44 protein-coding genes and 2 tRNA genes (2 of these 46 only partly in view) are annotated in these 57,671 nt (G+C 70.6%); 30 read left to right on the top strand and 16 right to left on the bottom strand.

All coding sequences use genetic code 11. The annotated features are described in order from the left end of the window. From WG902_RS09750 to WG902_RS09655, 20 genes are all read left to right on the top strand, one after another. Positions 1-1,246, top strand: the end of a protein-coding gene (locus WG902_RS09750; protein ID WP_340059835.1) for a phage tail sheath C-terminal domain-containing protein. Its footprint begins 1,916 nt before the window's first position; the window shows 1,246 of its 3,162 coding nt (coding positions 1,917-3,162); the start codon falls outside the window, past its left edge; it ends in the stop codon at positions 1,244-1,246. 35 nt (positions 1,247-1,281) lie between these two features. Further along, positions 1,282-1,722 carry a phage tail protein gene (locus WG902_RS09745; RefSeq protein ID WP_340059834.1) on the top strand — a complete coding sequence of 147 codons (441 nt, stop codon included), beginning with the start codon at positions 1,282-1,284 and terminating at the stop codon, positions 1,720-1,722. A gap of 24 nt (positions 1,723-1,746) precedes the next feature. Continuing rightward, positions 1,747-3,765 (top strand): phage tail sheath family protein, encoded by a 2,019-nt coding sequence (locus WG902_RS09740; RefSeq protein WP_340059833.1) that lies wholly within the window; start codon positions 1,747-1,749, stop codon positions 3,763-3,765. A 13-nt stretch (positions 3,766-3,778) separates the two neighbouring features. Beyond that, complete coding sequence (locus tag WG902_RS09735; protein ID WP_340059832.1) at positions 3,779-4,414, top strand: phage tail protein; 636 nt, start codon at positions 3,779-3,781, stop codon at positions 4,412-4,414. A gap of 12 nt (positions 4,415-4,426) precedes the next feature. Beyond that, on the top strand, positions 4,427-4,648 hold the full coding sequence (locus tag WG902_RS09730) for a hypothetical protein (RefSeq protein ID WP_340059831.1): 222 nt from the start codon (positions 4,427-4,429) through the stop codon (positions 4,646-4,648). Continuing rightward, a complete protein-coding gene (locus tag WG902_RS09725) occupies positions 4,648-5,460 on the top strand; it encodes a CIS tube protein (RefSeq protein WP_340059830.1) in 813 nt (270 codons plus the stop codon). Before WG902_RS09730 ends, WG902_RS09725 begins: the two co-directional genes overlap by 1 nt. Before the next feature lie 5 nt (positions 5,461-5,465). Further along, on the top strand, positions 5,466-6,710 hold the full coding sequence (locus WG902_RS09720) for a phage late control D family protein (protein ID WP_340059829.1): 1,245 nt from the start codon (positions 5,466-5,468) through the stop codon (positions 6,708-6,710). After that, positions 6,707-7,648: a phage baseplate assembly protein V gene (locus WG902_RS09715; RefSeq protein ID WP_340059827.1), complete on the top strand. Its 942-nt coding sequence runs from the start codon at positions 6,707-6,709 to the stop codon at positions 7,646-7,648. Before WG902_RS09720 ends, WG902_RS09715 begins: the two co-directional genes overlap by 4 nt. A 7-nt stretch (positions 7,649-7,655) precedes the next feature. Beyond that, complete coding sequence (locus tag WG902_RS09710; protein WP_340059826.1) at positions 7,656-8,426, top strand: hypothetical protein; 771 nt, start codon at positions 7,656-7,658, stop codon at positions 8,424-8,426. Positions 8,427-8,465: 39 nt separating this feature from the next. Continuing rightward, positions 8,466-8,885, top strand: coding sequence for a GPW/gp25 family protein (locus tag WG902_RS09705; RefSeq protein WP_340059825.1), 420 nt, complete (start codon positions 8,466-8,468; stop codon positions 8,883-8,885). Between the two features lies 1 nt (position 8,886). Further along, positions 8,887-10,941 (top strand): putative baseplate assembly protein, encoded by a 2,055-nt coding sequence (locus WG902_RS09700; protein ID WP_340059824.1) that lies wholly within the window; start codon positions 8,887-8,889, stop codon positions 10,939-10,941. After that, complete coding sequence (locus WG902_RS09695; RefSeq protein ID WP_340059823.1) at positions 10,938-13,313, top strand: phage tail protein; 2,376 nt, start codon at positions 10,938-10,940, stop codon at positions 13,311-13,313. The genes WG902_RS09700 and WG902_RS09695 overlap by 4 nt, the downstream gene beginning before the upstream one ends. Positions 13,314-13,340: 27 nt before the next feature. Next, a complete protein-coding gene (locus WG902_RS09690; protein WP_340059822.1) occupies positions 13,341-16,412 on the top strand; it encodes a ComEA family DNA-binding protein in 3,072 nt (1,023 codons plus the stop codon). A gap of 50 nt (positions 16,413-16,462) precedes the next feature. After that, positions 16,463-18,343, top strand: a complete 1,881-nt coding sequence (locus tag WG902_RS09685) for a hypothetical protein (protein ID WP_340059821.1) — start codon at positions 16,463-16,465, stop codon at positions 18,341-18,343. Between the two features lie 27 nt (positions 18,344-18,370). Further along, a complete protein-coding gene (locus WG902_RS09680) occupies positions 18,371-21,142 on the top strand; it encodes a tail fiber domain-containing protein (RefSeq protein WP_340059820.1) in 2,772 nt (923 codons plus the stop codon). Positions 21,143-21,165: 23 nt separating this feature from the next. Next, positions 21,166-22,674 (top strand): hypothetical protein, encoded by a 1,509-nt coding sequence (locus tag WG902_RS09675; protein ID WP_340059819.1) that lies wholly within the window; start codon positions 21,166-21,168, stop codon positions 22,672-22,674. Then, positions 22,671-24,971 carry an ATP-binding protein gene (locus WG902_RS09670; RefSeq protein ID WP_340059818.1) on the top strand — a complete coding sequence of 767 codons (2,301 nt, stop codon included), beginning with the start codon at positions 22,671-22,673 and terminating at the stop codon, positions 24,969-24,971. Before WG902_RS09675 ends, WG902_RS09670 begins: the two co-directional genes overlap by 4 nt. A gap of 67 nt (positions 24,972-25,038) precedes the next feature. Further along, the gene (locus WG902_RS09665) at positions 25,039-28,725 is read left to right on the top strand and encodes a DUF4157 domain-containing protein (RefSeq protein ID WP_340059817.1); all 3,687 of its coding nucleotides are present in this window, start codon (positions 25,039-25,041) and stop codon (positions 28,723-28,725) included. Between the two features lie 85 nt (positions 28,726-28,810). After that, positions 28,811-33,964: a hypothetical protein gene (locus WG902_RS09660; protein WP_340059816.1), complete on the top strand. Its 5,154-nt coding sequence runs from the start codon at positions 28,811-28,813 to the stop codon at positions 33,962-33,964. A 30-nt stretch (positions 33,965-33,994) separates the two neighbouring features. Then, positions 33,995-35,044 (top strand): hypothetical protein, encoded by a 1,050-nt coding sequence (locus WG902_RS09655; protein WP_340059815.1) that lies wholly within the window; start codon positions 33,995-33,997, stop codon positions 35,042-35,044. A gap of 105 nt (positions 35,045-35,149) precedes the next feature. On the opposite strand, the gene WG902_RS09650 is transcribed toward WG902_RS09655, so the two are convergent. Continuing rightward, positions 35,150-35,225 (bottom strand) — tRNA-Lys (locus tag WG902_RS09650). A gap of 168 nt (positions 35,226-35,393) precedes the next feature. On the opposite strand from WG902_RS09650, the gene WG902_RS09645 reads away from it, so the two are divergent. Beyond that, positions 35,394-35,699, top strand: a complete 306-nt coding sequence (locus WG902_RS09645) for a high-potential iron-sulfur protein (RefSeq protein ID WP_340059814.1) — start codon at positions 35,394-35,396, stop codon at positions 35,697-35,699. Between the two features lie 39 nt (positions 35,700-35,738). Here WG902_RS09645 and WG902_RS09640 read toward each other — a convergent pair whose 3' ends face one another. Continuing rightward, entirely contained in the window at positions 35,739-35,921 is a 183-nt protein-coding gene (locus tag WG902_RS09640; RefSeq protein ID WP_340059813.1) for a CsbD family protein, read from the bottom strand. 261 nt (positions 35,922-36,182) lie between these two features. On the opposite strand from WG902_RS09640, the gene WG902_RS09635 reads away from it, so the two are divergent. Next, positions 36,183-37,031 carry an ice-binding family protein gene (locus tag WG902_RS09635; RefSeq protein ID WP_340059812.1) on the top strand — a complete coding sequence of 283 codons (849 nt, stop codon included), beginning with the start codon at positions 36,183-36,185 and terminating at the stop codon, positions 37,029-37,031. A 55-nt stretch (positions 37,032-37,086) separates the two neighbouring features. Here the strand turns inward: WG902_RS09635 and WG902_RS09630 are convergent. The 3 genes from WG902_RS09630 to WG902_RS09620 form a co-directional block, all read right to left on the bottom strand. Then, a tRNA-Ala gene (locus WG902_RS09630) sits at positions 37,087-37,162 on the bottom strand. A 30-nt stretch (positions 37,163-37,192) separates the two neighbouring features. Then, entirely contained in the window at positions 37,193-38,551 is a 1,359-nt protein-coding gene (locus WG902_RS09625; RefSeq protein WP_340059811.1) for an NAD(P)H-dependent oxidoreductase, read from the bottom strand. After that, complete coding sequence (locus WG902_RS09620) at positions 38,552-39,433, bottom strand: phytanoyl-CoA dioxygenase family protein (RefSeq protein WP_340059809.1); 882 nt, start codon at positions 39,431-39,433, stop codon at positions 38,552-38,554. Between the two features lie 116 nt (positions 39,434-39,549). Between WG902_RS09620 and WG902_RS09615 the strand changes: the two genes are divergently transcribed. Then, positions 39,550-40,398 (top strand): alpha/beta hydrolase, encoded by an 849-nt coding sequence (locus WG902_RS09615; protein ID WP_340059808.1) that lies wholly within the window; start codon positions 39,550-39,552, stop codon positions 40,396-40,398. A gap of 93 nt (positions 40,399-40,491) precedes the next feature. Here WG902_RS09615 and WG902_RS09610 read toward each other — a convergent pair whose 3' ends face one another. Further along, positions 40,492-41,469, bottom strand: coding sequence for a GMP reductase (locus tag WG902_RS09610; protein ID WP_340059807.1), 978 nt, complete (start codon positions 41,467-41,469; stop codon positions 40,492-40,494). Positions 41,470-41,601: 132 nt separating this feature from the next. Further along, the gene (locus tag WG902_RS09605) at positions 41,602-42,270 is read right to left on the bottom strand and encodes a hypothetical protein (protein WP_340059806.1); all 669 of its coding nucleotides are present in this window, start codon (positions 42,268-42,270) and stop codon (positions 41,602-41,604) included. 58 nt (positions 42,271-42,328) lie between these two features. Between WG902_RS09605 and WG902_RS09600 the strand changes: the two genes are divergently transcribed. After that, positions 42,329-44,704, top strand: coding sequence for a UvrD-helicase domain-containing protein (locus WG902_RS09600; protein WP_340059805.1), 2,376 nt, complete (start codon positions 42,329-42,331; stop codon positions 44,702-44,704). A 55-nt stretch (positions 44,705-44,759) separates the two neighbouring features. Here WG902_RS09600 and WG902_RS09595 read toward each other — a convergent pair whose 3' ends face one another. Beyond that, positions 44,760-45,131, bottom strand: a complete 372-nt coding sequence (locus WG902_RS09595) for a hypothetical protein (protein WP_340059804.1) — start codon at positions 45,129-45,131, stop codon at positions 44,760-44,762. A 238-nt stretch (positions 45,132-45,369) separates the two neighbouring features. Between WG902_RS09595 and WG902_RS09590 the strand changes: the two genes are divergently transcribed. Further along, on the top strand, positions 45,370-45,831 hold the full coding sequence (locus tag WG902_RS09590) for a tetratricopeptide repeat protein (RefSeq protein WP_340059803.1): 462 nt from the start codon (positions 45,370-45,372) through the stop codon (positions 45,829-45,831). Here the strand turns inward: WG902_RS09590 and WG902_RS09585 are convergent. Genes WG902_RS09585 through WG902_RS09570 form a run of 4 tightly spaced genes read right to left on the bottom strand, consistent with a single transcriptional unit; the run spans position 45,806 to position 48,683 of the window. Then, a complete protein-coding gene (locus tag WG902_RS09585; RefSeq protein WP_340059802.1) occupies positions 45,806-46,579 on the bottom strand; it encodes an iron dicitrate transport regulator FecR in 774 nt (257 codons plus the stop codon). The genes WG902_RS09590 and WG902_RS09585 overlap by 26 nt on opposite strands. Next, complete coding sequence (locus WG902_RS09580; RefSeq protein WP_340059801.1) at positions 46,576-47,358, bottom strand: BPSS1780 family membrane protein; 783 nt, start codon at positions 47,356-47,358, stop codon at positions 46,576-46,578. Before WG902_RS09580 ends, WG902_RS09585 begins: the two co-directional genes overlap by 4 nt. Before the next feature lie 43 nt (positions 47,359-47,401). Next, a complete protein-coding gene (locus WG902_RS09575; protein WP_340059800.1) occupies positions 47,402-48,373 on the bottom strand; it encodes a homoserine kinase in 972 nt (323 codons plus the stop codon). 1 nt (position 48,374) lies between these two features. After that, positions 48,375-48,683: a hypothetical protein gene (locus WG902_RS09570; RefSeq protein ID WP_340059799.1), complete on the bottom strand. Its 309-nt coding sequence runs from the start codon at positions 48,681-48,683 to the stop codon at positions 48,375-48,377. A 97-nt stretch (positions 48,684-48,780) separates the two neighbouring features. Between WG902_RS09570 and polA the strand changes: the two genes are divergently transcribed. Beyond that, complete coding sequence (gene polA / locus WG902_RS09565) at positions 48,781-51,603, top strand: DNA polymerase I (RefSeq protein WP_340059798.1); 2,823 nt, start codon at positions 48,781-48,783, stop codon at positions 51,601-51,603. Positions 51,604-51,740: 137 nt separating this feature from the next. On the opposite strand, the gene WG902_RS09560 is transcribed toward polA, so the two are convergent. Further along, positions 51,741-51,977, bottom strand: a complete 237-nt coding sequence (locus WG902_RS09560; protein ID WP_340060184.1) for a 4-oxalocrotonate tautomerase — start codon at positions 51,975-51,977, stop codon at positions 51,741-51,743. An 18-nt stretch (positions 51,978-51,995) separates the two neighbouring features. Here WG902_RS09560 and WG902_RS09555 point away from each other — a divergent pair, with 18 nt between their 5' ends. Then, positions 51,996-52,814, top strand: a complete 819-nt coding sequence (locus tag WG902_RS09555; RefSeq protein WP_340059797.1) for a ZIP family metal transporter — start codon at positions 51,996-51,998, stop codon at positions 52,812-52,814. Between the two features lie 9 nt (positions 52,815-52,823). On the opposite strand, the gene WG902_RS09550 is transcribed toward WG902_RS09555, so the two are convergent. Then, a complete protein-coding gene (locus tag WG902_RS09550) occupies positions 52,824-53,597 on the bottom strand; it encodes a thrombospondin type 3 repeat-containing protein (protein ID WP_340059796.1) in 774 nt (257 codons plus the stop codon). 269 nt (positions 53,598-53,866) lie between these two features. Between WG902_RS09550 and WG902_RS09545 the strand changes: the two genes are divergently transcribed. After that, on the top strand, positions 53,867-54,475 hold the full coding sequence (locus tag WG902_RS09545) for a DUF4142 domain-containing protein (protein WP_340059795.1): 609 nt from the start codon (positions 53,867-53,869) through the stop codon (positions 54,473-54,475). Between the two features lie 29 nt (positions 54,476-54,504). Then, a complete protein-coding gene (locus WG902_RS09540; protein ID WP_340059794.1) occupies positions 54,505-55,083 on the top strand; it encodes a DUF4142 domain-containing protein in 579 nt (192 codons plus the stop codon). On the opposite strand, the gene WG902_RS09535 is transcribed toward WG902_RS09540, so the two are convergent. Both WG902_RS09535 and WG902_RS09530 read right to left on the bottom strand, forming a co-directional pair. Continuing rightward, entirely contained in the window at positions 55,068-55,601 is a 534-nt protein-coding gene (locus WG902_RS09535; RefSeq protein WP_340059793.1) for a DUF4019 domain-containing protein, read from the bottom strand. The two genes, WG902_RS09540 and WG902_RS09535, sit on opposite strands and share 16 nt — an antisense overlap. Before the next feature lie 59 nt (positions 55,602-55,660). Continuing rightward, positions 55,661-56,569 carry a DUF72 domain-containing protein gene (locus tag WG902_RS09530; RefSeq protein WP_340059791.1) on the bottom strand — a complete coding sequence of 303 codons (909 nt, stop codon included), beginning with the start codon at positions 56,567-56,569 and terminating at the stop codon, positions 55,661-55,663. An 18-nt stretch (positions 56,570-56,587) separates the two neighbouring features. Here WG902_RS09530 and WG902_RS09525 point away from each other — a divergent pair, with 18 nt between their 5' ends. Continuing rightward, a protein-coding gene (locus WG902_RS09525; RefSeq protein WP_340059790.1) for an ATP-dependent helicase crosses the window boundary here: on the top strand, positions 56,588-57,671 show its 5' portion. The gene runs 986 nt beyond the window's last position; 1,084 of the gene's 2,070 nt are visible here — the first part of the coding sequence; the start codon lies at positions 56,588-56,590; its stop codon lies off the right edge, out of view.

Here is a 57,671-nt window from a genome sequence, read left to right as displayed (position 1 = left end):
GCGCGACAGCGCGGTCATCGCCTCCGAGGTGTTCAGCGGCCTGACCCTCGATCCGCGCCACAGCCGCTACCTGCACACCGCGGTGGGCACCACCTGGGACCTGCACAACGCCACCGCAGTGGCCGACGACGAAGGCCGGCCGCTGCGCCTGAGCGACCGCCGCAGCGAAGGCGGCTCGGAGTTCGTGCGCGTGCGCGATGTCGCGCTGGACCTGGCGCCAGCGCAGCGCGATGCCGCGCGCGCCGCGCCGCGCGTGGGGCCGCGCTTCGACCTCGAAGCGCTGCCCGACGGCCGCACCCGCCCCACCCGCTTCGCCCTGCGCGGCGGCGACGACCAGCTGGGCGTGCTCGACGACGATCTGTACATCGGCCTCGACAACCCCGACCCCGAACTGCGCACGGGGCTGCAGGCGCTGCGCAACCTGGAGGACATCAGCATCGTCGCCGCGCCGGGGCGGGTCAGCCCGAAGATGCAGAACGCGCTCATCGTGCACTGCGAGCTGATGCGCTATCGCTTCGCGGTGCTGGACGGCAACCCACCGCCCCGGGACGCGATGGCCGACATCCAGGCGCAGCGCCAGCAGTTCGACACCAAGTACGCGGCGCTGTACCACCCCTGGCTGCTGATCCCCGACCCGTATCCGGCCGGCGCGGGCCCGGTGCCCGACTATCCGGTCCCGCCGTCGGGCCACATGCTGGGCGTGTATGCGCGCACCGACATCGAACGCGGCGTGCACAAGGCGCCCGCCAACGAGGTGGTGCGCGGCATCACCGGCTTGCAGCGGCTGCTGAACAAGGAGCAGCACGACATCCTCAATCCGTACCCGGTCAACATCAACGTGATCCGGGACTTCCGCAGCAACAACCGCGGCATCCGCGTCTACGGCGGCCGCTGCATCACCAGCGACAGCGACTGGAAGTACGTCAACGTGCGGCGGCTGATGATCTTCATCGAGGCCTCGATCGACCGCGGCCTGCAATGGGTGGTTTTCGAGCCGAACGCCGACCCGCTCTGGGCACGGGTGCGCCGCTCCATCAGCAACTTCCTCACGCTGCTCTGGCGCAACGGCGCGCTCGAGGGGACCAAGCCCGAGGAAGCCTTCTTCGTCAAGTGCGACCGCACCACCATGACCCAGACGGACATCGACCAGGGCCGCCTCATTTGCCTGGTCGGTGTGGCACCGGTCAAACCGGCTGAGTTCGTGATCGTGCGCATCGGCCTGTGGACCGCGCACGCCGACGACTGATCGAAAACCGAAGCCGAGCAACCGAGGACGCCACCATGGCCAATGACGATCGCATCGACCCCTACCGCGGCTACAACTTCGTGCTGGAGATCGACAAGGTGCCGCGCGGCGCCTTCTCCGAGGTGGGCGGGCTGAGCGCGGAGGGCGACGCCGTCGACTACCGCGAAGGCAGCGACCTGCAGTCCAACGTGCGCAAGCTCACCGGGCTGCGCAAGTACACCAACATCACGCTCAAACGCGGCTACACCGCCGACAAGGCCTTGTGGCAGTGGTACATGAACATCGTCAACGGGGTGCAGGACCGGCGCAACGTGACGGTGGTGCTGATGAACGAGGCGCACCAGCCGGTGATGCGATGGCACGCCGAGGCTGCATGGATCAACAAGATCGAAGGGCCGGCCCTGAAGGCCGCCGGCAACGACGTGGCCATGGAGTCGGTGGAGCTGGTGCACGAAGGCCTGACGATCGAGATGTAGGCGGCCCGCCTGCAGCGTCCTTCCATGCGCATCTTCGACACCCCTGGCGTCTACTCCGAGCGCGCCGACGCCGACGCCGGCGGCGTGCTGGCGTTGCGCAGCGACGTGGCCGGCTTCGTCGGGATGGCACGCCGCGGGCCGCTGCACCTGCCGGTGCCGCTCGCCTCGTTCCGCCAGTTCCAGGCCTGGTTCGGCGACCCCTTCGACGGCGGCTACCTGGCGTTGGCCGCGCGCGCCTTCTTCGACAACGGCGGCAGCCGGCTGTGGGCGGTGCGCGTTGCCTCGGAGGTGGCGGCCGTGGCCACGCGGCTGCTCGGCGCGGGCGGCACGCCGGCCTGGCGGATCGAGGCCTCCAGCCCCGGAGTGTGGGGCAATGACCTCGAAGTGCGGATCCACGAACAGCGGCGCAGCCAGTCCCGCGCGCGGCCACTGACGGGCGACCCGCTGCGCCTGCGCGTGGAGCGCCCCGCCGGCTACGCGGTGCACGCACTGGCCGAACTGCGCCAGGCGGGCCTGCCGGCGCAGCGCGCCTTCATCACGGCCGTCGACGCGGCCGCTGGCGTCCTGACGCTGGACCGCGGGCTCAGCTTCGATCCGGCCGCGCCGGCGACGCTGGAGACCATCGCCTACGCTTTCGACGTGCTGCAATCCGGCCGCCGCGTGCTGGTGGCCGAAGACCTGGAACTGGCGCCCGAACATCCGCGCTACGGCCCGGCCGTGCTGTGCCAGCCCTGGCAGGTCGTCGACCGCCGCGCTCCCGCGCAGGAATCCGATGCGCAGGTCACCGGCCGCTCCGACGCCGCGCTGCAGTTCATGCGCAGTGCGCAGTCGCGCCCGCCGGTGCCGCCGCCGCCCATCTTGCTGCGCGAGCTGCGCCCGGTCGGCGCCGGACTGGCAAGGCCCACCCTCCTGCTGGACGCGCAGCCCGAGCCGCTCGCGCTCCAAGGCGGCGCCGACGGCCTGGCCGCCCTTTCGGTGGAAGACTTCATCGGCCTGCCCGGCTCGCCACTGGATGGCGACGCCACCCGCATCGCCGCCCGCCGCGGACTGCGCGCGCTCGCCGCCATCGAGGAATGCGCGCTGCTCGCGGTGCCCGACATCCACATCCAGCCGCGGCCGCCGCTGCTGACGTCCCCGCCGCCGGCCTGCGTGCCCGATCCCTGCCTGCCGCAGCCGGTGCTGCCGCCGCCGCGGCGCGCCGCCGCGGTGGGCGACGATCCGCCGCGTTTTGACGAGGCCGCCATCGAGCGCGTGCAGGCGGCGCTGATCACGTTGGCCGAGCAAAGCGGCGACCGCATCGCGCTGCTGGACGCTCCCTATGCCGCCTGCACCGAGGCCACCGCCGTCGATGCCCGCCTGCGCGCCTGGCGTGGCCGCTTCGATTCCTCGTTCGCCGCGCTGTACGCGCCCTGGCTGAAGGTGCTCGACCCGCAGCGCCCGTCGGGGGCCACGCGCGCGGTGCCGCCCAGCGGCCATGTCGCCGGCCTGATTGCCGCGCTGGAGTTGAAGCGCGGCGTGCACGTGTCACCGGCCAACGAAGCGCTGGTCGGCGCGCAGGACGTCACGCTGGCGATCGACGAGGCCCGCCACGGCCTGCTGAACGCGCTGCACGTGAACGTGATCCGCGCGCTGCCCGGCCGCGGCCTGCGGCCCATGGGCGCGCGCACCTTGTCGTCGGACCCGTCCTGGCGCTTCCTCGGCACCCGGCGCGTGATGTGCGCGGTGCGGCGCGCGCTGGCCGCGGCGCTGCCATGGGCGGTGTTCGAGCCCAATGACTGGCGCACGCGGGCCAAGCTGGCCCTGGTCGCCGGCAGCTTCCTGCAGGGGCTGTGGGCGCGCGGTGTCCTGCCCGGCGCCGCCCCCAACGAGGCCTATTTCGTGCGCTGCGACGACGGCAACAACCCGTCCGCGGCGCGCGACCGCGGCGAGCTGCTGATGGAAATCGGCATCGCGCCGGCCACGCCGTTCGAGTTCGTCCTGCTGCGCATCGGCCGCGACGCCAATGGACTGGCGATCGTCGAGTCCGGGCTCGAATCCGTCTAGGAAGGAAGGACGCATGGCCCTCCTGCCCGACCTGCTGCGCGCCACCGGCAACTCAGAAGCCGCGGCCGCACTGCGCTCCGATCCGGTTCTCAACCACAACTTCATCGTGAGCCTGATCGACAGCTCCAGCCCGCTGTCCGCCGCCGGCAGCATCGCTCTGTCGGCGATCAACGACGTGCTGCTGGGCGGCTTTTCCGAGTGCTCCGGCCTGGAGATGCAGCTCACTACCGAGGACTACAAGGAAGGCGGCAACAACGGGCGCGTGTTGAAGTTCCCGAGCCGCATCCAGTGGTCGCCTGTCGTCCTGAAGAAGGGCCTGGGGACCTCCAGTGCGCTGTGGGACTGGCATTACGGCTTCGTGATCGGGCGCGGCAAGCGGCGCGATGGCCTGGTCGTGCTGATGAACGAGGTGCACGTGCCCAACTCGATCTGGTTCTTCAGCCGCGGGCTGCCGGTCAAGTGGAGCGGGCCGGCGCTGAACGCGGCGCAGAGCAGCGTCGCGATCGAGAGCCTGGAGATAGCCCACGAGGGCATCTTCCAGGTGCCTTTCGTGGGGGCCGCCAGCGGCATCGCCTCGGCGGCGATGGGCGCGGCCGGCGGCCTGGCCGGTGCGGCGGGCGGCGCGATCAGCGCCGCCGGCAACTTGTAGCGGGGACAGACCATGGCCGACGTGCGCATCCGTGAAGCCGCGGTTTCGATGCGGGTGGTGGACGGCGAATCGCTGCTGACGCCGGCTCTGCTCGAACGCATCGTCGATGCGGTGCAGGCGGCGCTGGCCGCGCAGCACGACGCCGCGCAAGCCAGGCGGCGCGATACCCGGCTGTCCGCGGGCGGAGCTTGCGGCTGCAGCGGCTCCGGCGACGCCGGCGAGGGAGGCCACTGATGCAGGTGCGCCCGGCCTATTTCCTGGTGCACCGGCGCGGCGGCACCGAGACCATCCCGGTCCAGTACAACCCGACCGAGTTCACCCTCGACAAGCAGGCGACGCTGGGCGAGATCACGCTGCCCGGGCTGGATGCGCCGCTGCAGCAGTACGTCCGCGGGCAGGCGGAGAAACTCGCGCTCGACCTCTTCTTCGACACCACCGACCAGGGCATGGGCGCCGGCGCGGTCAGCGTGACCACCCTGACCGACAAGATCTACCAGCTGATCAAGATCGAGCCCGAGCGCCACGCGCCACCGCCGCTGACCTTCATGTGGGCGGCGAGCTTCCCGGGCAGCTCGGTCGGCGGTGCGGCCGGGGCGGCCGGCGCGGTGGCGGGTGCCGGAGCCGATGCATTGGCGTCGGCCGCCGGCGCGGTGGCGGGTCCGGCCGGCGCGGCCGCCGCCGAGACTGCCCTGGGCGCGATCGGTGCGGCCATGGGCGGCCAGCGGCGCAACGGATTTCCATGCCTGCTGGAAAGCATCAAGCAGAAGTTCACGCTTTTTTCCCCCGACGGCGTGCCACTGCGCGCCACCCTCACCGTGCTGCTGCGCGAATACCGCAAGCTCAGCGACCAGCTGCCGGAGCTCAATCGCAGCTCACCGGACCGCAGCCATGTGCACGTGCTGCGCCAGGGCGACCAGCTCGCCACGGTGGCCCATCGCTACTACGACCAGGTGGCCGAGTGGCGCCACGTGGCCGAGGCCAACGGCATCGACGACCCGCGCCGGCTGATGCCGGGCGCGGTGTTGCGCGTGCCCAAGATCGCGTAGCCGCCATGCCCGCCCAGACGCTGCCCCAGGCCGCCGCGCGCTTCGAGGACTTCTACGTCCCGCGCTTCGAGATCCTGGTCTCCGGGCGCAGCCTGGCGCCCACGGTATTGCGCGACGTGACCCAGGTCACCTACAACGACTCGATCGACGAGATCGACAACTTCGACCTCACCGTCGGCAACTGGGACGACGACGCCTTCGCCTTCAAGTACACGGGCTCCGAGCGCAGCGTGGCCGGCGACACCGATGTGCAGAAGCTGTTCCTGCCCGGCGGCGCCGACTTCGAGCTGAAGGTGGGCTACGGCAGCAGCCTGCAGACGCTGTGCAAGGGCAGCAGCACCAGCCTGGAGCCGAACTTTCCCGCCGGCGGCGCGGCCACCCTGAACGTGCGGCTGCTCAACGTGCTGCACCGGCTGCGGGCCAAGAAGCACCGCGACCATTGGCCGAATGACCGGGTGGCCGAGGGCCAGGCCAAGATCAGCCGCATCGCGCAGGACATCGGTGACCGGCGCATCGATGGCTGCCGCTTCCCGCTGCCGATCCGCATCGACAGCGCCGCCATGGGGCGCGAACCGGCGCTCACCTATCTGGCGCAGGACAACCAGTACGACATCGATTTCCTGTTGCAGCAGGCCCGCCGGCATGGTTACGTGGTCTATGTGGACCAGGAACGCAGGGGTTCGAGCGTGCAGGAGGTGCTGCGCTTCGGCCCGCCCGCGGGCCGCACGCCGGGCGTGGCGGAGGCGCTGTACGAACTGCGCTGGGGCGAGGGGCTGATCGACTTCACTCCCAAGCTGTCGATGGCCAACCAGGTGGCCTCGGCGCAGATCAGAAGCCGCAACCGCGAGACCAACGAACGGATCGATCCGAGCGTGCGCTGGGACGACGCACTGGTCACCGTCAACCGGGACCTGGCGCAGGTGATGTTCAGCGGGCCTCCCGGCGTGGCGCCCGATCGCTGCCGCGAGCGCGAGGAGATCGTCGTGACCGAGCCGCAGTTCGACGCACAGCAGGCGCGCCGCCGCGCCGCCGACCTGCTGTCCGAGCGGCTGCGCCAGATGGTCGAGGCGACCGGCAACACCGTCGGCCTGCCCGACCTGCGCGCCGGCCAGCGGATCCAGGTCGAAGGCTTCGGCGAGCGCTTCTCGGGCCTCTATTTCGTCACCAAGACCACGCACACGATCAACGACCAGGGCTACCGCACGAAATTCATCGCACGCCGCGAGGCGCGCAGGGGAGGTTCCGCATGAGCGTCACGCACGGAATGGTCACCGCCTTCGTCAAGAAGGTCGATGCCGCCCAGGGCCGCGTGAAGGTGGAGTACCGCGACATCGAGCAGGGGCTGCTGTCGCCCTGGGCCTACATCGCCTCCCCGATGTCGGGCAAGAGCCGCGGCGCGCTGTTCATGCCGGAAGAGGGGGACGAGGTGCTGGTCTGCTACGGCGACGGCCACTTTTCGCGGCCGTACGTGGTGGGCTTCCTGTGGAACGGCGAGCACACCTCGCCGGAGACGCACGCGCATAACCGCGTGATCATCACTCCGGGCGGCCATCAGCTGCGCTTCGAGGACAAGGAGGGCGACCGGCGGGTGGTGCTGAAGACCGACGGCGGCCACAAGCTGACGATGGACGACAAGGCGGGCCAGAAGAAGGTGGAACTGGCGGCCGCCAGCGGCCAGCGCAAGCTGCTGATGGACGAGGAGACGGCCAGCGCCAAGGTGCAGGTCAAGTCTTCGATGAACGAGATCGTGCTCGACGATGCGCCGGGCGCCGCCAAGATCGAGATCAAGGCCGGGGCAGTCACGATCGTGCTGAACCAGATGCCGCAGCCGTCGATCAGCGTGTCGGCGGCCGGCACCACCATCGACATCTCCGCCACCGGCGTCAGCCTGTCCACCACGGCGCCGGTCACCGTCAGCACCGCCAGCAGTGCCACCCTGACGAGCGGCGGCGCGGTCAGCGTCACCGCAGGCGGCGCGGCGAGCGTCACCGCGGGCGGCGCGGTGAGCGTCACCGCGGGCGCGGCCGCCAGCCTCACCTGCACCACGGCCAACGTGACCGCGGGCGTATTCAACCTCTCGGCCGGCGTCTTCAACTGCAATGCGCCGGTCGCCATCTTCGCCGGCGTGGTGAAGGCCACCGCGATCGTCAGCCCGATCTACACGCCGGGCCTGGGCAACATGATCTGAGGCGCCCATGCTCACCCTGCCTCCGCTGCAACTCGAGCCCCCCGCCGGTCCCTGGCCGCTGGAGCAGCCGGTCGAACTGCGGCTGCCCGCGTTCACGCTCGATGGGGCGGTCGTCACGCAGGACATGGTGCGCAGCATCGGCGCGTTCGCCTATCGGCAGGCGGGCGGCGGCGAGGAACTGTGGAACGAGCAGCAGGTCCGCTGGCAGCCGGCGCCGGCCGCGGCCGATGCGCTGGACGCCTTGCTGCCGGTGCCGCTGTCGTTCAAGGCCGATGCGGATCCTCCCTGGCAGGGCACCTGGGTCGCCATCGGCCTGAAGGACCAGGCCGGCGCGTTGCGCTTCATCAAGGCCAGCGACGGCATGCCGCGCTACCGGCTGCGGCCGTTCGCGCTGCTGGAGCGCGAGGGTCGCCGCGAGCGCGCGCTGGGCGAACCCACCGGCTGGGTCAGCTTCAGCTCGCTGGCCGACAGCCAGCGCTTTGCGGTGGCGATGGCCCCGGATTCCGCCCAGGAGGCCGAAAGCGCGCGCTTCGTGCTGAAGAACGCCGCGCTGGCCCCCGCCGGCTGGCTGGAGGTGCGCGCCAGCGGCGGCCGGCAGGAGGTGGAGATCGTCAAGTGCGATGCCAACGGGGCGCCGGTGTCGTCGGTGCTGCTGGCCGACGACGGCAGCATCCGGCTGCGCCCCGGCGGCAGCGCCCCCATCGTCCTCGACGGCGACCTCGAAGCGCAGCGCGTCAGCTACCTCGCGGGCAACGGCAGCCGCGTGACCCTGAACTGACCCGCCATCCCGAGCACGCCCCAACGCCACGAGTGCACCATGAGCAACACCGCCGACACCTACGACCCGCGCGCCTTCCTCGGCGCCGGCTGGCGCTTCCCGCTCCAGGTCACGCCCGACGGGCGCATCGCGAGCTCGCGGCACGAGCGCAAGATCGAGGAATCGATCCTGCTCATCCTGTCCACCGCGCCGGGTGAGCGCGTGATGATGCCGGACTACGGCTGCGGTCTCCATGAGTTGGTGTTCGAGCCGAACGATGCGCGCACGCTGGCGCTGGTCGCGCACCACGTCCGCCAGGCGCTGAACCGCCACGAGCCGCGCATCGACCTGCTCGACGTGCATGCCGACAGCAGCGCCGAAGCACCGAACCTGCTGCTGGTGCGCATCAACTACCGGGTGCGCGCCACCAACGCGGTGGGCAACCTGGTCTATCCCTTCCACATCAGCGAGGGGCGCTGACATGCCGCTGCGCGATGCGCTCCCCCGACTCGACGACCGGCGCTACGCCGATATCGTCGAGGAGATCCGCACCCGGGTCGCCCGCTACACGCCTGAATGGAACCCGGCCTGGAACGACCTGAACGACAGCGATCCGGGCGTGACGCTGACGCAGGTGTTCGCGTGGCTCTCGGAAATGATGCTGTACCGGATGCAGCGGGTGCCCGAGCTGCACTACGTGAAGTTCCTGGAACTGCTGGGAGTGGAACTGGAGGCCGCGCAATCCGCGCTGGCGCAGGTGAGCTTCGCGCTGGCGGCCGGGACCGCCGCCAGTGGCATCGTGCCGCCGCGCACGCAGGTCAGCGCCACCGGCGCCGACGGCAAGCCGGTGGTGTTCGAAACGGTGCGCGCGCTGACCGTCGCGGCCTGCGAGCTGCGCAGCGTGCAGGCCTACGACGGCGCGCAGTACCGCGATGCCACCGCTGAAAACAGCGCCGCCAGCGCAGGCTTCACTCCGTTTGGCGACGACCCGCGCGACGACGCCGCGCTGACGCTCGGCTGGGCGATGCCAGCGGCGTGGCCGACGCCGGAACAGTTCCCGGCGCTCACCCTCGACCTCACGTTCTGGACGGCGCCCCAGCCCGGGCAGGCGCGCAGCACCCCCTGCGGCCCGGCCAGTCGCGCCTTCGCCCCGGCGCAGCTCGTGTGGGAGGGCTTCGACGGCGCGCGCTGGGTGGCGCTCGACGTGCGCAGCGACGACACGCTCGCCTTCACCCGCAGCGGTCGCACGGTGTTGCGGCTCGACCCGCAACTGAAGCTGGCGCGCGCTTTTGTAGGCGCCTGGGAGGCGGGCACCGACCCGGCCACGGGTGCGGCGCGGCCGCCCCTGTTCTGGCTGCGGGCCCGACTGGCACGCACGCAGTACACGCGCGCGCCGCGGCTGCTGGCGCTGCGCACCAACACCGTCGACGCCGAGCAGGCCGAGACCATGGTCGACGAGGTGCTGGGCGGCGCCACCGGGCGGCGCAACCAGCGCTGGCAGTTTGCCAACACGCCGGTCCTGCGCGAAGGGCTGGTGGTGGAGATCGATGACGGCACCGGCTTCCGCCGCTGGCAGGTGGAAGACGACCTGCTCGGCGCCGGCCGCGAGGACGAGGCGCTGGCGCTCAACCCCGCCAGCGGTGAACTCACGGCGGGCGACGGCGAGAACGGCGCCATCCCGGTGGCGAATGCCGCCAATCCGGATGCCAACGTCGTGGCGCGCAGCTATCGCTACGGCGGCGGCACGCGCGGCAACGTGGCCGCGGGCGCGATCAAGACGCTGCTGACGCCGGTGGCCGGAATCGACGGCGGCAAGACGGCCAACCTGTTCGCCGCCAGCGGTGGCCGCGACGAAGAGCGGCTGGACCAGGCGCGCAAGCGCGCCCGCGGCGCGCTGCGCGCGCGCACGCGCGCCGTCACGGGCGGGGACTTCGAGCACTTCGCGGCGGCGGTGGGCGAAGTGGCGCGCGCCAAGGCGCTGCCGCTCGCGCACCCGGCCTATCCGGGCGTGCAGGTGCCGGGCGCGGTCACGCTCATCGTGGTGCCCGATGCACCGGGTGCCGCGCCCGAGCCCAGCGAAGCGCTGCTGCGCAACGTCTGCGCCAGCCTGGACCGTGTGCGGCTGCTGACCACCGAGCTCGCGGTCACCGGGCCGCGCTACGTGCGCGTCGCGGTGGCGATGGACGTGGTGGCCGACGACGGCGCCGACCCGTCGGCGCTGCGCGATGCGGTGGCGGCGGCGGTCAGCCGCTGGCTGCATCCGATCACCGGCGGCGATGCCGGCGACGGCTGGCCCTTCGGCGGCGCCATCCGCTACTCCAAGCTGGTGCAGCGCGTGTTCACCGTGGCCGGCGTGGACAGCGTGCCGCGCCTGGTGCTCAACGTCGAAGGCGAAGAGCGGCCCGAATGCCGCGACGTGGACATTGCCACCTTCTCGCCCCATGCGCTCATCGAATTGACCGCCATCGACATCACCCCCTTCACTCGCGAGGAAGCCGGCGAGGCCAGCGCGGCCGACGCCGGAGCCGGCGCATGAACGCACCATTGCGCCTGATGCCGCTGCCGGCGCCGCCGCACGATCCCACGTCGTGGCTGCTGGCCGGCTGGATCGGCCCCGCGCCGGCGCGCGGCTGGCAAGCCGCGCAACTGGATGCGGTGCGCATCGATGAAGCCTCGCGCCAGCTCGTGCTGGCCCCGGCGCCCGAGGCTGCGCGCCGGCTGACGGAGCTGTCCGGCAGCTTCGGCGGCCGCGTGCCGCCGCGCAACGTGGCGCTGACCGCCGACGGGCAAGTGCTGCTGCTCGACCCCGCCACCGGCGCCGTGCTGCGCTTCGATCCCTGCCGCTGCGCGTTCGCGCGGCTGCCTTGCTTCACGCACACGGTGACCCCGCCGGAGTCCGGGAGCTGCCTCGACCCGGCCGCGGCGGTGCAGGGCGCCGACGCTGGCCTGCGGCGCGTGCCGCCCACGCAGCTGGCCGAACCGCACGCGCTGGCCTTGTGCGGGGACGAACTGCTGATCGCCGACAGCGGCCATGGCCGTGTACTGCGCTTCGCGCTGCACGGCCCGATACCGCGCGGCACCCTGCAGCTACCGGCGGCCGCGCGCCACGGGCGTGCGGCGTGGCGGCCGGTGGCGTTGGCCTGCGACGGCCACGGTCGGCTGGCGGTGGCCGATGCCGCCGGTGCCTGCATCGATCTCTTCGATGCCGGCCGGCGCTGGCTGCGAACGCTGCGCCTGGACGCGCCGGCCTGGGCGCTCGCCTTCGACAGCTGCGGCGCGCTGCTGGCCGTGACGGCGCTGGCGCAGGACCTGCTCCTCGATGCCGCCGGCGCCTGGCAATGGCGGCCGCTGCCGGTCGCACCCGGGCAGCCCGCCATCGAACCGCAGCCGCAGGCGCTGCGTTGGACCGAGCCGTTCTCGGCGCAGGCCGCAGCCGAAGCATTGGCCGAGGACGCATCCGGCCGCTGGCCGCCAGCGCGGGCGCAGGTCGACCTCGGCGGCGGGCTGGCGCTGCACTGCGCGGGCACCGAGTCGAGCCCCGCGAGCGTGCAGCACTTCGACCCGCGCGGCCGCCGCCTGCCGCCGCCGGCGCGCGTGGCCGCGAGCTACCGCCGGCGCGGCCACTACCGCAGCAGCGGGCTCGACGCCGCGATCGACGGCTGCACCTGGCACCGGGTCGAGCTGCGCGGGCACCTGCCGGCCGGCGCGCGCATCGCGGTGCGCAGCTACACCGCGCAGGTGGAGCTGCGCGACGACGAGCTGCCGCCGCCCGGTCCCGAGTGGAGCGCGCCGGTCGAGGCCGCCACCTTCGCCGACGGCCGCTGGGACGCGCTCATCACCAGTCCGCCCGGGCGCTGGCTGTGGCTGGCGCTGGAGTTCACGTCGGACGGCCGCGCGACGCCGCAGCTCGAATCGGCAGTGGTCGAATACCCCCGCATTCCGCTGCGCCGCTACCTGCCGGCCGTGTTCGGCGCGGACCCCGCCGCGGCTGACTTCACCGACCGCTTCACCGCGCTGTACGACACCACGCTGCGCTCGATCGAACACCAGCTCGATCGCCTGCCGGCGTTGTTCGATCCGCGCTCGGCGCCCGCGCCCGTCGACGAGCGCGACGCCACGCCCGATTTCCTCGGCTGGCTGGCCGACTGGATCGGGGTCACGCTGGCGCGCGACTGGCCGCTGCCGCTGCGGCGCCGGCTGCTGGCGCAGGCGGCGGCGCTGTATCCGCTGCGCGGAACGCCCGAAGGGCTGCGACGCCAGTTGCTGCTGCTGCTCGGTTTCGACGGCGCACTCGCCGCCTGCCCCGACGTCCGCGGCCGCCGCAGGTGCGCGCCGCCGCCGCTGAACTGCGCGCTGCCGCCGCCCTGCACGCCGGCGGCGCCGCCCGCGCTGCTGCTGGAGCACTTCAAGTTGCGGCGCTGGCTGGTCGCCGGCCGCGGCCGCCTGGGCGACGACAGCGTGCTCTGGGGCCGCCGCATCGTCGATCGCGCGCAGCTGTCGGGCGCCGATCTTCCGCCCAGCGGCAATGCGCGGGTCGGCGCATCGCGGCTGATCGCCACACCCGACCCGCAGCGCGATCCGCTGCTGGTCGCTGCGCACCGCATCAGCGTGTTCGTGCCCGCGCGGGTGCGCGAGGCGGCGGTCGAGAAGCGCGCGCTGCAGTCGCTGCTGGCGCGCGAGGTTCCGGCGCAGGTCGAGGTCGACCTGCGCTGGGTCGAGCCCCGCATGCGCGTGGGCATCCAGGCCATGGTGGGCCTGGACAGCGTGGTCGCGCGCACGCCCGCCGGCGTGCGGCTGGACGAGGCGCGGCTGCGCCATGGCACGGTGCTGACCGGTGCCGGCGGCCGCCGCGGCCCACTGCCCACCGTGGGGCGGGTCACCGTGGGCAGCACCAGGCTGCCGGCCTGACCGGCACCGAACGAGGAAGGAATCGATATGGGTTGCGCAGGATGCCGCGGCGACTACGCCGCACCGGGTGGAGCGGGGCACGGCGGGTCCGTCGCGCCGGACACCGGCTGCCCACAATGCGAGCTGGATGTCTTCGTCCGCAACAATTACTTCACCGGCAAGATGATGGGCGCCGGCGAGTTCCAGACCGAGACCCGCTATCACGGCGACAAGCAGCGCCACCACAACCTGCGGCTGCACGGCGCCGGCGTGGTCTGCGGGCTGAAGGTGCGCCAGCACGAGTCGCCCGATTGCCGCAGCCGTTTCCTGGTGGTGGAGCCGGGCTCGGCGCTGGACTGCTGCGGGCACGAGATCCTGGTCACGGCCCCGGAGATCGTCGAACTTGGCCACGACCGCGAACTGCTGCGGGTCGCCGGCGACGGTCGCCTGCACACGCTGGCGCTGTGCCTGGCCTACCGCGAGTGCCCGACCGATGAAGTTCCGCTGCTGTACGACGAGTGCGGTTGCGACGACACGCAGTGCGCGCCCAACCGCATCCTCGAATCCTTTTCCTCGCACCTGCAGCTCGATCCGCCGCTGCCGGATGCACAGCTGATGGCCGCCGCGGCGCGCGGCGCGATCAGCGCCAGCAACCGCCACGCGGCCACCGGCTTCGTTGCCGCCGTGGAAGGCGGCCGCGTCGCCCTCGTCGATCCGGCCGATGCCAGCCGTGTGCTGCTGCTCGATCCGCAGCGGCGGGCGCTCAAGCTCGCCGGCCTGCAGGCACCGGCGCGTGCGATCGCCGCGTCGGCCAACGGCAAGTGGGTGTTCGTCGCGCAGGCGCCGGAAGGCGGCGCCAGCACCGGGAGGCTGCGCGTGTTCCGGGGTGATGACCTGACCGAGGTGACCCCGGCCACCGGCAACGCCGCCAACTGGAACGTGCCCGACGCGCCGGCCACCGCCGCCATCACGCTGGCCGCCGGCAACGATCGGCTGTACGCGTACAACGGCGCGAGCGGCAAGCTCCATGTCTGGGCTGGCGATGCCACGCGCGGCATCGCCGACGGCAGCGCACCGGTGGCCCACCTGCTCGCCGCCGGCCTGTCCGAGCTGCGCGTGGAGCCGGGCAACGGCGCCGCCGTCGCGCTCGGGCCGGTCACGGCCGGCCAGCGCCAGATCCGCCGCTACGCGCTGCCCGCCACGCCCGGCGCCGGCGCGATCACGCCCACTGTGCTGCCCGCCACCGGCACGGCCAGCGCGCTCGCGTCCGGTACCGTGGGCAACCCCGCGAAGACCCTGCTGGCAGCCGCCAGCGCGGACGACCGGCGCGCCTACCTGATCGATCCCGCCGCCGGCAGCGTGGCGGCGCAGGTGGATTTCGACCACCCCCCGATCGCCATCGGCCTGCTCCCCGCGGCTGACGGCAGCACCTGGCTGCACGCGCTGCTCGATGCGGGCGGCGTGCTGTACGCGCAGGCGGCGCTGCTGCGCAGGGACAGCGCCAACCTGCAGGTCGACGTGGCCGCCGCGCGGCTCGCCGGCAACGGACCCAACCTGGCGGTGGTGCTGGCGGACGACGGCCGTGCCGCGCATGTGCACGCGGCCGCGCTGGCGGAAGGCGACTGCGCCGATCACCTGTGGAAGCAGCTCGAGGCCTGCCCAGGCTGCAGCGAACCGGATTGCCTGCATCTGGCTACCATTGCCAACTACAAGCCCGGCATGCCGCTGCTGGACCTGCCGGCCGCGGTCGATGACCTGGCACAGGGCCGCGCGCGCATCGACAACCGCAGCGGCCGGCGCCTGCTCGCCAGCACCGCCACGCTGCAGTCCTGGCTGCAGTGCCTGCAGTTGAAGGGCGGCGTGCCGGGACCGGCCGGCCCCGGCGGTCCCGCCGGCCCGACTGGCCCCGGCATCGAGCGCGTGATCGTCAACTGGCTTCCGGCCGGCAGCCCCGGCACCGCCAGCTATGACGGCACCACGCGCGAACTGACGCTGGGCATCCCCGGCGGCGAGGACGGGCTCGACGGCTTCGGCATCGATGCGGTGACGGCGAGCTTCATCGACCCGCCGGCGGCGGGGTCGGCCACCCTGGTCGACCAGCCTGCGCCGAGTCGCAACAAGAAGCTGGTGCTGGTGATTCCCAAGGGAGCCAACGGCACGAACGGTGTCGACGGGTTCGGCATCGACGCGGTGTCCGTGAGCTTCGTCGATCCGCCGGCAACCGGGTCGGCCACGCTGGTGGACCAGCCATTGCCGAACCGCAACAAGCGGCTGGTGCTGGTGATTCCCAAGGGCGCCAATGGCATCGACGGCAAGGACGGCGTGGGCCTGGAAAAGGACCTCGTCCAGCTGCGCGAGATCAGCTGGCGCCACAACCAGCCCACCGCGCGGCTCGACGAGATCGACCTGCGAGGCAACCGGATGCCCGCCTTGTGGCTTCGTTTCACCGCGCCGGTGTTCATCGCCGACCATGGCTCGCAATTCCTGTCGCCGCAGGTGCTGCGCGTGTTCATCCCCGAAACGCGCATGCAGCGCCACCCGACCCGGATCGATCAGATGCGCGGGCTCATGGAGGACAGGTTCGGCCGGCTGTGCGAATGTCCGTTGAGCGGCATCGTGGTGCCGGCGCAGCTGGCTGGCCCCGGGCTGCTCAAGACCGTGCCCACGTCGTACTCGGACCTGTGGGCCTTCGTGCCCTCGCAGGCGGCCCTGAAGCTGCTGATCGACGCGGCCAGCCTGCGCGTGGAGCTGCACGGCGACTTCGTCATCGACGAGCAGTGCCGCGCGGTGGACGTGGAGTACGCGCGCGCGGAGCTGCCCTCGGGCGATCGCCCGCGCGGCTCCGAGTACGGCATCCAGGGCGGCGTGTTCACGAGCTGGACCTGGATGGGCCGGGACCTGCCCGAGCTGGGCGGCCACCCGGACGGCAAGCGCATCGACCTGAACACCGGCAACGTGAGCGACCTCGTCGGCGTGCCTGGCATCAGCGCGAAGCTCGCCGCCGCCATCGTCAGGGACCGGAGCCAGAACGGCCCCTATGCCGACGTCGACGACCTGCACCGCCGCCTGAAGGTGTGCGAAGTGCTGTTCGATGCCATGCGCGGCGCGCTCACCGCCTGACCGCCCCAATGCCGAGCCCCCATGTCCGTCCGCACCCTCCGGAGACCCGCATGCCTCAATCCACCGTGAGCGCGCGCCGCCCCGCCTATCCCGGCGCCTATGCCGAGCGCGAACCGCAGGCGCCTGCCGCGCGCCGGCCCGATCCCTGCGCCGACGAGCGCCCCGCCTGTGCGGCGTGCGGCGGCCTGCAGTGCCTGTGCCGGCCGCGCTTCTTCCCCGGCCAGCTCCTGAGCGACGAGGACCTCAACCGCCTGCAGCGCTACGTGATCGACAAGAACCGCCTGCGCAACCGCTACCTCCATGGCTGGGGCGTGGCCTGCGGACTGGAGGTGACCTGCGACCCCTGCGCCGCCGGCGGCGTGATCGTGCGCAGCGGCTACGCCCTGTCGCCGTGTGGCGACGACATCGTGCTGTGCAATGACCAGGCGGTGGACCTCTGCGCGCTGATCGCCGACTGCCGGCCGCAGAGCGGGCCGGTGTGCGACCCGCCGTACCAGACCGGTCCGCGCGAATGCCGCGGCGGCACCGAGGAATGGGTGCTCGCCGTCTGCTACGACGAGCGGCCCACGCGCGGCATCACCGCGATGACGGGCGCCGCGGACACCGGCTGCGGCTGCGGCGGCATATGCGGTTGCGGCGGAAGTTGCGGTGGCGGCTGCGGTTGCGGCGGCAAGGCGGGCAGCAGCGCGGTCTCCTCCGGCGCATCGCGAAAGCGCCGCAGCGAGCCACAGTGCGAGCCGACGCAGGTGTGCGAAGGCCACCGCTTCATCGCCTACCGGCTGCCCCCCGCCCGGGAGCTGGCGGGCATGGGGCTGCGCGACGCCAACATTTCGGTGAACAGGCAGCAGGACCTGATGTTCGCGTGGCTGTTCGCCAATCGCAGCCGCTTCGGTCCGATGCTCGAGCGGCTGCTGTGCTGCGTGGTGCGCGCGTTCGAACTGCGCGCCACCTGGCGCGAAGGGCTCAAATACGACGCCGGCAATGCCCTCCAGGCCTACCTCGATTACGCAGAGGCGCTGCGCGAGTTCGCCGCCGATTTCGCGATCCACCGCTGCAAGTCGCTGGCGGAGATCACGCGGTTGGTCGACGAGGCGCGCGGCCTGGCGATTCCGGCCGCGACGCTCGACCGGGTCAACGCCGGCAACGCCGCGCGCAAGCAGCTCAACATGGCCGAAGTCGGCAACCGCCTGGCCGCGCTCGACCAGGCGTGGATGAACCTGGTGACGGAGTGCCTGTGCTCGGCGCTGCTGCCGGCCTGCCCCCAACCGGCGCCGCTGAACTGCGTGCCGTTGGCCGTGCTGAAGGTGGAACCCGGCGACTGCAAGGTGACCGACATCTGCAACTGGCGCGAACGCAAGCTGCTGATCACCTGGCAGACGGTGGGTTACTGGCTGTCGTGGCTGCCCTGGCGCCGGCTGCAGGAAGGCATCGCCAGGATGTGCTGCGCCGAGGGCCGGCACAGCAACGGGCTGTTGCTGCTCGCCATCGTATTGGGGGTGGCCTTCAGCGGTCAGGCCAGGGCCAAGGCCAAGGCGAGGTCGATGCCGTTCCACGCGACCGTCGCGCCGAATGCCGAAGGCGCTGCACCAGCCGCCGCACCCGAGCGAGCCGGCGAAGGGATCGAGCGCGCCACCCGCATCGACGACGTGGACAGCGCATTGAAGGCCGACAACCTGATGCTCGATCTCGTCGGCCGCTTCGATCTGCTGCGCGCCGGCGCCGTGCCGGACGCGCCGGGCTGGGCGCAACTGGCGGCCGCCGCGGCCGACGGCAGCCTGGTGGACATCGTCGCCACGCTGGCGGCCAGCGGCATGGCCGGCACGCCGGGCGTCGCCGCACCGGGCGCGGACCTGCGGGCCGAACTCGCCGCGATGAAACAGCAGCTGGCCGAACACCGCAGCGAGATCGATGCGCTGCGCCGCGAGCGGTGAAGCGCACCTGACACCAAGGAGACTTTGATGGGCGCCCAGGACCAGCGGCCGCGATTCTTCGAGGGCCAGTACCTCGCTGCCGACGACCTGGCGGCGATCGTCGATTACCTGCGCGGGGCCGACGCGCGCCACGCGCTCGGGGCGCATGCCTGGGGCATCGCCGCGGGGCTCACCCTGACCGAACACCCGGCCCCCGGACCGCAGGGGCGGCGCGAGGTGATCCTCACGCCCGGCGTGGCGTGGGACGGCCACGGCCGCGCGATCGTGGTCACCCGGCCGACGCGCCTGCCGGAAACGCTGTTCGCCTCCTTCGCCTACTCGCCGCTGGCGGACGAGCCCGATGCACAGGGCAAGCCGGCCGCGGGCCGTCCGGTCAGGGTGTGGCTCAATTACCGGGAGGAACACGCCCGGCCGCCGGCGCGCGGCTTCGAGAACTGCGAACCGGGCGACCAGAACGCGCGCGTGCTGGAGCGCTTCGAGTTCGTGGTCGGCGACTTTGCGGCCGGACCCGCGCGGCGCGGCAACGTTCTGGTGGGGACCGACAGCGTCCCGCCGGACGAAGCGCTGCGCCGGTTCGATCCGGCCCAGCCGCTGATTCCCGACGAGTCGGTGCCGCAGCAGACCTTTCCCTCGGGGCGGTCGCCGTGGCTGGTGCCGCTGGGCTACGTGCGGTGGGTCGCCCGCGAGGACGACCTGGGCTACTTCGCCGAGCGCGAGCGCGTGGCTGCCGACCGGCTGGAGGACTGCACGCGGGCGCTGCGCCGCTACGTGGGCGTGATCGCCGAGCGCGTGCTCGGCGCCGACGGCCACATCGTGCTCGCTTCGCGCTTCGATTCACCGATGGCGCGCCATCGTTTCACCTGCCTCCTCAACGGCCCGCTGGCCGCCGACGCGCGCAAGGACCTGGCCTGGGTCGAAGGCAACCTGCGCGCGCTGGGCGACGTGAAGCTGGCCGGTTCCCGGTTGCAGCTGCGCGATGCCGACGGGCAGGATCAGCAGGTGCCGATGTACCTGGCCCGGTATGGCGATGTCATCGCCCCCGCCGCCAAGGCCTGCTGCGAGGCCGCGGCCGAGCCGCTGCAGGGCGACCCCAAGTCCCCGCGCGAGCTGCGCATCGCGATCGGCGCCAAGGGCCAGAACGCGCACAGGCTGGTGGTCGGCCCCGAGACTCCGCCCGACGCCACCAAGGGAGAGACGGAGATCTCGCTGGCCCCGCGGCTGGTGGTCAGGAGCGGCAACGCCGCCGGCGATGCGGAAGGGCAGGTGGGCGTGAACACGGCCAGCCCCAAGGCCGCGCTCGAGGTCAAGGGCGACTGGGGCGGCGAGGACGGCGCGGTCCGCGTGTCGGGCACGCAGCCTTCGATCCGCTTCAACGAAACCACGCCCTGGCTGCTGCAGGCGGGCACTTCGCCGCCGCAGGGCTTTCGCATCGCCAACCGCATGGGCAGCGACTGGAGTGCGGTGGTCAACATCACCGCCACCCAGCGCGTGGGCATAGGCACCGCCGAGCCGCGCAGCCCGCTGTCGGTGCGCGCGCAAGCGGCGGAGTCGAGCGACATCGCCGAGCGCGAGCGCTGGGATGAGCTGGTCAGCTTCGAAGACCGCGCAGGCGCCAAACGGTGGCACCTGAACCTGATGCGCGATGCCACCGGCAAGCACCTGAACTTCGCGCAGACCGGCGTGGCGGATGCGCGCCTGTTCCTGCAGGCCGGCGGGCGCGTGGGCATCGGCACCAGCGCGCCCACCAACCGCCTGCACGTGGACAGCCCGGACGGCATCCGGCAGGGGCGGCTCTACCTGAGCGGCGGCGTCAACTGGAGCTCGATCACCTACAACGCGCACCACAGCGCCGACGGCAGCGCCTGGGTGTTCCCCGATCCCACCCGCAAGGTGATGACGATCGAGCTGGACGACAACGGCGGCACGCCGCGCTTCGAGGTGTACAGCAACGCTGCGGGAAGCCAGTCCGGCTGGCGATCGCACTTCCGCATCCAGGGTGGCGACGCCGCCACCGAGGTCACCGAGATGGCGCGTGCCGGCGGCCGCGTGGGGATCGGCACCCCGACGCCGGGGGCCAAGCTGCACGTGGTGGGCGATGTCGTGGTGAGCGGCAAGCTGGGCGTGGGCACTCTCCCGCTGGAGGCGCTGCACGTGGCCGGCAACTTCCTGCGCGTGGACGGCGCCGGCGCCGAGATGGCGTACCTGGGCGGCGACGCGTCCAGCGGCGGCCGCCAGCCCGGCGGCCGCGACGTGCAGCTAGGAAGTCTGAACAGCGGCGTGCATGCGGTGCACCTGTACAACCGGGGCGGCAACCGCTTCATGGACCTGGAGTGCCGCGGCATCTGGCGCGTCTCGGAGCACACCCCGTCGGACGAGACGCTCAAGGAAGACATCCGCCCGCTCGCCGATCCGCTGGCCATCGTCGCGCGCTTGCGCGGGGTGAGTTTCCGCTGGCGTCCCGGCTCGCCCGGCGATCCCGGGGACGGCGCCGCCCCCAGCCAGCATTTCGGCGTCATCGCGCAGGAGGTGGCCCAGGTGCTGCCGCAGGTGGTGGCGGGCTCCGCGCAGAGCCTGGCGGTCGAGTATGAAGGCTTGATCCCCTGGCTGATCGAAGCGGTCAAGGCCCTCAAGGGCGAGGTGGACGCATTGCGCGCCGAGGTGGCGCAACTGCGCAGCGCGCAAGCCCCTGCCCGGCCACCGCGGTCCGCTGCGCCCCGCGCCCAGGCCGCTGCGCCGCCGCCGCAGCCCGCCACTGCGCCGCCGCCGGGCAAGGTGCTGCGGCGCAAGCGCGCGAAGTAGGGCGCAGGACACCGGGAGGCCACATGCTCGAGATCGACCGCCTGCGGATCGAACTGTTCGCCACCGCGGCGCCACGGCGCGCCGCGGACCTGAAGCAGCGAGTGGCAGCCGCGGTGCCGACCGGCATCGCGCGGGCGCTCGCGCCGGTGAACCACGGGCGCGACGACTCGCTGTGCTTCATCGACACGCTGGCGGTCGAATGCGCGGTTGCGTGTGCGTCCCAGTCGATCGACGAGGACGCGCTGGCAGCGGAGGTCGCGCGTGCCTTCATGGGCGCCTATGTCCGCGCGCTCGCGTCCGGCCGAGTGCGCCGCTTTGCCGATCGCGGCGAGTACCTCTCGCAGTTCTGGATCGCGCTCGCCGAGGGCAGCGCCGCGCGCCACTGGTGGTTCGACGAGTTCGAAGGCTTGCGCCCGCTGCCGGTCTCGGGCGCGCTGCGCACCTCCATGATCGAGGCCGGCGCGCTGGCGCCGGCAGCGCTGGCGCGGCTGACCGCTGGCACCGCCGCCCAGGTGCTGGCGCTGCTGGCCAGCGCGGACGCGCGCCGCGTGCGCGACGCCTGGGCGCTGTGCGAAGCCGGTGCCGCACCGCTGCTGGCACCGCTGTGGGAACGGGCGCAGGCGCTGGCCGACGACCCGGTGGCTGAACTGGCGGCGGTGGTGGCCATGCAGCGCGGCGGCACGGCGGTTGCCCCCGCCCAGGTGCTGCGTGCGCTCGCCGCCCTGCGCCGGCTGATAGCGGCGGCACGCGCGCTGCGCCTGCCGGTGCCACCGCCGGCATCGGCGGAACTGGCCGAGTGGTGGCAGCACGCGTGCGCGGCGGCCCAGGTCAGCGCCTGCTGGGAGGGCAGCGATGAAGCGCAGCTTGCCGTGGCCGAGGCACTCGTCCGCTTGCAGTGGCAGGCGGCCGCTGCGGCCGGCCGGTCGGTGCGGCCGGCGGACGACACCGCGTCGCTGACCTGCGTCACGCCCCACGGCGGCCTGCTGCTGCTGTTGCGCGTCATGGCGTGGCTCGGCTGGCCGGGCCGCTGGCAAGTGGTGCTGGCTGCCAACGCGGCGAGCGCCGACGCCGCCGCCCACGACGCGCGCCTGCTCGCCTTCCTGCTGGCCGCCCGCGCACTGCGGCCCACCGGCACGGCACTGCTGAACGATTCCATCCTGCTGCGCCTGCTGGCCCTCGATGCGGCGCGCCGGCGGCAACTGCACGCCGACCCGGCCGGCCGGCGCGCATTGCGCAGCGCGCTGCAGGCGACCGGCCAGGGCAGCTTGCGCGCGACGGCCGGGGTGCTGCTCGACGCCCTGGCCGACAGGCTGCCGGGACTGGCGGGATCGTCTGCCGGGTACCTGCGCGCGCAGGCCTTGTCGATGAGTGCGGTGGTCGCCCTCGGCAGCCCCGACGAACCCGCCTCTCCGGCGACGGCGGTGGTGCGGCTGCGTCCCGCCCCTCTCGATGCACTGCTGCGGCTGGCCGGCATGACGCGCGGCGCGCTGGAGCTGCCGCGCTGCCGCATCGTGCTGGAGGAAGAGGGATGAACGCGCCGGGCCGCGCCGGACTGGCGCCAGCCGAGGCTGGCTTCGCGCCTGCGCTGGCGCGGCTGGACCGGCTGATCGAGCGCGAGATCCTGCGCCTGCGCGCGCGCTACGAGCTGTCGCTCGACGAGCTGCGCGGCCTGTATGTGTCCGATGCGCAGGTCGATGCGCTGCTTGCGAGCCGCCAGCCAGCAGAGGTGCGGGCCGATTCCCCGGGCGCGGCCGGCGCCGGCGCCGACATCGATGCCGGCCCTGCCGCGGGCAGCGCGCCGCAACTGGCGGCCGCGGCGCCGCGCTGGCAGGCGCTGTGCGGGGCGCTGGCGCTGCAGCCGGTCGAACAGGACTTGCTGCTGCTGGCACTCGCCGCCGAATTGCAGCCGCGGTACGAAACGCTGTACGCCTACCTGAACAACGATCTCGGGCGCCGCCACCTGACCACGGAGCTCGCGATGCGCCTGCTGGCCCCGGACAGCATCGCCGCCCCGGGTTCAGCCGCCGACGCGGTGCGGCTCGCCGGCAACTTCGCCGACGCGGCCGCGGCCCAGCGCCTGGCGTTGCGCGCGGCCCTGGCGCCGGATGCGCTGCTCGTGGCCGCCGGCCTGCTGCTGCCCGCAGGCGCGGCCGACCTGCCGCGCGCCCAGCGTGGCTGGCGCGCGGCGCCGCCGCTGACCGACTGGTTGCTGGGCCTGGGCTGGTCCGACGAGCGCCTGCCACCGGCGGTGTTCTCCTCCTGGCGCAGCGACGGCGGCGGCTGCGGCGTCGAGGATCCGGGCGTGCCGTGCTGCCTGCGCCCGCGCGCGGGTCGGCTGGCCCTTGCCGTCGACGCGAGCCTGGTGCGGCAGCGCGCGCTGGTTGCCGTGGTGAGCGCAGCCTCGGCCGATGACGCGCAGTACGTCGCCCACCGCGTGCTGGAGCAAGCGGGCTGCGACGTGCTGCAGCTCGACCTGCGCGCGCTGCGAACGTTGCCGGCGCCGGCGGAGGCGGTGAGTGCATTGCAGTTGCAGGCGCGCGTGACCGGGCAGGCGCTCCTGGTGGTACCGCTGGATGCGCTGGCCGAACCCGACGGCCGCTTGCACGAGCCGTTGCTGTCGGCGCTGCGCCGCCTGGGCGCCGCGCTGCCATGCCTGTATGCGACCGGCCCCGGGCGCTGGCGCGAAGCGGTGGCCGCCCTGGGCCTGCGCGAAGCGGCGCTGTCGGAAGACGACGATGGCGCGGCCGACGGCGTGTTCGAGCTCGCCGTGCCCGAGTTGAGCGGCGTGGAGCGCGCCGCGCTGTGGCGAAGCGAACTCGCCGTCGCGGACGCAGGTGCGCGGCTCGATGTGCAGGCGCTGGCCGATCGCTTCGTGCTCGGCCCGGTGCGCATCCGCCGGGCCGCGCGCCGCGCCCTCGAGCTGCTGCGCGATGGGGGCGCCGCCGGCGTGCAGGCGGCCTGCTTTGCCGCCGCGCGGGCCTTGTCCGCCGAAGATGCGGTTGGCGTCACGCGCGCAATCGATTCCAACCTGCGCTGGGACGACCTGGTGCTGCCGGCGCCGGTGGCGACGCGGCTGCGCGAGGTGCTGCGCGCGATCGAACTGCGTCCGCGCGTGCTCGACGACTGGGGCCTGGCGCGGCGCCTGGACGGCGCGCGCGCCATCAACGTGATGCTGGCCGGCGTCTCCGGCACCGGCAAGACGATGGCCGCGGGGCTGATCGCGCTCTCGGTGGGCATGGACCTGCACCGTCTGGAGCTGGCCGCCGTGGTGTCCAAGTACATCGGCGAGACCGAAAAGAACCTGGACCGCGCCTTCGACGCCGCGCGGCGCGCCAACGCGATCCTGTTCATTGACGAGGCCGACGCGCTGCTGGGCAAGCGCTCCGAGGTCAAGGACGCGCACGACCGCCACGCGAACGTCGAAACCGCCTACCTGCTGCAGAAGATGGAAGACCACGATGGCGTGGTCATCGTCGCCACCAACCTGGCCGGCAACCTGGACGAGGCGTTCTCGCGCCGCATGCAGTTCGTGATCGACTTTCCGCTTCCCGACGCGGGCGGCCGCGAGCGGCTGTGGCGCGGCATGTTGCCGCCGGCGTTGCCGCTGGCGGGCGACATCGACTTCGCCTTCCTGGCGCGCCAGTTCGCGCTGGCCGGCGGCGACATCCGCAACGTGGTGCTCGATGCCGCTTACGCGGCCGCCGCCGACTCGGCGCCCCTGTCGATGCGCCACCTGTTGCCGGCGGTGGCCCGCCAGCAGGCCAAGCGCGGCCGGGCGATGGACCGTGCGCAGCTGCGCGAATATGCGCATCTGCTCGAGGCGCGCTGATGGCGGCCACCCGACATGAACGCTGCGCGGCGCGCCCCAGGTGGCCGGTGCCGTGTGGGGACCTCCGGTGAGGCGTTGGTCCGCGCCCCCGCCGGCACGTTACTACGTGCCCGTGCTCGCCGGCGCAGCGGGTGCGGGCCCGCCGCAGGCCGTGCACGAAGCAGGCGCCACTGCAAAGCCGGGGCTGTCCCTGCTCGGGAACCAGGCCGTCCAACGCAGCATCGCCGCCGCGCGCGCGGATCCCGGCGCACCACTGGAGGATGCCGCCCGCGCCCAGGTGCCGGCCGCCTTCGGCGCCGTCGACGACCTGCGGGTCCACGCCGGCCCGGGGGCCGCCGCTGCGACGGCGGCACTGGGGACCCAGGCGTTTACCGTCGGGCGCGACCTGTTCTTCGCCCCAGGCGCGTACGACCCTGGCACCGTCGCCGGTCGACGCATCCTGTCCCACGAGGTGGCCCATGGCATCCAGCAGCGCGGCGCCGCGCCGAATGCCCGACCGCCCCCCGGTCCCGCCGAGGCCGAGCACGACGCGGAACACGCGGTGGCAACCGGCAGCGCCCCGCGGCTGCAGGCCGCCGGAGCCCAGGTCATGGCGTTCCCGGATCCGCCGGTGCGGACCCCGGCCGAGGAACTGTTCAACGAATACAAGGGCAAGAGCGAAAAGTGGTACTACCGCGCCGACCACGCGGCCCCCTTCGGCAAGAAGCTGCTGGGACTGATCGACGCCGGTGAGATCGTCCTGGTCACGGACGTGCTCCTCCTGCTCGCGGCGGACCCCGCGATCGCGGCCGCGGAACGCCGGGGGATGTCCTTGCAGATCGTCAGGGACATCCGGCTGGAGAAGCTGGACGAACTGGCCGGCAACGAAGCGGGCCGCACTCTCCTCACCGCGATCTCCGATCCGCTGCAATGGGGATGGGGAGTGCTGCGGGGGCGGGTGCGGGTGGAGGATGCCCTGGCGCGCGCGCGCGGCCACGAGGCAGCGGAAAAGACCTTGACGGAGGCCGGGCAGCGCGTCGACCTCATGCCGGAGCCCGAGGAGCTGGAACCCCTGGACGTATCGGACGTCGGCGATGGCCTCACCCGCGTGCGGCTGATGCTGGCGCGCTTGCGCGAGCGCTACCAGGCCGACATCGAGATCGGACCGGCGCTCGTCCAGGCTGAAGCGGACCTCGATGCGCGGTTCGCAACGAGCGCGGACCAGGAGGTCGATCTCGAGGACGACGCGCGCCAGCTCGGTGCCACCTCCGCCATCGTCAGCCGGTGCGCCGACGCCCTGGGCAAGTTCGACCGCATGCTGCCGACGCCGGGCACGCCCACCGAAAGCGATCCGCTCACGCTGCACTACCTCCAGATCGTGGGCGGAGTCCGCCACGACTGGATCATGGCACTGGACCAGGCGCTGATGCCGGGCGGGCCGAAGCTGCTGTCGATCGCCGAGGCCAGGTCCGCGGCCCTGCCGGACGCGCTCCTGCAGCTCTACCTGGCCAGCGTGCCCGAACACGGACGGCATTTCGCCTACCTTTCGGAGAGTGTCGACGGCATGCTGGCCTGGGTGGGCTGGACCCAGGCAAAGGTCGTCGCGCTGCGCGAGGAGGCCGACGAGCCGCCCAGTGGCAGGCCGGCGGACGACGAAGCGCGCGAACAGCGGCGCCGCCGCGACGCCCAGCTGATCGCCTACAGCATGGAGGGCATCAAGCTGTGGGACCGGGCGATCCGCGCCCACGAGGAGGTGAACCTCGGCGTGTCGCCGATCGGGCACGTCGCGCCGCACGTCATGGCCTCCTATGCCAGCCTCGGTCGCCTGCGCACGCGATGCGAGGCGATGAAGACGGCCGCGCTCGCGGAGGACGTCCAAACGCTTGCCGCGCTGGCCAAGCGCAACCGGGAAGACCCGGACATCGAGCAGTTCTTCCACAACCTGCCGGGGTTCATCGCCAGCGCCAACCTGCTGCCCAGCGTGGTGCTCCAGCTCCTGGTCCAGTTCACCATCCTGAAGGTCGCGGCGATGACGGCGTCCGCGGCGGGCGCGCTGGTCTCGGCGGGGGAGGGCGCGTCGCTGCTCAACGTCTCCGCCCAGGTCGCGCTCGAGTCCCTGGTCTTCACCGGCACGACCCGGGTAATGCACGCCGCGATCGGGCAGCCATCGAAAGAGTCCTTCCTGTTCGACCTGGCGATGAACGTCGGCCTGTTCGGCATGTTGCGATTCACCGGGGCCGTGGTCCGCTCGGCGATGGTCTCGCGCGGGCTCGAGGCCTACACCGGCATGGCGACCCATGTCAGCGCCTTCGCCGTGCTGCAGGCGCACGGCGCGCTGCACTTCAGGCTCGCCAAGCACCGCTGGCCCAGCGCCAAGGAGGTTGGCGACATGTCGATCGACGGCCTGATCATGTACGGCGCCCTGGTGGCGACCCATCGCCCGCCGGCGGTGAAGCCCAAGGCGCACTCCGGGTTGGCGGTTCTCGAGATGCTGCACGGCAAGTTCGGTGAGCGGATGGCATCGGTCGAGACCGCGAAAAACCGGCTGGCCGCGCGGATCTACGAGCAGATGCGAGCGGAACAGGCGGCCGATCCGGCGGTGCAGAAGCAACTCGAAGCGGAGGCCGCAGGTCTGGAAGCCGCGTTGGTCCAGTTGCTGGCCGAGGTCAAGGCCGATCCGGCTTTCGATGCGGCGAAGCTGCGCGAGACGCTGCAGGACCCCGCCTTGCAGACGGCCGAAACCTCCTCCGAACTGCTGGCGCAATCGTTTGGCGTCCCGTCCGCTGCGAGACTCACCCCCGCCGGCGAAACGCAATATTCCTACGCCCCCGGTGCGACCGAGGTCGTCGCCCAGGCGCTCGAGGCAAGGAACGCGGTCGTCACCGACGTGGTGGACGCCTCCGGGCGGCACACCCTGGTGGCGGAGACGCCCGGCGAGCCGCCGATCTTCCTGAGCGAGCGCACTGGGCCGCCGGAGACGCGAACGCCCAGGCGGATCTACGTCCGCGCGGCGCCGGTTCCCGAGCCGCCGCCCGCGCCCGCGCGCACCCGCAACCCGCCCAAGGGCGAGGTCCTCGCGCCGGACGGCGGTGTGACGAAGCAAGGCCTCACCGTGGTGCGGCGGACCACCGGCAATCCCAACCTGACCATCGACCAGGCGAACCTGAAGGTGGCGAGCGAGCCGCATGTGCACGAGGCCCTGGTCAGGGAGCACGTCAGGCGCGCCATCAACCGCGGTGAAATCCCCGGGCGGCTGGTCAGCGGGCACAAGATGAACATCCGCGGGTATGTGGAAAAAATCCCGGACCGCTCCGCCGACCCGCCCAGCCTCGAAGAGTCCACCCGCGACTTCATCGATCGGCCGGAAAATTCCGCCTTGCGCAACGACCTGGTCGGCCGGCTGATCAGGCTGCGCAATGTGCTGCGGATGCCGGCCGCCGAGCTCTCCGACGCGGCGATCGCGGGCGATCCATGGGGAGCGTCGGCCCGGCTGCAGGCCAAGGCGGAGGCGGCGCAGGCCCCCGCCATGCTGCGTCGGGCGGCCGACGATTACGTTGCCATGTTCTCGCGCTCGATCGGCGACCTGCAGCCGGACATGATGGCGGTCTCACCGGGCGGCGTGAAGGTGATCGACGCCACGCAAACCGTCGGCACCCAGTTCGAAGTCTTCCATGAGTTCAAGACCCGGCTCTACATGCGGATCGTCGAGCAGGTCACGGGCCTGCCCACCAGCGGCCTCGAGTTCCGCTCGACGCGCGAGCAACGGCCGCTGTAGCGGGGCGAAATGCAGACGCTAGCTACTCGGCCGGCATGGCCGCACCGCTCATCGCAACCGCGTCTCCGCCAGCGCGGAGGCTCGCATGGCTGAAGGCGGCAAGCAGCCGGCGGGCGCCGCGCCACGCGCGGCTGCGGCGCGGACGCCGCAGCCTGTGCACCTGGGTGCCTCCAGCATCAACGCGCCGACGAGCAGGGCGACGCCGATGACGAGCGCAGGCAACCAGGAGGTGCAGCGTTCCCTTTCCGGCAGAGGCGCGCCGGCCTTCGCCGGTGGCTGGCCGGCCGCACTGCCGCCAGCACCGCAGATCGAGCAGATGTTCGGTGCCGACTTGACCAGCAGCCTGCGCGTTGACCTCGGCGTGAGCGCGCCCGGCGGGCGCAGCACTGCACGCGCGGCCGCCAACCTGGACACGCTGCAGTTCCGCGATGCGCGCCCGCCCACCTCGGTGCTGGTGCATGAACTGACGCATGTGGCGCAGGCGCGCCGCGGCGCGGGCGGCGCCGCGACGAGTGGCCGCGAGGCGCTGGAAAGCGAAGCCGCCGCCGCCGCGCGCCAGCCCCTGGGCACGCCGCTGCACGTGGCCGGCAGCAGCGACGGCGGCTGGCTGTACGACGACCCGCCACGCGGCGCCCGCGAGCTGCGTGCCGCGCTGTTTCCGAGCGTCCTGCTTCCCTTCGAACCCTGGCGGGTGCTCGCCATCCTGCGCGAGAACGCCACGCCGCCGGAGCGCATGGCGCAGCTGCGACGTGACTACGGCGCAAGCTTCTTCCGCGACCTGCGCGAGAAGCTGGGCGGCAGCGAATGGGGCGCGGCACGCGCCTACCTGGGCGCGCAGCTCACGCTGGCCGAGCTGATCCAGACCCACACCGGCCGCATCTGGGACGACGAGCGCGGCATCTTCGACGCGCTGGACCGCTGGCCGGATGACGACGTGCTGCGCATGGTCGAAGAAGACGTGGCCCACGCCTCGCTGCTGGCCGTGGCGCTGGGCGTGCCGGCCGCGCTTCCGGTTGCGCCCGGCGAGCCGGCCGCAGAGACGCCGGGGGTGCCGCCCGCACGCGCGAGCTGGACCGAGGTGACCGCCGCGCTGGCCGCCGCGCTCGACGACGACGAGCAGTACCGCGCCACCCAGCTTCTGCTGACCAAGGCGGAGCGCGCCCGCGCCCGGCGGCCGCTGCCGGCTGCGGCGCCCGGCGCGGTCGATCCGCTGGTGCAGCAGCGCGTGCGCTACGCGTTCTCGCGCATCGAATTGGCGGAGACAAATGATCGGCCGCGCGATGCCTATCTCGCACTGGCCGACCTGAACGCCGCCCAGCGCGCGCTGCTGTTGCCGATGCTCAACGGCCGCAGCCGCTGGCCCAACCTTGGCGGTGCGATCGATACGCTGCGCAGCATTGCCGCCGAACCCGGCGACGCGCTGGCCCTCGAGCGCGCGCTGCGCGCGGCGGCGACGGGCAGCGGCGACATTTCGCCCGTGATGCTGCGCCACGCCGCCGGCCGGGCCGGCGCACTGATCGCCCGCGCGCGCTCCCGCGTCGACCTCCCGCCCGCAAGCCTCACGCCGGACGGCCTGGCCGCGCTCAATGCCGAAGTGACGGCGCTCGAACGACAACTGCACGAAGCAGGCCTGGTGCAGGCGCTGTACTTCGCCTCGCCCGAGGCCGGAGCCGAAACCCTGGGGGCGCTGGGCCTGCCGCCGCACGGGATCGCCGAGCTCACCGTCAACCGCGTCACGAGTTTCGAGGAGCTGCTGGCATGGATGCGCAACATCCCCGCCGCACGCCGGCTAGAGGTTGCGCAGTCGCTCTGGTACCAGGCCAAGGTCACGCAGGTGCTCGGAACCAGTCCCCCGCCTGCGCAGCTCGAAGTGCTCTGCGCGGCGATCTACGAAGACAACCCGGAGCTCGCCGACACCGATGTGGGGCGCGACATGCAGGCGCTGCTCACCGCCTACGACATCGAGCAGCGCTTTACCGCCGGTGACCGGGTGGCGGTGTGGACCGCGCTGTCGCGCATGAGCGAGGAGCGGCGCACGCGGCTGGCCGCCCATCCGCGCATGACCGCGTATGTGGCACGCCTGCGCCACGGACTTTCCACCGACTGGGTGGCCGGCGGCGACCTGAGCCGCGCGCTGGCCGGGGAGGCCGACGAACTGCTGCGGCAGGACGCGCTGCGGCTGACGGTCCGGGGCGGCCGCCCCACCATCGTGATCGCGGATCCGCGCGCCTACATCCAGGTCATCAACCACGATCCCGGCGCGCAGGCCGAACTGCGGCGCGGCATGGTGGTGGCGCGGCGCCGCGCCGCGAATCCGGAGGAAAGCTTCACGCCCGAGGACCTGCGGATGGCCGACCACTACGAGGCGCTGCTCTCGGCCATCGACGCGATCGACGACCCGGCGATGGACGAGGCGCTGCGCAACGCCGCCTTCGGCGAGGTCGCCCTCGCAACCACGGACGGGCCGCAGACGCCTACCTCGGAGGCGGACTTCATGCACTTCCGGCTGGAAGACCGCGTGGGTGCGCTGCGCACGGCCGGCTCGACCATCCGCGATGCCTGGGCCTGGGAAGGCACGACCGTCGACCAGGCCGTCACCGAATTCCGCATGCTGTACGGCCGGGTGCGCGAGGGCGGCGTCAGCCAGGGCGAGCTGGCACAGCTGGCCGACCTGTACTACCGTGCGATGAACGCCATCGACGTGTTCGCGCCCGGCAATCGCTCGTTCGCTTCCAGCGCGGCGATGATGGCGGCGGCGGTGGCCGGCGCCATCGTGGTGACGGTGGCCAGCGGCGGCACGCTGGGACCGGTGGCGGTGGGCGCGCTGGCGAGCTTTGCCGGTGCGGCGGCGGCCGGCGTGACCGGCTATGCGATCCGCGGCGAATCTTCGACCGGCGACGTGCTGACGGACGTTGCCACCGGCGCGGTGGAAGGCGCGGTGGCGGTGGCGAGCGCCGCGCTCGCCGCGCGCATCGTGCACGGCGCCGCGCTCGCCCGCCCGGCGGGCCAGGCAGTCCGGATCGCCAGCGGCAATTCGGTGCGAGCGGCCACTGGCGGGGCCGGAGCCCTGCTGGCCGAAAGCATCATCGACGGGGCGATCGGCGGCGCCAGCGGCGAGCTGTTCCAGACCGCCATCGACGAGAGCACGTGGAACCGCGGCGTGGCCAGCGCCTTCGCCTCGCTGCTGGCGGCGATCGGACGCGGCGCCGCTTTCGGCGCCGGCGGCGGGCTGATCGGCGGCGCGATCGGGCTGGCGGTGCGGCGTGTGATGGGCAGCCTGGGCGCGAGCGAAGCGCAGGAGCTCGGCCGACTGCTGCAGCAAGCCGGCATCGCCAACGCCGACCGCCTGAGCACCGAGACGCTGGAGGCGATCGCCGCGGCCAACCGGCTGGCCCGTGCCGGCGACATCGACGGCGCGCAGGCGGCGTTGCGCGGCGTGCGCGGCCTGGCCGCGGCCGATGTCGCAGCGCTGGAGTCGGCGATGCGGCGCATGCACATCGTGCGCGCCGCGCTCGACGTCGGCGAGGTCGACGCCAGCCGCTTTGCCTCCCGCATCACCGAAGTCGACGAGGCCGAGTTCCTTCGCCACGCCACCGATCCGCGCGCCCACGCGGTGGTGCGCTTCGAGGGCGGCGAGCCGCACGTCTACGTGCGGCGCGGCTCGCCGCCTTCCGCGGTGCGCGAGGAGATCGAGCACCTGCTGCAATGGCACGGCGACCCGGTGATGCGGGCCCGCATGGCGGAGGTGGCCGGTGTCACCGACGAAGCCTGGCGCGGCATGGCCGCCGCGGAGCGGGTGCGCCTGGCGCGCGAATCGCTGATCGTGGAGGCCGACGCCCAGCGCCGCATCCTGGCGCGGGTGGAAGGGCGCGCGCGCAGCGGCGATGCGCTGGCCGAGAGCGAGTGGCTGGCCGCCGAAGAGGCGCTGTTCGACCTGAACCGCCGCATCCGCCAGCTGGAGACGGCGCTGGAGCGGCCCGACGGCATCGACCTGCGCGCGCTGCGGCTGGATACGCCGACGCCGCCGCAGTTCTACGCCACCGTCACGCCGGGCGAGGTGGCGGCGGAACTGACGGCGGCGCAGCGCGCCACGCTGGATCGCTTCGAAGGCCGTTCGGCCAGCGCCGTCAGCGTGCAACGCGACCTGCGCCGCGCCGGCTACGTGCTGCACGAGCGCGACGGCCGCATCTTCCGGATCCAGCGGCCTCCTGAGGGGGCGGTGGGGCGCGACCTGCCGCACCTGACCGTGGGGCCCGACGGCAGGATCGCCCAGGGCCGCGCCGGCTGGCGCTCGCACGAGGACCTGCGGGCCGATGCCGAGATCCTGTGGCGCGCCGAGCAGGACCGGCTGGCGCGGCTGCGCGCCGACGTCTCCGCCGGCCGCCTCGGCGGCGCGGCGCTCGCCGACGCACGCGCCGCGCTGCGGGGCACGCCGTTCCGCAACCACCTGCGCAGCCTCGTGGAAAGCGGCGCCATGAACGAAGCCGACGCCGGCCTGCTGCTGGTCTGGGCCGACTTCGTCGAAGAGGTGGCGCAGCGCATGGACCGCGCGCCTTCCGCACTGCGGGCCGTGGGCGCGCTGCCGCGCGCGCCCGGCGGCATGACCGACAGCGCGCTGAGCAGCTTTCGCGGTGCGCTGCGTGAGGAGGTGGCGCAGTTCGTCGCCTCCATCCCCACCGGGCGTCGGCGCATCGAGGTGCTGCACCAGATCCTCGAGGCGGCGCCCGACAACCGCACTCGCGGCGAGCTGTTCACCGCGTTCCGCCAGCGGCTGTGGGCGGCCGAGGGATCGAGCGTCACCCGCGTGCTGGACGCTGCAGGCGATCCTGTCTCTCCGACCTTCGACTTTCCCGGCTTCGGCAGTTCCGGCCGCCGCACCGCCGATGACCTGGTCGACGTGGCCGCCGGCCACGGCACACTGCCGCGAGGCCGGTATGCGGTCGAGGACAAGACCGGTGCCGGCGCCTTCAGCCTCGCCCAGGCGCAGGACTACGCGCGCACCACCGCACCGCGCCGGGGCCTGCGCCGCTCGCCCACCGCGCCGGCCGCCGAGGACTTGAACGGACTGGTCTACGTGTTCTCCACCCCTGCCGATGCGCAGCGAGCGCTGATCCAGATGGAAGCCGATGCGCTGGTTGCGCCGCTGCTCGGGCGCGCGCGCGGCGGGATCCATGTCGCCCATTACGATGCCAGCGGTGCGCTCGTGTTCTCCGCGCATACTGCGCCGGTGCGGCGATGATGTTTGCTGAGGCCCGATGGTGTCCTGCCGATGAAATCCACTGCTTCTGCTGAAGGTGTCCCCCCTGCCGCGCCGCTGCCGCAGGCGCTGCGCCTGCTGGTCGAATGCCCGGTCGCCACGCCCATGCCGGTGGTCGGCGCTGCCCTCGCTGCCGCCGCTGGCAGCGGCATGGGTGCGTGGTCCCTCGGTGGTCCCGGCGGCCCGCAGGGCAGCGGCGCCGACGCGCTCACCCACGCGCTGGCGGGCGAGCTGAACGGTCTCGATCACTTCCTCTCGGTGCAAGTGACCAGGGAAGGCGTGCTGCTGCCGGTGGTCGCCGCCCGGCACGCGCAACGGCTGGTGCTGCGCTGCCAGTGGGATCGTCCGGGCGCCGATGGCGCGCGCGCGCAAGCGGACGCGCGCGACTGGCTGGCGCAAGCGCAAGCGCTGCTGGCCGCGTTGCTGCCCACGCTGCCGGCAGAGCTGGCCGAGATCGCCCGCGAACCGGACGGCAGTGCCAGCTTCATTCCCTCACCGCCGCTGGCGCGACTGCGCCACGCCTGGATGACCGACGCGGCCGAAGTCGAAGACGTCTACGGCCCGGCCGCGGCGGCCTTCCTGGCGGCCTGGGAGGAGCGCAGGGACCTGGCGGGCAGCTGGCTGCTCACGCGCGCGCACGCCGCGGTCAGCGAGCCGGATTGGGCCGCCGCCGTCGCCGACCACCAGCTGCGCCTGGCCAAGGCCGCGCCGGCGGGCGAAACCGACTGGCACCGCGCCGTGCCGGCCGAATGGAACGCCCGCTGGCTGAATGCGGCGCACCAACACCTCCACTTCGTCGGCCGTGACGACCAGGAAGCGCTGGTTGAATTTGCCGCGAGCGTTGGCGACGGCGGTTTGTCGCTCGGCGAGCTGCAATCCCTGCACGAGTTGCGCAGCCAGGCGCAGGACGGCCGAGGGCGCCCCGTGCGTGCGGTGCGCGTGGTTTACCCGTCGGTGCAAGAAGCAGCCGTCGACGCAGGGGTCCTGGCTGACCTGGGGATCGATTGCCGCGCCTATGCGGCCGAGGGGGAGCTGGTGGCCGTGCCAAGGCAAGCGGCCTGAGGGGGGCGCGTTCGATGGGATGGAATGGGGCGAGTGGCCGTGACTTGAGAACCGCCGAGACCGGCGGACCACATGGAGCCGATAGGCTCGTCCCATCGAGGAAGGTGGTGGGTCCTGTAGGATTCGAACCTACGACCTACGGATTAAGAGTCCGCTGCTCTACCAACTGAGCTAAGAACCCACTGCAGGAAACTGAGCTGTGAAGCGACGGCCGGCGTCGCCCGCGACAACATGTTGAAGTTTATCACAGCAACATTTCGTCTTCGGCGTCCAGCATTCCGGGGGCGCGTAGCACTGTTTTCCTGCCTAGAACTGGATGCCCGCCTCACCCCCCGCCAAGGAGATCCCGATGAATGCACCCCTTCCGCGCCGCGTCTTCCTCATGACCCTGGCCGCCTCCGGCGCAGCGCTCGCCACCGGCGCACGCGCACAGGCCATGGTCGATGAGAAGGAGCCGCAAGCCGTGGCGCTCGGCTACGTGGCCGACGCCAAGCGGGCCGACGTCAAGAAGTTTCCGAAATACGCGGCCGGCCAGAACTGCGCCAACTGCGCGCTCTACCAGCCGAAAGGCGACAAGGCCGGAGCCTGTCCGCTGTTCGCCGGCAAGCTGGTGGCCGCGCCCGGGTGGTGCAGTGCGTGGGCGAAGAAGGCCTGAAGCTGCGTCGACGCAATCGGCGCAACAACGCGCCCCGTCTCACGACTTCTTCGGCTCGTCGAGCGCTTGCTTGACGTCGCCGTAGGCCTTCTGAACCGTTCCGGTGGCCTGCCTGGCGATGCCTTTGACCTGCTGTTTGCGGCTGCCGACGGCCTTGCCCGCCTGCTCCTGCACCTTGCCGGCGGCATCGTTCAGCGCGCCCTTCACTTGATCCTTGTTCATCGAAATCTCCTTGGCATGGCAATGGACGGATCGGACCGAGGGGGCGTACCGCACATCACCTGGCTGAAGAATATGCACTGGCCCACGCTTGTCTGTACGGTGGCGTGCTTTACGGCGACGGCTCTGCGGGACTAGTATGGGTGAGCCTCCCACAGCGCCGCCGGCGCCGGACAGCACTGCCCCCCGATACCCCCGCGAACTTGCAAAGGAAACAGCATGAACGATTTTCAGAGGTACTTGTCCTCCTGCCTGCTGGCAGGAGTGGCGCTGCTCGGCAGCACTGCGGCAGGGGCGGCGGGCGCGCCGGCGCTCGGCGCCGCATCGACTTTCTCGGTGCTGAGTGCTGCGTTCGGCGGCACCGGCGCCGTGACCTGCACCAATTCCACCATCACCGGGGATGTGGGCTCTTCGGGTCTCCCGGCCTCGGTGACACAGACCAGCTGCACGATCAACGGAGCGATCGTCGCGCCGGTCTCCACCCAGGTATCGACCGACTTCAACGCTGCCTACGACCAGTACGCCGGCATTCCCTGCACCGCAACGTTGAATTCCGTCTACTCGGAGACCGATCTCACGCTCGTGCCGGGTGTCTATTGCAGCCCGGCAGCGGTGACGTTCAACGCCATGACCTTGACGCTCGACGCCCAGGGCGATGCCAACGCGGTCTGGATCTTCAAGATCGGAACCGGCGGCACAGGTGCATTGACCGGCACGAACCTCGCCGTGAACTTGATCAACGGTGCGCAGTCCTGCAACGTGTCCTGGTGGGTTGCGCAAGCAGCAACGCTGACGACGTCGGGTTTCCATGGAAACATCCTCGCGGGCGCTGCCATCACGGTGACCGGTGTTTCCGAGAACTCGACGGTGACCTTCAACGGGAATGCCTTGTCCAAGGCTGCAGTCACCTTGACGGATGTCACCGTCAACGGCTGCAGGGGAACCAGCGGCCCGGGGACGGTGCGCGGCAAGTGCAACCAGGGCGTCGGCAACGGACCCGAGGGCTGCGATCCGGGCAACTCGAACCAGGGCCGCATTTCGCCGTTCGGATCCAATGACGAAGCCGGCGGCGTGCCGGGCAACCCTGGCCGCAAGGGCGGCAACAAGAGGTAGGGCGCCACGCACCAAAGAAAAAAGGCCTTGGGAACAAGGCCTTTTTTTGATGTTGTGGTGGAGAGGAGGAGGATCGAACTCCCGACCTTCGCATTGCGAACGCGACGCTCTCCCAGCTGAGCTACCCCCCCACGACGATCACGATTGTAGCAAAGGCCGCTTCACGCCACCTTCAGCAGCGGCTGCGCGAACTGCGCCTCCATCTCGCGCCGCAGCTGGTATGCGCGGGTGCTGGTGTCCATGGCCACGTCGCTCCAGCTCAGGCTCTGTCCCTTCTTCACCGGCCGCACGACCTTGACGTCGTGCGCCAGTCCCAGTGGCAGGCCACCCATGCGCACGGAGGCCTCCGCCGGCAGCAGCTTGCCCCACACCGTGTAGCCGCCTTCGCCGTCCAGCATTTCGCCCACCGCCAGGTCGCGCTTGGCCGTCGCCACCACGTCCGCGTTCCAGCAAGTGGCCACGCCGGTCGCCTCGCCGCGCAGTGCGACGCTGGCCACGGACACGCCCACTTCCAGGCCGATCAGGTGCCAGCGCTTGTACAGCGTGAAGTAGCGGCCGCTGGGGTCGGTGTGCGCGTTGTATTCCTCGAAGCAGTTCTTGACGTACTCCGTCTCGGCTTCCACCGTCACCCACACGCCCATGCGAATGTCGTAGGGGATCTGGCGTCCGTTGGCTTCGAGTGACGAGATCACTTCCACCATGCCCTTGCGTTCCAGCACCCCGCCTTCACTGATGGGACGCGTGACGAAAGGGATGTCCTCGACGCTGGCCGGCGGATAGAGCAGGCCGTTCGACGGCACGTGCAGTCCGGTGGCGTTGGCGACCGCGGTGCATTCGATGGAGGGCTTGGAGCCGTCCAGGAAGCTGTTGAACATCTTCGGGTTGAGGCCGCCGCGCCTGGCCTGTTCCGGCGTCAGGCCGTAGTTTCCCCAGACGGTCTCGGGGGTGGATTCGCTGAAGTGCGGCAGCCACTTGTGGCCGCGGCCGGCCGCAACGACGGGGAAGCCGCAGGTGCGCGCCCAGTCCACCAGGTCGCAGATCAGCGCCGGCTGGTCGCCGAACGCGAGCGAGTAAACGACGCCGGCTTGCTCCGCGCGGCGCGCCAGCAGCGGGCCGCAGAACGCATCCGCCTCCACCGTCACGTTCACCACGTGCTTGCCGTGGGCGAAAGCTTCCAGGCAGTGGTCCACCGCGGCGATCGGGTGGCCGGTGCACTCCACCACCACGTCGATCGCCGGGTGGCGCACCAGCGCCTGCCAGTCCGCCCCGATGTGCGTCGCGCCGGTTTTCAGCGCTTCGTCGATCGACGAAGCCTGCGTGCGTTCCGCCTTCCAGCCCACGCGCTCCAGGTTGGCGCGTGCGGCGTCGGGCGAGAGGTCGGCAATGGCGGCCAGGTGCACGCCGGGCGTGCGCGGCACCTGCGCGAGGTACATCGAGCCGAACTTGCCGGCGCCGATCAGGCCCACGCGGATCGGCTTGCCTTCAGCGGCTCGGCGTTGCAGTTGTGCATGCAGGGACATTCAGGCCGCCCTTCTGATTTGATCAATGGGTTCGGGCGAGGTCGCCAGCGCGCTCGCCGGCATGCCGTTCTTCCACGGCAGGTCCACCGGATACGGCTTGGTGAGGCAATCGTCCGGCAGACATGCGATCGGCGCGAAGTCGCGGTGCGCGATGAACTCGGGTCGCTTGAACCGGCGGATGTGGTTGGAGACGGCGCACAGCGACAGGTACACGCTGACGCGATTCCACGGCGACAGGTTGCTGGTGGATGCGTGCACCAGGCAACTGTGGAACAGGATCATCGAGCCCGCCGGGCCCTTGGGGCTGACGATGCCCCCGTTCTTGCCGCCGGCGCGGTCGACCAGCGTGGCGATCAGCTCGTTGTCGACGGTCCACAGCGGATAGCTGGTGGTGGTGAGGTCGTGCCTGGCCTGCACCACGCCTTTCTTGTGGCTGCCGGGGATGAACATCAGAGGGCCGTTGTACTCGTTGACGTCGTCCAGGAAGATCGCCACGTTCATCGCGCGCTCGGTCGGCATCATGTCGTCGTTCAGCCAGGTGCCGTAGTCCTGGTGCCATTGCCAGACGTCGCCCTCGAATGCCATTTTTCCGTTGATCTTGAACTGGTGCATGTAGACCTCTTCGTCGAAGAGCTCCATGACCGGCTCCACCATGCGCGGGTGGCGCGCCAGGCGCGCGAAGGGTTCGCTGTACAGATGCGCGGCGAAGTTGGTCCGCACGGCGTCGCTGCCTTTCTCGCGCACGTTGAAGGCTTCGCGGCGCGCGTACAGCGGCGGCACCGCCTCGGTGAGCGTGCGCGTCTCCTCGGGCGAGAACAGGCTGGGGAAGAAGAGGTATCCCTCGCGATCGAAGTGTTCGATCTGTTGCGGTGTCAGTTTCATGCCGGTCTCCTATGCGCCGTATTCTGTGTTCCCAACACGGTTTAGGCCAACCTGACGAGCTCCATGCATCCCTGACAAGTTGTGACAGGATGTAGCAAACAGGGTGGAGACTTGGCATGGAGCGAGACGGACGCTGGTACGACAGCATGTACAACAACCGGGAGCTGGTCCCGGCGCATCCGGAGTTCTTCGCCCGCTGGGCGCAGGACTCGGAGGCCGCTCGCCGCACGAGCCCCTGCGAACTGGATATCGCGTATGGCACGGAGCCGGGCGAGCGACTCGACGTCTTCCCCGCAGCGCATGCCCATGCTCCAGTGCTCGTGTTCATCCATGGGGGCTATTGGCGCGCACTCGACAAGCGCGACCACTCGTTCATCGCGCCGGCCTTCACCCGCCACGGCGCCTGCGTCGTCATCCCCAACTACGACTTGTGCCCGGCCGTCACGGTGCCGCACATCGCGCTGCAGATGGCGCGCTCCGTGGCCTGGACGTGGCGCCATATCGCGCGCTTCGGCGGCGACCCGCGGCGCATCACCGTGTGCGGACATTCGGCGGGCGGCCAGCTTGCCGCGATGACGCTGGCCTGCCTGTGGCCGCAGCTCGATGCAGGGCTGCCGCGCGACGTGGTGCGCAGCGCGCTGGCGATCTCCGGCCTGCACGACCTGGATCCGATCATGCGCACGACCTTCCTGCAGCCGACGCTGAAACTCACGCCGGAGCAGGTGGCCCAGGCCAGTCCCGCGCGGCTGCCGGCGCCCAAGCACGGCACGTTGTATTCGGTGATCGGTGACGACGAGAGCGCGGAATACCACCGGCAGAACCGGATGATCCAGGATGCGTGGGGCCCGCGGCGGGTGCCGGTGTGCGAGGCGCTGCCGGGGCTGAACCACTTCAGCGTGCTGGATGCGCTGGTGGAGCCGAGCCACAGGCTGCAGCAGCTGGCGCTGGATCTGCTGCGGGCTTGAGGTCACGGCGGGGTTCGCTGTCGCGAAACCCGCCCTACGAAGAGGCCCCCGTAGGTCGGGTTGCGCGCGAAGCCGCACCCCGACGTTCCGCCATCACATCAACAAATGTTCCCCGGCATTGTCCCCGCCGAGGATCACGTAGTTCACCTTGCGGATGTCCGCCAGCTTGGTGCCGCCGGCATAGCTGATCGAGCTCTGCAGATCTTCCTGCATCTCGCGCAGCGTCTCCGACAGCTTGCCCTTCACCGGCTCCAGGATGCGCTTGCCCTCGACGTGCTTGTACTCGCCCTTGTTGAAGTCGGACGCGCTGCCGTAGTACTCCTTGAACAGGCGGCCATCCACTTCCACGGTGGCGCCCGGCGACTCCTCGTGGCCGGCCAGCATGGAGCCGATCATCACCATCGTCGCGCCGAAGCGGATGCTCTTGGCGATGTCGCCATGCTCGCGGATGCCGCCGTCCGCGATGATCGGCTTGGTCGCCACGCGGGCACACCACTTCAACGCCGACAACTGCCAGCCACCGGTGCCGAAGCCCGTCTTCATGCGCGTGATGCAGACCTTGCCCGGGCCGATGCCGACCTTGGTGGCGTCGGCGCCCCAGTTCTCCAGGTCGATGATCGCTTCCGGCGTGCCGACATTGCCCGCGATCACGAACGCATCGGGCAGCTTCGCCTTCAGGTGCGCGATCATGTTCTTCACCGTGTCGGCGTGGCCGTGCGCGATGTCGATCGTCACGTAGTCCGGCACCAGGCCCTCGGCGGCGAGCTTGTCCACCGTCTCGTAGTCGGCCTGCTTCACGCCCAGGGAGATGGAGGCGAATGCGCCCGCTTCCTTCATGCGCCGCACGAACTTGACGTTGTCCAGGTCGAAGCGGTGCATCACGTAGAAGTAGCCGTTCTTCGCCAGCCAGAGCGAGACTTTCTCGTCCAGCACGGTCTTCATGTTCGCGGGCACGATCGGCAGCTTGAAGCGGCGGCCGCCGAACTCCAGCGACGGGTCGCATTCCGAGCGGCTTTCCACGCGGCATTTGCGCGGCAGCAGCAGCACTTTGTCGTAATCGAAGATTTCCATTCCAGGCTCCGGAGGTCTGTTGCAGAACAGGTGGACGCTTGGACTGTGGGCCCGGAACCGGCCGGGACACCCCGGAAACGCGAACCGGGCCACAAATGCTTGGGCCCGGTGATTGATTCTAAGCCTGCTGCCTCACTCGGAACATTCGGTCTGGCTGATAGCCCTGATACGGCCGCGTGCATCCTGCAGCAGGGCCACCAGCCTCAGGCGCTCCGGCCGGGCGCCCTCATGGATCTGCAGCGCCCGGGTCTCCGCCAGCCGGCCTGGCGTCCCCCCCTGGACCTGCCCCCAGTCCGGACGAAACACATTGCGCACCAGGTTGCGCGCCACCGGGCTGCCGTCCGTGCCCGCGGGCAGTTTCTCGACCAGCAGGAGCCAGGCGCCCCACGGACTGCGGCCGGGTGAGGTCAGTTCGATGGAAGCGGCGACGTAGTCGTTGAACGCGGCCCCTTGCGCCAGCCGCAGCGCCATGCCGGCCCCATGGCGCCGCAGGGGGACGGTTTCGCTGCGCACGGGGACCCGCCGACCCAGCATGCGCAGCCGCTCGATCGCGTCGTTGCTCGCCACGGCCGAGAGCGGCGCGTCGTCCCCCATGCTGCCGGGGACGACCCAGTCGAGCACCAGCGTGTCGGCCGAGGCGGGCGTCGCCGTCGCGGGGTCCTGCCAGCAGCCGGCGCAATCCGCATTGATGAAGCGCTCCAGCACCCCGGCAGGCGCGGCGACGCCGTCGCTGGTGCAGAGCGCTTGGGCGGCCAGCGGCAAAGCCAGGAAGAGCAGGGCGAGGGCGGTGTGGAGTGGCACAGCGGTTGGGATCATGGCCCGGACACGGAGGTTCCCACCGGGCTTCCTACAATGGCACATGTTCCCAGAAGTCGCCGCCGAGTCTCCGCTGCTCGCCCATCTCAACCCGGAGCAGCGGGCCGCCGTCACCCTGCCTCCGGAACACTCCCTCATCCTTGCCGGCGCCGGCTCGGGCAAGACGCGCGTGCTCACCACCCGCGTCGCCTGGCTGCTGTCCACCGGCCAGATCGGTCCCGGCAACGTGCTGGCCGTCACCTTCACCAACAAGGCCGCCAAGGAGATGATGGTGCGGCTGCAGGCCATGCTGCCCGTCAATGTCCGCGGCATGTGGATCGGCACCTTCCACGGCCTGTGCAACCGCTTCCTGCGCGCGCACTACAAGCTGGCCGGCCTGCCGCCGGCCTTCCAGATCCTCGACACGCAGGACCAGCTCTCCGCCGTCAAGCGCCTGATGAAGCAGCACAACGTGGACGACGAGCGCTTTCCCGCCAAGGAACTGCAGTGGTTCATCGCCGGCTGCAAGGAGGAGGGCTTGCGCGCGAACATGGTGGAGGTGCGCACCGAGGAGGACCGCCGCAAGGTGGAGATCTACCAGCTGTACGACGAGCAGTGCCAGCGCGAGGGCGTGGTGGACTTCGCCGAGCTGATGTTGCGCAGCTATGAATTGCTGCGCGACAACGACCCGATCCGCGAGCATTACCGGCGCCGTTTCCACCACATCCTGGTGGACGAATTCCAGGACACCAACAAGCTGCAGTATGCGTGGCTGAAGATGTTCGCGGGCGAGGCCAGTTCGGTGTTCGCGGTGGGCGACGACGACCAGAGCATCTACGCCTTTCGCGGCGCGCGCGTGGGCAACATGGCGGACTTCGTGCGCGAGTTCAGCGTGCGGCACCAGATCAAGCTGGAGCAGAACTACCGCAGCTTCAGCAACATCCTGGATTCGGCCAACGCGCTGATCGCGCACAACAAGACGCGCCTGGGCAAGAACCTGCGCACCGACCAGGGCGCCGGCGAGCCCGTGCGCATCTACGAAGCGCCGACCGACATGGCGGAGGCGCAGTGGATGGTGGAGGAGATCCGCCAGCTGGTGCGCGAGGACACGCCGCGCCACGAGATCGCCGTGCTCTATCGCAGCAACGCGCAAAGCCGCGTGATCGAGACGTCGCTGTTCAACGCCGCCGTGCCCTACCGCGTGTACGGCGGGCTGCGCTTTTTCGAGCGCGCCGAGATCAAGCACGCGCTGTCCTACCTGCGCCTGCTGGAGAACCCGAGCGACGACACCAGCTTCATCCGCGTGGTGAACTTCCCGGCGCGCGGCATCGGCGCGCGCAGCGTCGAGCAGTTGCAGGACGCCGCGCGTGCGTCCGGCTCGTCCCTGCACGACGCGGTGCATGCGACCACCGGCAAGGCCGGCGCCAACCTGGCGGCCTTCGTGCAGAAGATCGACGCCATGCGCAAGGAGACCGAAGGCCTGACGCTGCGCGAGATCATCGAGGTGATGCTGCATCGCAGCGGCCTGATTGACCACTACAAGGCCGAGCGCGACGGCGGCGACCGCATCGAGAACCTGGAAGAACTGGTCAACGCGGCCGAGAGCTTCGTCACGCAGGAAGGCTTCGGGCGCGACGCGGTGGCCCTGCCCATCGACGAACTCGGCTCGACGCTGCTGCGCCAGTCGCCGGCGAGCCAGGGCCTGGACCCGAGCCTGCCGGAAGAGAACGAGCCCGCGCCGGACTACGTGCCGCCCGACGCGGAGACTGGCGAGACGCTGTCGCCGCTGGCCGCTTTCCTGACGCACGCCGCGCTCGAATCCGGCGACAACCAGGCGCAGGCTGGGCAGGACGCCGTGCAACTGATGACGGTGCACGCGGCCAAGGGACTGGAGTTCGACTGCGTCTTCGTGACGGGGCTGGAAGAGGGCCTGTTTCCCAGCGAGCGCTCGCTGGCGGACTACGAAGGCCTGGAGGAAGAGCGCCGCCTGATGTACGTGGCGATCACGCGCGCGCGCAAGCGCCTGTACCTCAGCTATTCGCAGACGCGGCTGCTGCACGGGCAGACGCGCTACAACGTCAAGAGCCGCTTCTTCGACGAACTGCCCGAGCACGCGCTGAAGTGGCTCACGCCGAAGAACCAGAACTTCGGCGGCTCCGCCTTCGGCTATGGCATGGGCTATCCCACTTCACGCGGCGGTGCTGCAGGCGGCGGCTACGGCCGCAGCGAAACCTTCGCCAGTCCGCAGGTGCCGGTGCAGAAGGCGGCGCCCGAGCACGGGTTGCGGCCGGGGATGCAGGTCTTTCACGCCAAGTTCGGCGAGGGGACGGTGCTGACGCTGGAGGGGTCGGGACAGGACGCGCGGGCGCAGATCAATTTCCCGCGGCACGGCCAGAAGTGGCTGGCGCTGTCCGTCGCCAAGCTCACGCCGGTCCCGTGAGCCGGGTGCGGCCTAGGACAGGTCACCGGGGTTCGGCTTCGCGTTCACCGCCGGCCTACGACAGGTAGTTCCAGTCCGTTTCCGGCAGGGCCTTGATGAATTCGAAAGCGGGCGCCAGGCAGCCGTGGGCATCGGCCCATTCCACCTGCTCGCGGAAGCACATGCGCTTGGCCAGCGATGGGGTCGAAGCCCAGGCCGAGCCGGTCAGGGGTGCGGGCGGCAGCGCGGAGCCGTCACCCTGTTCGCCGAGCAGGCGGTAGAACTCCAGCCAGCGGGTGGGCTGGGGGCTGATGCGGTTGTCCTTGCGGATTTCGGCCAGCGCCTCGTACAGCGTCACTTCGACGGGAGCCAGCGACAGCGAGCCAAGGTCGTCCAGTGATTTGAATGCCTTGGGCGCGGGCACGTCGGCCACGGGTTCCAGAGGCATGGGAACCGTCGGCAAATCGAAGGTGTCCCCAGCGGGGTGCATCGGCTGGGAAAGCGGTTCCGTGTCGGGGAACTGCGGCTTGCTATTGGACCAGAGCTTCATGGACTTCAACCCCAATCTCGGGTTCTTGCGATGGACCAGTGTAACAATATCTTACAGCCGTGGTATAGGTGGATTGCGTATGTTCCGGCAAAGCCCGTTCGGGCGTGTGGTGGCCGCAACGCTTCGGAGAAAACCCATGAAAGTTCGCGTATTCCTTGCCATCTTCGCGCTTTCAGCGGCCGTCCAGGCCGCCGACACCCCGTCGCCGGCGCCGGCGGCTGCAGCCAAGGTGGATCGGGTGGAGAAGGCGCGCCAGGCGATCGCCGGCAAGGACTGGAACGTGGCGGTGCGCGAATTGCAGGCGGCCGTGAAGGAGACCCCGCAGGACGCCGACGCCCACAACCTCCTGGGCTACAGCTACCGCAAGCGCGCCAATCCTGACCTGGCCAAATCGTTCGAACATTACGAGATGGCGCTCAAGATCAACCCGAACCACAAGGGTGCGCACGAATACATCGGCGAGGCCTACCTGATGCAAGGCAAGCCCGCCGAGGCGGAGACCCACCTGGTGAAGCTGGAGCAGATCTGCGGCGGCCGGGGCTGCGAGGAGTACCAGGACCTCGCGAAGTCGATCAGCGAGTGGAAGGCGAAGCGCTAGGAGCCTGCGCGGGGTGCGCCTCCGGCGGCCGCTCTTCCATGTAGCCGTTTCCGTCCTTCACCCCCGTGCGGCCGGCGATCTGCCATGCCGTGCGCTGGTCGATCAACTGCGCCAGGTGCTCCACTTCCTCGTCGGTGTGGTTGATCGCCCTGGCGGGCGTCAGGTAGCGGCCGTTCTTCGGCTCCGCCTCGCCCCAGAAGGACTGGTGGTAGACCGAGCGGGACTCCGCGCGATCGCCGCCCGCGGCCATGTCGACCACGCCATAGCAGTTGCAGAAGTAGCTGCGGTTGGCCTGGTCGGGGAACACCTCGGTGTAGACGCCCGTGCCGCGGATGCCCGCGGTGAGCGTGGGCGTGACGATCTGGCGCGACGTGCCGCGGCCGAACACGCTGACCACGGCGCCGGTGAGCAGCCGCAGCACGCTGACCGTGTTGATCGTGGCGCCGCGTTCCACCTGGATGCGGCTGTTCTGGCGCACCTGCATGGCCGCCGTGCCGACCACGAAGACCAGGTGCGAGCCCGGCCCCGTTTCGATGCGGTCGCCGGTCTGGATGGTCTGTCCGATCCGCAGCGCCTGGCCGTTCACGAGCACGTCGCCCCCCAGTTCCAGGACGTTGCCGCGTTGCTGCGCCAGGGCCGCCCCGAATCCGCCCATGGCCGTCCAGCCGGCCGCGGCCTGCAGGAAGCTGCGGCGGCGGAACCACAGGACTTCGTCCTCGGTTCGGCCTGACAGGATGTGATCGCTCATGGTGTGTCCTCTCCTGGTGGTGCGGTCGGTGGCGGGGCTGCGTCTTCGTCAGCCTGGAAGCTGTCGCGGAAGGTGAAATACAGCGAGGTCGAGAACATCGCCACGAGCAGCAGCACGGTGGGCATCATCACGCTGCGGGCGACCGCCACGCCACCGAGCAGCATGCCGATCGTGCTGAAGACGAACCCGATCCCCATGAAGACGGTGAGCCAGGCGAATCCGTAGAGGAGGAGGGCGCCGAAGTTGCGGAACACCGCGACCGCGCTGAAGAACAGGCTCTTGATCGGCGACACGCCGTGCCAGTGCACCAGCGCGGGCGCGTGCCAGAACAGCACGATCAGCGGCGAATGCAGCAGCAGCACGACCAGCATGCGCGGATCGAGCTGCGGCGTGTCCGATGCCGCGGCGGCCGCCGGCTCGCTCACCAGCATGGCCCCGAGCAGCGAAGCGACCAGCGAGCCCGCGGTGTAGATCACGCCCAGCATCAGCATGGCGCGGGCGCGCTGCCTGCCGGCGCGAAAGGCGCTGATCAGGACGGTGGGCATCGGGAAGCGGCCGCTCGCCGCTTCGGACGTCGCGGCCATCAGACCCAGGGTCGCCGCCGGCACCAGCATGGCGCCGAGGATCGGCCCCACCAGCGGCACCTGCGACAGCACCAGCACGGCGGCCATGTACATGAAGAACAGCCCGGTCAATGCCAGGGGCTGCTTCAGGAATGTCTGGATGCCGAGCTTGACCCATAGGATTCCAGTACGCGCGGGAACGATGTTCAGTTTCACGACGGGGTCAATTTAACGCAAGCAGGCGCGCCGCCGCCCGGCGTCACAGGCTGGCAGCCGTGACAGGATGCGCAATGCGCTGGCGCAGCACCCGCTCGAAATGGGTGGGATCGTGGGCCTTCAGCAGCGATGCCTCGCGCGGGAGGTGGAAGTCCCACAGCCTGGAGATCCAGAAGCGCAGCGCCCCGGCGCGCAGCATCGCCGGCAGCATCTGCCGTTCGGCGGCACCCAGAGGCCGCACGTCGGCATACGCGGCGACGAAGGCGCGCGCGCGCTGGGCGTCGTGCGCGCCGGTGGCCAGGTCGATCGCCCAGTCGTTCAGGCACACGGCGATGTCGAACAGCCAGGCATCGACGCCCGCGAAATAGAAATCGAAGAAGCCGGTGAGCTGCCCGTCCTGGAACATCGCGTTGTCGCGGAACAGGTCCGCGTGCACCGGTCCGCGCGGCAGCGCGGCCGACGCGGAGCTGGCGGCCACGTGGTTCTGGAAGGCCAGCTCGCTGCGCAGCAGGGCGGCCTGTTCCGGCGTGACGAAGGGCAGCACCACCGGCACGGTCTCGTTCCACCACGCCAGTCCGCGCAGGTTGGGCTGGCGGCGCTGGAAGTCCCGGCCGGCGAGGTGCATGCGCGCGAGCATCGCGCCGACCTGGGCGCAGTGCTCCGGCCCGGGCGCGAGCTCGTGCTTGCCCTCCAGCTTGTTCACCACCGCGGCGGGCTTGCCCAGGACGGTGTGGAGGATGTCCCCGTTGGCGTCCGCCGCCGGGTCGGGCACGGGGATGCCGTGCTGCGCCAGGTGCTTCATCAGGTGCAGGTAGAACGGCAACTGCTCGAAGGTGAGGCGCTCGAACAGCGTGAGCACGAACTCCTTCGTGCCCAGCACGTCCTGCGTGGTGACGAAGTAGTTGGTGTTCTCGATGCCGCTCTGGATGCCGCGCAACTCGCGCAGCTCGCCCAGGTTCAGCCCGCGCAACAGCACCCGCGCCTCGTCGTCCGAGACTTCGGTGAAGACGGCCATGTCAGAAGGCGAGCACGTTCCAGACCCGCTTCTTGCGGCCGGAGAAACCTTCGCGGCTCTCCGAGGGCCGGCTGCGGGCCAGGTCGTCCGGCTGCAGCTCGTAGGCCGGCGCGCCGGCCTTGGGCTGCACCGTCACGCTCTGCGTCTGCCCGCCCACGCGCACCTCGTCGATGCGGTTGGCGTTGTCCTCGACCCGGATGTGCTCCACCTTCTGGTTCTGGCGCGGGTCGCCGGCAGGCTGGCGCTCCAGCGGAGCCTGCGCGGAGGCGCTGGCGGCCGCCAGCAGGAGCGGGACGAGGGCGAGTCTCATGGGTTCGATTGTAGGCCGGGGCACCACCGGCGTTCGGCTGCGCGCCCACCGCCGGCCTGCAGGTCGATACCGCCCGACCAGCGGGCACAATGACCGCATGAGCGAGACGGACCAAGTCCCCCAACCCGAACCCAAGGTGCTGCTGCTGGTCGACGGCTCCAGCTACCTGTACCGCGCCTTCCATGCCATGCCCGACCTGCGCGCGGTTCCCGGCGATCCCGCGAGCCCGGCCACCGGAGCCATCCGCGGGATGATCAACATGATGCAGAAGCTGCGGCGTGACATCCGCGCCGACTATGCCGCCTGCGTGTTCGACGCGCCCGGCGGCACCTTCCGCGACGAGCTGTACCCCGAATACAAGGCGACCCGCTCCGCGATGCCCGACGACCTGCGCGCGCAGATTCCGGCGATCCACGAGGTGGTGCGCCTGCTCGGATGGAAAGTGCTCAACGTGCCCGGCGTGGAGGCCGACGACGTGATCGGCACGCTGGCCTGCATGGGCACGCAGGCCGGCATGGTCACCATCATTTCCAGCGGCGACAAGGACATGTCGCAGCTGGTCAACGAGCACGTCACGGTGATCGACACCATGAACGACCGCCGCCGCGACATGGCGGGCGTGGAAGTCGAGTTCGGCGTGCCGCCGCGCCTGATGGTGGACTACCAGACGCTGGTGGGCGACTCCATCGACAACGTGCCCGGCGTCGACAAGGTCGGCCCCAAGACCGCCGTCAAGCTGCTCAAGGAGTTCGGCTCGCTCGACGCGCTCGTGGCCCGTGCGCACGAGGTCAAGGGCGCCGTCGGCGATAACCTGCGCAAGGCGCTGGACTGGCTGCCGAAAGGCCGCCAGCTGCTGACCATCCGCACCGACTGCGACCTGAAGGACCACATCCCCGGCTTCCCGGCGCTGGAGGACATCGTCATCGGCGGGCAGGACGTCGACAAGCTCAAGGAGTTCTACGAGCGCCACGGCTTCAAGGGACTGGTCAAGCAGCTGGAGGAGCACGCCGTGCCGCCCGAGCTGCTGGAGGAATACAAGAAAAGGGAGAAGGCGCGGCCGTCTCCCACGCCCGGCCTCTTCGACGAGCCGGACCTCTCCGGCCTGTCGCAAGCCACCACGCTGCACTACGAGACCATCTTCACATGGGATGCGTTCGAGACGTGGCTGCAACGCATCGAGGCCGCATCGCTGGTGGCGGTGGACACCGAGACCGATTCGCTCGACGAGATGCTGGCCACCATCGTGGGCCTGTCCTTCAGTCCGGAGCCCGGCCTCGCGTGCTACGTCCCGATGACGCACGACTACCAGGGCGCGCCCGACCAGCTGCCGCGCGACGAGGTGCTGGCGCGCCTGAAGACCTGGCTCGAAAACCCGGACAAGAAGAAGCTGGGCCAGCACATCAAGTACGACCGCCACGTCTTCGCCAACCACGGCATCGAGGTGCGCGGCTACCAGCACGACACCATGCTGGAAAGCTACGTGCTGGAAGTGCACAAGCCGCACGGCCTGGCCAGCCTGGCCGAGCGGCACCTCGGGCGCACCGGCATCGACTACGAGACCATCGCCGGCAGCGGCGCCAAGCACATCGGCTTCAACCAGGTGCCGATCGACAAGGCCGCCGAATATTCCTGCGAGGACTCCGACCAGACCATCGACGTCCACCTGGCGCTGTGGCCCAAGCTGGAACGCGACACCAGGCTGCGCTTCATCTACGACCTGGAGATGGAGTCCAGCGAGGTGCTGTACCGGATCGAGCGCAACGGCGTGATGGTCGATGCGCAGCTGCTGCAGCAACAAAGCCATGAGCTCGGCCAGCGCATCATGCAGCTCGAACGCGAGGCGCACGAGCTGGCCGGCCAGCCCTTCAACCTGGGCAGCCCCAAGCAGATCGGCGAGATCTTCTTCACCAAGCTCGGCCTGCCGGTGGTCAAGAAGACCGCGAGCGGCGCGCCGAGCACCGACGAGGAGGTGCTGGAGAAACTGGCCGAGGACTACCCGCTGCCGGCGAAGATCCTCGAGCACCGCGGCCTGTCGAAGTTGAAGGGCACCTACACCGACAAGCTGCCGCAGATGGTGCATCCGGTCACGGGGCGGGTGCACACGCACTACGCGCAGGCCGTCGCGGTGACGGGCCGGCTTTCCAGCAACGACCCCAACCTGCAGAACATCCCGGTGCGCACAACCGAGGGCCGGCGCATCCGCGAGGCCTTCATCGCACCGCCAGGCTCGCGCATCGCGAGCGCGGACTACAGCCAGATCGAGCTGCGCATCATGGCGCACATCTCGGAGGACGAAGCGTTGCTACGCGCCTTTCGCGAGGACATCGACGTGCACCGCGCCACCGCGTCCGAGGTGTTCGGCGTCGGCGTCGACGAAGTCTCGAGCGAGCAGCGCCGCTACGCCAAGGTCATCAACTTCGGCCTGATCTACGGCATGAGCAGCTTCGGCCTGGCGCGCAACCTGGGCATCGAAACCTCCGCGGCCAAGACCTACATCGACCGCTACTTCCAGCGCTATCCGGGCGTCAAGCAGTACATGGACGAGACACGGCTGTCGGCCAAGGCCCGCGGCTATGTGGAGACGGTGTTCGGCCGCCGGCTGTACCTGCCCGAGATCAACTCACCGAACGGGCCGCGCCGCGGCAGCGCCGAACGCCAGGCGATCAACGCGCCGATGCAGGGCACCGCGGCCGACCTGATCAAGCTGTCGATGGTGAAGGTGCAGCAGGTGCTGGACGCGCAGCAGCGCCGCACGAAGATGATCATGCAGGTGCACGACGAACTGGTGTTCGAAGTGCCGGAGGATGAAGTGGACTGGCTGAAGGTGGAGATCCCGCGCATCATGGCCGGCGTCGCCGAGCTGCGGGTGCCGCTGCTTGCCGAGATCGGGGTGGGCCTGAATTGGGAAGTGGCGCACTGAGGTTGAATGCGGGAGCGGGGGCAGGACGCAGAAGGCGCAGAAGTTACGCAGAAGTCGCAAAAGGACTTCCAAATCCTTTTTGGTTTTTTCTGCGTCTTCTGCGTAGTTTCTGCGACTTCTGCGTCCGGTATCCGAATTCAGGTCTTCGGTTTCTCCGACCACAACTGACCCCCCGTCGCCCAGTCGCTCGGCTTGACGTCGTACAGGATCACGTCGACCCCTTCGGGCTTGCTGCCCAAGGTGTCGACGCAGGCCTGCGTGAGGGCCTTGACGAAGTTGCGTTTCTGCTCGGGGGTGCGGCCTTCGAAGAGGTCGACGCGAATGGTGGGCATGGGGTCTCCTTGGGGTGGGTCGAAACCCGTAGTCTGCGCGATTGCTAAGATGCCGCGCCCGTGACCCTGATCTCCATCCTCCTTGCAACATTGGCTGCCGGCATCGGCAGCGTCTGGTTGGCCGCCGCCCTGATGCGCGTGGGCGCCCTGATGCCGGCCGAGGGCGCGACCGACCGCGGGCCGGCCGGGCAGCACCTCCTCAGCCTCGCGGCGGGGGCCTTGCTCGCCACGGCCTTCATGCATCTGTTGCCCGAAGCGCTGGAGAGCGGCGCCCACGCCCAGGGGCTGTTCGGCACGCTGCTGGTCGGCCTGGTGTTCTTCTTCCTGCTGGACAAGGCCGAACTCTGGCATCACGGGCACGAGCACCATCACGGCCACGCACACGACCACGGGCACGCGCACGCGCACGCGCATGATGAATCGCGCATGTCGGGCGGTTGGGCGGTGTTGACCGGGGACAGCGTGCATTGCTTCGGCGACGGCATCCTCATCGCCTCGGCCTTCGTCGCCGACCTGCGGCTCGGCCTGGTGGCCGCGGTGGCGGTGGCCGCGCACGAAGTGCCGCACCACATCGGCGATCTGGCCGTGCTGCGGCAGGCCAGCGGCAGCCGTCGCGCGGCCCTGCTGAAGGTGTCGCTGGCGGGGGCGGTGACGCCGCTGGGGGGACTGGTGGGGTGGTGGCTGGTGGACCGGCTGGATGGCTACCTGCCGTACTTCCTGGTGGTCGCCAGCAGCAGCTTCATCTACGTGGCACTGGCGGATTTGATCCCCCAATTGCAAAAACGCCTGGGCGCGCGTGAAACGCTCGCCCAGGTCGCCTGGTTGCTGGTGGGCATTGCCCTGGTCAGCGCAGTGGGCGTGCTCGCGCACACCCACTGACCTCACCGCTCAGCGGTTCGGATTGTTGGGACGGTTGTCCTGGCTGTTGCGCACGCCGTCGCCATCGCGGTCGCGGTCATGGCGGTCGCAAACGCCGTCGTTGTCGGAGTCGCGGCAGGTGTTGCCAGGACGTGTCCAGGTGCCTTCACGGTATTCCCAGCGTCCGCCCACCTGCACCCAGGTCGCCGGGGCATAGACGTAGCCGCTGCGACGCGCCGAGTACTTGCCGGCAATCCACACGTGCTCGCGGCCATTCCAACGCCAGTGGCCCGGAACCCAGACCTGGCCAGCCCGCATGACGGGGACCGGCTCGGCGCGCGGCGGGGGCGGCGGGACCTGCACGTAGACGGGGGCGCCCACATTGGGATTGCCGGGACGCGCGTCCTGCGAGTTGCGCACGCCGTCGCCGTCGCGGTCCTTGTCGTGGCGATCGCAGACGCCGTCGCCATCGGTGTCGCGGCAGTTGTTGCCGGGACGCACCCAAGTGCCTTCACGGTATTCCCAACGCCCGTTCACGCTGACCCACTGCGCCGGCATGTAGACGTAGCCGGAGCGGCGGGCGGACATGTGGCCCTTGATCCAGACGTGCTGCGAGCCATTCCAGCGCCAGTGGCCCGGCACCCATACCTGGCCGCGTGGAACGGCGGGCATGACCTCGACCTGCGGTGCGGGCGGCGCGATCTGCACTACGACGGACGCACGCTGCGCGAAAGCTGGCGCGGACAGCAGCGCCGTGAAGGCCGCGGTCGCGATAGCGCCCCGGATCCAAGTTCTAGATGCCATTCGATTTCTCCTGTTGACAGTAACTGACGTCCTGCCAGCTTCAAACGCTGGCCGCGCCGTATCCGTTGACGCCGACTGCTCGGCCAACTCTTCCCTTTTAACAAACTTGCATGAGCCTGTGTCGCAATGCATGCGCAGTCCTACATGCGTGCGGGCGTTGTCCGACAGGGTGGTGACCGCTCACCCCGTAAGGTAACCGGATGAACGGCGTTGCTACGCAAGACAGCGCCGCCGTCCCTCACCTCGCAATCCAGTACAGGGACCCTTCCATGAAAAAACAAACCTCCATCGTGGCCGCGCTCATCGCTCTCGGCTTCTCCTTCGCCGCGGCGCAGGCGCAGACCACGGGCTCCGGCAGCTCCGCGACGGGCGGCCAGGCGGCACCGATGGCGCAACCCGGCGCCGGCACGCGCAACGTGCCGACCAGGAAGGACGACAAGGTCGCGCGCGGGGATCGCAAGTTCATTGAGGAAGCCGCGGGCAGCGGCATGTTCGAGGTGCAGGTGTCGCAGCTCGCCGCCAGCAAGGCCACCGATCCCAACGTCAAGAGCTACGCGAGCATGCTCGTCGATCACCACACGGCCGCCAACAACGAGCTGGTCAAGATTGCCAACGCCCGGGGTGTCGAGCTGCCCGCCGCGCCGCCGCGCGCGCTGCGCAAGGACATCGAAAAGCTCGGCAAGAAGAACGGCGCCGACTTCGACAAGGACTTCGTCCGCGAGGTCGGCATCAAGGCCCATGAGAAGGACATCAAGAAGTTCCAGGGCGCCAGCAAGGACGTGAAGGATCCGGAGCTGAAGGCATTCGTCGACAAGACGCTGCCGCAGCTGCGCGAGCACCTGGCGGCGGCCCAGAAGCTGCCGCAGGCGAAGAAGTGATGCGGCTGCGGCCGCGGACTGGACCGGTCGTGCGCCACGCGATCATCGCCGCTACGCTGGCATCGGCGCTGTTCGCCGCGCCGGTCTCGGGTGCGCCCGCCAAGGTTGCTTATGCACCTGGGGCTGCGGCGGACGTGAAGCCCTCGTCGCCACCCCAGCGGCTGGAACGCCTGTTCCTGCAGATCACCGCGGCGAACCTGCGGTTCCAGCAGGAAGCTTCCCGGCTGGCCGACGCGAGAAGCAACAACCCTTCGGTCAAGGACCTCGCCAACACGCTGGCGACCCGGCAACAAGCCATGCAGCCGGAGCTGGTGCGGCTGCTGCATGCGCGCGGCATGGCCTTGCCGATCATGACCAGCCGGCAGGTGAAGGTGCTCAGGCAGCTGGGCAAGCTGCAGGGCGCCAGGTTCGACCAGCTGTACGTGGAGGAGGTGGTGCTGCGCTCGCATCGCGACGACATCGCCAACTACGAGAAGCTTGCAAACGAGGCTCAGGACCCGGTGCTCAAGGCGTGGGTGGAGCGGCAGCTGCCGACGCTGCGCTTCCAGCTGGCCAAGGCCGGCAAGGCCTTGCCGAACGCGTCGTTGCGCGGTCAGCGCGCGGTGTAGCCCGTCACGCGCCAGCGGCCGTCGGCCTCGCGCACCGTCGTGACGGTCTCGACCACTTCCGGATTCTTGTCGAACCTGGACACGAAGTGCACGGTGACGTAGTCGCCGTCGGGGCGGCCCGCCAGCGTCTTCTTGTACAGCGCCTGCCCGGGCTGGCGCTCCAGCATCGCGCCGAACGGCTCGCGCACCTTCGGGATGCCGTCCATCCAGGTGCCCAGCGGCACGGTCTGGCGGAACACCGCGCTCGACGCGTCCCATGCGGAGCCCCAGTCGCGGCGATCGAGCAGCACCAGCCAGGCATGCGCGGCCAGCTGGCCGGCCTTTTCCGCCTCGGGGTTGCTGATGGCTCCGGGCGCGGTTGGCGCGGGCGCGACCGGTGTGGCAGCGGGTGAGGGTGCGGGTGCGGCAGGCGCGGTGCGTGCGGGCAGGCCGGTCGCCGGCGGCTTGAGCTGGGCCTGCGCGGCGGCAGCGACGCACAAGGCTGCAGTGAGTGCGGCAAGGCGGAAACTCGGCTTCATCGGTGCTCCAGGTCTGGCAAGCCGGCAGTCTAGCCGCTATGAACGGCCGGGCTTCCTGTTTACCGCGCCTTCACCCGCAGCAGCTCGCGCATCATTCGCGCCCCGACCTGGCCCTGGTCCTCGTTGTTGGTGTTGAAGAGGACGTGCACATGGTCGGCAAGCGTGGCCAGGTGTTCGATTTCCGGGACCATCGCCGCGAGTTCGTCGTGGCTGTACTGGTAGTCGAAGCGTGCGGACGACGCGGCCAGGCCCTTCTTGTTCCACGTCTGCTTGTTGCGCCCGTGCAGCCGCAGGATCGCGAGCCTGGGGTGGGTCACATCCCATACGCAAGGCACGCAGTTGGCAAAGCCCTGCGGCGAATCGACCACCGTGTGGACGACGCCGAGCGCGCGCTCCCACTCCAGCGTCTTCTCCAGGTCCTCGCCGTGGAACCAGGTGCCGTGGCGAAACTCCGCGGCCACCAGGTGGCCGGCCATCTTCTCGACACAGTGCTCGACGTGGGCGATGCCCGCGCGATTGCGCAGCACCCACGGCGCGAACTGGAAATGCACCGCGCCCAGCTTGCCCGCTCTCTTCAGCGGTTCCAGCGCTTCGATGAAGCGCCGCCAGAGCTCGTCGCGAATCTCCAGCGGCACGTCGGCGTAATACAGGTTGCCGGCCCCCTGCGGGCCCAGCGCCTGCTGCAGGTCGCGGTGCAGCACGCCGGGTTGCGTCTGGTGCCCCGTGAACAGGCGAAACGCCTTGACGTTGAAGGTGAAGTCCGCGGGTGTGCGTTGCGCCCACAACTGCGCCACCTGCGGCGTGGGCATGGCGTAGTAGCTCGAGTCGACTTCCACCAACGGGAACTGCTGCGCGTAGAACTGCAGGCGCTGCTCCGCCGTCTTGCAGGCAGGCGGGTAGAAGCGGCCGCACGCGATGAGCGTCTTGTCCGTCCAGGAAGCGGTGCCGACGAGGATGTTCCCGATCACTGGATTAATATACAGCTTATGCAGTCCCCCGACCCCCTGGAATCCCTCAACGCCCAGCAGCGGGAGGCCGCCACGCACGGCACGGGCGACACCGCCGCGGACACCCGGCCCTTGCTCGTGATCGCGGGCGCGGGGTCGGGCAAGACCAACACGCTGGCGCATCGCGTCGCCACCCTCGTGCGGCACGGCGCCGACCCGCAACGCATCCTGCTGCTCACCTTCAGCCGTCGCGCGGCGCAGGAGATGGAGCGGCGCGTCGGCGGCGTGCTGCAGAAGGCGCTGGGCCTGGGCGGGACGCAGCCGCTGCCCAACCTGCCGTGGAGCGGCACCTTCCATGGCATCGGCGCGCGCCTGCTGCGCGAATACGCGCCGCGCATCGGCCTGGAGGACACCTTCACCATCCACGACCGCGGCGACGCCGAGGACCTGATGGGCATGGTCCGCCACGACATCGGCCTGTCGGAGACGAAGAAGCGTTTCCCGTTGAAGGGCACCTGCCTGGGGATCTACTCGCGCGTGCTGAACACGCGCGAGCCGCTCGGGCTGACGCTGCAGTCGGTGTACCCCTGGTGCACGCAGTGGGAGGAGGAGCTCAAGAAGCTGTTCGGCGCCTATGTGGAGGCCAAGCAGCAGCAGAACGTGGTGGACTACGACGACCTGCTCGCCTTCTGGGCCGACATGATGGCCGAGCCCGCGCTGGCAGCGGAGGTGGGTGCGCGTTTCGACCACGTGCTGGTCGACGAATACCAGGACACCAACCGGCTGCAGGCGGAAATCCTGCTCGGCCTGAAGCCCACGGGGCAGGGCGTCACCGTCGTGGGCGACGATGCCCAGAGCATCTATTCGTTTCGCGGCGCGACGGTGCGCAACATCCTCGACTTCCCGCAACAGTTCACGCAGCCGGCGCGCGTGGTCACGCTGGAGCGCAATTACCGCAGCACGCAGCCCATCCTGGATGCCAGCAACGCGGTGATCGCGGCGGCCCGCGAGCGCCACGCCAAGAACCTGTTCACCGACCAGGCGTCCAGCCAGCGCGCGCAACTGGTGCTGGTGCCCGACGAGGCGCAGCAGGCGCGCTGGGTGGCCGACCAGGTGCTGCGCC

The organism is Ramlibacter sp. PS3R-8, assembly GCF_037572435.1.
Lineage (GTDB): Bacteria > Pseudomonadota > Gammaproteobacteria > Burkholderiales > Burkholderiaceae_C > Ramlibacter.
Note: the sequence above shows the minus strand (reverse complement) of the source record. Positions and strands in the feature narration are given on the sequence as shown.

Coding starts and splice junctions, on each gene's coding strand:
- WG902_RS09745 (WP_340059834.1), top strand. CDS start 1,282: ATGGCCAATGACGATCGCATCGACCCCTACCGCGGCTACAACTTCGTG.
- WG902_RS09740 (WP_340059833.1), top strand. CDS start 1,747: ATGCGCATCTTCGACACCCCTGGCGTCTACTCCGAGCGCGCCGACGCC.
- WG902_RS09735 (WP_340059832.1), top strand. CDS start 3,779: ATGGCCCTCCTGCCCGACCTGCTGCGCGCCACCGGCAACTCAGAAGCC.
- WG902_RS09730 (WP_340059831.1), top strand. CDS start 4,427: ATGGCCGACGTGCGCATCCGTGAAGCCGCGGTTTCGATGCGGGTGGTG.
- WG902_RS09725 (WP_340059830.1), top strand. CDS start 4,648: ATGCAGGTGCGCCCGGCCTATTTCCTGGTGCACCGGCGCGGCGGCACC.
- WG902_RS09720 (WP_340059829.1), top strand. CDS start 5,466: ATGCCCGCCCAGACGCTGCCCCAGGCCGCCGCGCGCTTCGAGGACTTC.
- WG902_RS09715 (WP_340059827.1), top strand. CDS start 6,707: ATGAGCGTCACGCACGGAATGGTCACCGCCTTCGTCAAGAAGGTCGAT.
- WG902_RS09710 (WP_340059826.1), top strand. CDS start 7,656: ATGCTCACCCTGCCTCCGCTGCAACTCGAGCCCCCCGCCGGTCCCTGG.
- WG902_RS09705 (WP_340059825.1), top strand. CDS start 8,466: ATGAGCAACACCGCCGACACCTACGACCCGCGCGCCTTCCTCGGCGCC.
- WG902_RS09700 (WP_340059824.1), top strand. CDS start 8,887: ATGCCGCTGCGCGATGCGCTCCCCCGACTCGACGACCGGCGCTACGCC.
- WG902_RS09695 (WP_340059823.1), top strand. CDS start 10,938: ATGAACGCACCATTGCGCCTGATGCCGCTGCCGGCGCCGCCGCACGAT.
- WG902_RS09690 (WP_340059822.1), top strand. CDS start 13,341: ATGGGTTGCGCAGGATGCCGCGGCGACTACGCCGCACCGGGTGGAGCG.
- WG902_RS09685 (WP_340059821.1), top strand. CDS start 16,463: ATGCCTCAATCCACCGTGAGCGCGCGCCGCCCCGCCTATCCCGGCGCC.
- WG902_RS09680 (WP_340059820.1), top strand. CDS start 18,371: ATGGGCGCCCAGGACCAGCGGCCGCGATTCTTCGAGGGCCAGTACCTC.
- WG902_RS09675 (WP_340059819.1), top strand. CDS start 21,166: ATGCTCGAGATCGACCGCCTGCGGATCGAACTGTTCGCCACCGCGGCG.
- WG902_RS09670 (WP_340059818.1), top strand. CDS start 22,671: ATGAACGCGCCGGGCCGCGCCGGACTGGCGCCAGCCGAGGCTGGCTTC.
- WG902_RS09660 (WP_340059816.1), top strand. CDS start 28,811: ATGGCTGAAGGCGGCAAGCAGCCGGCGGGCGCCGCGCCACGCGCGGCT.
- WG902_RS09655 (WP_340059815.1), top strand. CDS start 33,995: ATGAAATCCACTGCTTCTGCTGAAGGTGTCCCCCCTGCCGCGCCGCTG.
- WG902_RS09645 (WP_340059814.1), top strand. CDS start 35,394: ATGAATGCACCCCTTCCGCGCCGCGTCTTCCTCATGACCCTGGCCGCC.
- WG902_RS09640 (WP_340059813.1), bottom strand. CDS start 35,921: ATGAACAAGGATCAAGTGAAGGGCGCGCTGAACGATGCCGCCGGCAAG.
- WG902_RS09625 (WP_340059811.1), bottom strand. CDS start 38,551: ATGTCCCTGCATGCACAACTGCAACGCCGAGCCGCTGAAGGCAAGCCG.
- WG902_RS09620 (WP_340059809.1), bottom strand. CDS start 39,433: ATGAAACTGACACCGCAACAGATCGAACACTTCGATCGCGAGGGATAC.
- WG902_RS09615 (WP_340059808.1), top strand. CDS start 39,550: ATGGAGCGAGACGGACGCTGGTACGACAGCATGTACAACAACCGGGAG.
- WG902_RS09610 (WP_340059807.1), bottom strand. CDS start 41,469: ATGGAAATCTTCGATTACGACAAAGTGCTGCTGCTGCCGCGCAAATGC.
- WG902_RS09600 (WP_340059805.1), top strand. CDS start 42,329: ATGTTCCCAGAAGTCGCCGCCGAGTCTCCGCTGCTCGCCCATCTCAAC.
- WG902_RS09595 (WP_340059804.1), bottom strand. CDS start 45,131: ATGCCTCTGGAACCCGTGGCCGACGTGCCCGCGCCCAAGGCATTCAAA.
- WG902_RS09590 (WP_340059803.1), top strand. CDS start 45,370: ATGAAAGTTCGCGTATTCCTTGCCATCTTCGCGCTTTCAGCGGCCGTC.
- WG902_RS09585 (WP_340059802.1), bottom strand. CDS start 46,579: ATGAGCGATCACATCCTGTCAGGCCGAACCGAGGACGAAGTCCTGTGG.
- WG902_RS09575 (WP_340059800.1), bottom strand. CDS start 48,373: ATGGCCGTCTTCACCGAAGTCTCGGACGACGAGGCGCGGGTGCTGTTG.
- WG902_RS09570 (WP_340059799.1), bottom strand. CDS start 48,683: ATGAGACTCGCCCTCGTCCCGCTCCTGCTGGCGGCCGCCAGCGCCTCC.
- polA (WP_340059798.1), top strand. CDS start 48,781: ATGAGCGAGACGGACCAAGTCCCCCAACCCGAACCCAAGGTGCTGCTG.
- WG902_RS09550 (WP_340059796.1), bottom strand. CDS start 53,597: ATGGCATCTAGAACTTGGATCCGGGGCGCTATCGCGACCGCGGCCTTC.
- WG902_RS09545 (WP_340059795.1), top strand. CDS start 53,867: ATGAAAAAACAAACCTCCATCGTGGCCGCGCTCATCGCTCTCGGCTTC.
- WG902_RS09535 (WP_340059793.1), bottom strand. CDS start 55,601: ATGAAGCCGAGTTTCCGCCTTGCCGCACTCACTGCAGCCTTGTGCGTC.